The sequence below is a fragment of the Rhodococcus erythropolis NBRC 15567 genome (assembly GCF_001552595.1).
GTDB lineage: Bacteria > Actinomycetota > Actinomycetes > Mycobacteriales > Mycobacteriaceae > Rhodococcus_F > Rhodococcus_F erythropolis.
In genome coordinates this window covers 57,672-112,864 of record NZ_BCRM01000012.1, presented here as the reverse complement: position 1 = coordinate 112,864, position 55,193 = coordinate 57,672, and the positions used below count along the sequence as shown (strand labels likewise).

Below are 55,193 nucleotides of genomic sequence, written 5' to 3'. Positions count from 1 at the left end.
GATACGTTGGGCCGCTTCGGAGTTTTCGTTCGATGCGAGATCGAGTGCAGTCCAGGGAATTCCGGGTTCGTGTCCGACGATCAGGAGCGTCTTGACGTGGTCGGACGTGGTTCGCGCAGCTGCAATGACGTCTGCGGGTGAGCCGCCGTAGATGGACTTCTCGAATCCGGCGGGAGCTTCGATTCCCGTCGAGGCAAGGGTTTCGACGGTACGCCGGGAGGTGGAGCACAGAACGGCGTCTACGGGCGGGACGTTTTCGCGGATCCATTCGCCGCCGATGCGGGCCTCGCGCAGGCCCCGTTCGGCGAGCGGACGCTCGTGATCACGGATGCCCTCGGGGTAGCTGGACTTGCCGTGTCGCATGAGGACGAGGGTGCGGTGGTCGGCCATGCGTTCACGGTATCCGCTTTGTGCCCGTCAGTCCGGTTACTCTGGATGGTCAGGACCTTGAAGGAGGTTTTCGATGGCCGGTAAGAAGCTCGATCGAACTAATGCCCGAACTGCACTCGAGGTGGTACGCGAAAGCCCCACCATCGCTTTCATCACCGTTGCCCCGGCAGTGGTCGTGTTCGGCGTGGTGTGGTGGCTCTTCGGTTTCTGGGCCGCGATTCTTCTTGCGCTGGTGTTCGGTGTCGCGGCTGTCGCGACCCAGAAACTGCGTTAGAGGGCGCTCACCTGCGCAACTGCGCGGAGCGCTTCGCCGACCAGGAACCAGACCGTGACGGTCTTGTCGTCGACGCGGCTGCGCAGGACGACGTCGTCACTGGAGACGATGGGGGAGAGGTACTCGATCAGTGCTCGATGCGGAACTGTACGCAGTTCGGTGCGCGCGCTGAGGACCTCTTCGACTGCCTGCCAGTAGACGGCGTTGTTCACGTGGTCGAACGGGTCGATATCCGTGGCGCGCAGAGCGAACGGCGTGTCCAGAACACCCGCGTCGTCCGCCTCCGGTGCGTTCTCGGCGAGGACACGCTTCCACTTCAGGCGATGCTCGTCGGTGGATTCTTCCAACGGCCGCATGAAGTCGTCGCTCATCCTGGTGGGCATGCCTGACTCGGCGCTGATGTTGATCCAGAAGCCTTCGGTTTCCATCAGCGCGCCGTTGCTGCCGTCGAAGCGCACGCGCATGTTCGCCCATCTCGTGGAGAAGCCGGAGCACCAGCGAGTCATCGTCAACTCTTCCGGCCAGATCGCCGGGCGTACGACATCGACGACCGTACGACGCACTATCCAGAGCGGATGAGTGTCGATGGCGCCGGCGGCTTCGATGTTGTCGTTGCCGATGTCCTGCAGATAACGGGCGACGGCGTCGAGCCTGGCCTGCTTGGCGACGTCGATGTCGCCGGTACGGACCGGGCGGGACTTGACGAAGATCGGTCCTCTGTCTGGCTGCGGCGCGAGCGTGAGATCTGGGTTCACGTGAGATTCCTGTTCGCTGGAGTGAGCCGATTCTGTCAGGCTTTTCAGCGAGTGGCGATTATCTGCTTTCCGCAGCCGGAACCGTCGACCATTCGTGCCACGGCGACGGCGGTGTCGGCAAGGGATGAACGGAGTCGATCACCGGGGTGATGACACCTGCGTCGATCATTGCCGTCAGCACCTCCAGATCCTCGGCGTTCTCCGAAGCCATCAAAGACCCGAGCTTCTGAGATACGAACGGAGACAAGCACAGTGCGCGGATTTGGCGATCGATTCCGCCGAGCCACCGTCCGCCGTTCTCGCCGCCCACGATCACGAGCCTTCCGGTGCGTGTGAGCGCCCGTCGAAGTTCTCGCAGTCGGCGGTTGCCGCCGGTGTCGATGATGACGTCGTACCGATGCGATCCGTCGGTGGCGTCGTCGACGCGGTAGTCGCGAACCTCGTCGGCACCGAGGGAGCGGACGGTATCGGTTTTCGAGGTGCTGCATACGCCGGTGACGAGCGCGCCCATGGCTTTCGCCACCTGCACCGCGTAGATCCCGACGCCACCGGATGCACCGAGAACGAGGACGGATTGCCGGCCTGCACGCGGCCGTGGTCGCGCACGGCTTGCAGCGCTGTGAGGCCGGAGACCGGCACCGCTGCTGCTTGTGCGAACGACAACCGGGCAGGTTTTGCGGCAATCTTCGTCTCGAGTGCGCACGCGTACTCCGCAAACGAACCGACCGCGATCCCGTATACCTCCTGGCCGAGTGCCACGCGGGTCACCGAACTGCCGACGGCCTCGACTCGGCCGGACACGTCCAGTCCGCGGACCCGGTTCTCAGGTCTGCGCAGTCCAAATCCCGCGAGGCGCAACGGATATGGCAGTCCGGCCATGAGATGCCATGCCCCGCGGTCGACGGACGCGGCCTCGACGCGAATCAGCACTTCGTTGTCGGCGACAGTGGGGCGCGGAATGTGGTCGAGGTAGAGAACGTCGGCTTCGCCGTAGCGATCCTGTACGACGGCGGTCATCAGTTCCTGCGGCATGCGAGTCTCCGTTCGTCGAATGCTTACACCGTAAGTATTGCACTTACGGTGTAAGTTCTGTCAATGTGGAGAAGCGCACAAGATTGACCCGAGATGACGTTGTACGCGCTGCCGTGGCGCTTGCAGATTCCGTCGGAATCGATTCGATGACCATGCGGAAGCTGGGGACCGAACTGGGCGTCGAGGCGATGTCTCTGTACAACCATGTTTCGGACAAGGGGGATCTGCTCGACGGAATGGTCGACGCGGTCTTTGCGGAGATCGATCTTCCGACGCCGGGACTGCCGTGGCGAACGGAAGTTCACGCGCGAGCGGTATCGACTCGGGAGGTGCTGGGGAGGCACCCGTGGGCAACTCCGTTGATGGAGTCCCGAACGACGCCTGGTCCCGCGACCCTGCGCCACCACGACGCCGTCATCGGAACACTACGCGCTGCCGACTTTCCGGTCGCCCTTGCTGCGCATGCCTTTTCGATCATGGATGCGTACATCTACGGCTTCGTGCTGCAAGAGGTGAGCTTGCCGTTCGAAACAGCGCAGGAAACGACGGAACTGGCGAAGGCGATCATGGGCTCGTTCGAGAGCGGTCAGTATCCGCACCTGGCCGAGCTGACCACCGAGCACGTCCTAGCTCCGGGATACAGCTACGCCGCCGAATTCGCTTTCGGTCTTGATCTGATTCTCGACGGACTCGAACGTCTGCACATCGGGAGCGAACGATGATCTGACGTGAGTACCGGGTTAAAGTCGAGAAAACCGGGTTACCGGTCCAGACTTCAGATGTCCCGAAGAGGAGCTTTCTGTGCGCGCCATGGTGGTTACGGAACTGTCCGGTCCCGAAGGAATTGTCGCGCAGGAGGTTCCCGAGCCCGCAGCCGAAGGTCTTGTTCTCATCGATGTGAAGGCCAGTGGCGTCTGCTTTCCGGACCTACTCATCACCTACGGCAAGTATCAGATCCGCCCGGAACCGCCGTTCATTCCCGGCGCGGAGATCTCGGGCGTCGTGGTCTCCGCGCCGAAAGGGTCGGGTTTCGCTCCGGGCGATCGTGTTCTCGCGGCCGCGTATCTGGGCGGCTATGCAGAGCGGATTGCCGTCAACCCGGCGCAGGTACTCCGAATTCCGGACGGACTCGCCTTCGACGAGGCGGCCTCTCTGATCATCAACTATCAGACGATGGAGTTCGCGCTGGCTCGTCGCGCGAAGATCGTCGCGGGGGAGACGGTCGTCGTGCTCGGCGCTGCGGGCGGAGTCGGAACGGCAACCATCCAGCTGGCCAAGGCGCACGGCGCTCGGGTGATCGCCGTGGTACGACGCGAAGGCGTCGAGGACTTCTTGCGTGAGCTCGGTGCCGACGAGGTTGTCGCGCTGGCTCCGGGATGGGGAGAGCGGATTCGGGAACTGACCGACGGCGTCGGCGCTCAGATCGTGGTAGATCCAGTAGGCGGGGATGCGTTCGACGACGCGGTCCGGGTTCTGGCGCCGGAGGGGCGTCTTGTGGTTATCGGTTTTGCCGGCGGCGGCATTCCTCAGGTCAAGGTGAACCGGGTGCTGTTCCGCAACATCAGCATTGTCGGCGCGGCGTGGGGCGAGTTCACGCGCACCAATCCCGAAGCGGTAGCCGAGGTGCATGCATCGCTGGTAGAACACGTCCGGAACGGCTTGCGTCCGCTGGTCAAGGCACGGTATCCGCTTGCCGACGCAGCAGTTGCCCTGGCTGATCTCGAAAGCGGCAAAGTTCTCGGAAAGGCCATCTTGCTGCAGGAATGATTCTTCGCAACGTGATGGTGCTCACCAAATAATAAGTTGCAACATGTTTTCATTTGGGCAATAGTTGCAACCGCACTACCATTTGCCAGGTGATCGCTTCCGATTCTGATGACCTGTATGGAGCACTCGACGAGTTGTTCACTCGCCTGATGAGCGCCGGTGATTCGGAGTCGATCGATGCGTTGATCGAACTGGATCTCTCGTTCTCTCAGGTGCGTGTGCTGTTCGTACTTGCACAACGTGATGCGGCGATCCCGATCAACGAGGTTGCCGACGAGCTTCGGCTCTCGGTGGCAGCTACGGGGCGGAACATCGATCAGCTCGTGAACATGGGTCTGGTCGATCGCCGTGAAGACGAGCGGGACCGACGCGTCAAGCGGGTTTCCTTGTCGGAGGCCGGTCGTAAGGTGACGACCAACCACATCGAGTGCAAGCGCGGCCAGCTTCGCGAATTCGCGTCGCGTGTTCCTGAGCCAGAGCGGATTCGTTTGTTCGAGGCTCTCAAGCCCATTCTCGCGGGTGACTATCTGCGAGCACTTAACCAGGAGACTTCGCGATGACATCGCCGAACGCGCCGGCACCGGCGTCCGACAAACTTGACGGGGCGGTCCTCAAGATCGCTTCCGTGGTGGTGCTCGGCGCCATCATGTCGATTCTCGACGTAACCGTGGTGAGCGTCGCGCTCACCACTTTTGCCGAGGACTTCGAAACTTCGTACGCCACCGTCGCGTGGACGATGACGGCCTACACGCTCGCCTTGGCGACGGTCATTCCGGTTACCGGTTGGGCTGCCGACCGTTTCGGCACCAAGCGCCTGTACATGACGGCCCTGGTGCTGTTCGTGCTCGGTTCGGTCGCTTGTGCGATGGCGTGGGACATCACCTCGCTCATCGGCTTCCGCGTGCTCCAGGGTCTCGGCGGCGGCATGTTGATGCCGCTCGGTATGACGATCATGACCCGGGCCGCCGGTCCGGACCGTGTCGGTCGTGTCATGGCAGTTCTCGGTATCCCGATGCTGCTCGGTCCTATCGGCGGCCCGATTCTCGGTGGTTGGCTGATCGAGGCCGCGAGCTGGCACTGGATCTTCCTGATCAACTTGCCGATCGGCATCATCGCTCTGGCTGCTGCGTTCATCATTCTGCCGTCCGACAAGGCGAAGCCTTCGGAGTCCTTCGACTTCCTCGGCATGATCCTGCTGTCGCCCGGCCTGGCGCTGTTCCTGTTCGGTGTGTCGTCCATCCCTGAGGTGGGAACCGTCGCGTCCGCTCGGGTTCTGGTGTCTGCCGGTATCGGTCTGGCACTGATCATCGCCTTCGTGTTCCACGCGCTCAACAAGGATCACCCGCTGATCGACCTGCACCTGTTCAAGAACCGTCAGTTGACCACCGCCGTCATCACGACGTCGTTGTTCATCGTCGCGTTCATGGGCGCCGGGTTGCTGTTCCCGAGCTACTTCATTCAGGTCGGCGGGCACACCACGCTCGCGGCCGGATTGTTGATGGCTCCACAGGGTCTGGGCGCTATGGTCACCATGCCGATCGCTGGTCGACTGGTCGACAAGATCGGCCCGGGCAAGATCGTCCTGACCGGTTTGCCGCTGATTCTCATCGGTTTGGGTGTGTTCACACAGGTTGCCTCGGATTCCCCGACGTGGCTGCTGATGGGCGCCTTGTTCGTCATGGGCCTCGGTATGGGTTGCACCATGATGCCGCTGATGACCGCAGCTATCGTGACGCTCTCCAACGAGCAGATCGCTCGCGGCTCCACTCTGATGAACATCGTTCAGCAGACCGCAGGTTCGATCGGTACCGCCGTGATGTCGGTGGTCTTGACCAACCAGCTTCTCGATCGTGGCCTCGATACGACGATGGTCGGTGCGGCGTCGCACATTCCGACCGAGCCGGGAAGTCCGCAGGAGTCTGCTGCGAATTCGATTCTCAGTGCGGCGTCGGACGCTTTCGGCAACACCTTCCTCGTTGCCACTGTGCTGATCGTCCTGACCCTCATCCCGGCGTTCTTCCTGCCGCGGAGCAAGACCACCAGGCCGGTGGCCGAGGGCGAGACGGCAACGCCGATCGTTATGCACTGACCGCTTTTCGGTAGATCGTTTGTCCAGATGAGGGCGGCACACATCTTGTGTGCCGCCCTCATCTTTTTGCCGTGGAATACAGCTGGATGGTTGAATGTTTGATCAGTTACATGCAAACGCATGGATCTAGTTCGCGGAGGAGCAACCATGCAGTTCGGAATCTTCACGGTTGGTGACGTCACCACTGATCCCACGACGGGTAAGACCCCGACAGAGCACGAGCGCATCAAGGCCATGACGACCATCGCCAAGCACGCCGAGGAAGTCGGTCTCGACGTCTTCGCGACCGGCGAGCACCACAACAAGCCGTTCGTGCCGTCATCTCCGACCACGATGCTCGGATACATCGCGGCCCAGACCGAGAAGATCACGCTCTCCACGTCCACGACGCTGATCACCACCAACGACCCGGTGAAGATCGCCGAGGACTACGCGATGCTTCAACACCTCGCTGAGGGGCGTGTCGATCTGATGATGGGACGCGGAAACACCGCGCCGGTGTACCCGTGGTTCGGCAAGGACATTCGCGCCGGTATCCCGCTGGCGCTCGAGAACTATCAACTTCTTCGCCGGCTCTGGGACGAGGAGGTCGTGAACTGGCAAGGGGAGTACCGCACTCCACTCCAGGGATTCACGTCCACCCCGCGCCCGCTGGACGGCGTCGCGCCGTTCGTGTGGCACGGTTCGATCCGCAGCCCCGAGATCGCGGAGATCGCGGCGTATCACGGCGACGGATTCTTCGCGAACAACATCTTCTGGCCGAAAGAGCACTACATCGAGCTGATCAATCTCTACCGCCAGCGTTACGAGCATTACGGCCACGGCTCCGCGGACCAGGCGATTGTCGGTCTCGGTGGTCAGGTCTTCATGCGCAAGAACAGTCAGGACGCGGTCAAGGAATTCCGTCCGTATTTCGACAATGCTCCGGTGTACGGCCACGGGCCCTCACTCGAAGAGTTCACCGAGCAGACGCCGCTGACCGTCGGTTCCCCTGAGCAGGTCATCGAGAAGACGTTGGCGTTTGCCGATTTCTTCGGCGACTACCAGCGCCAGCTGTTCCTGATGGATCACGCCGGGCTGCCGCTCAAGACGGTGCTCGAGCAGCTCGATCTGCTCGGTGAGGAAGTTGTTCCGGTTCTGCGCCGTGAGTTCGCGGCCAGGCGGCCCGCACATGTGCCGGACAACCCGCCCACTCACGCGTCGATGAAGGCGGCTCGTGAGGCAAGCAGTGTCACTGCCTGACGAGCAACCGCCTGAGGTTCCGGTCAGCACCACCGAACTCGCCACCGACGCCTGGGAAGCCTTGTTTCGCGCCCAGGTGTCGGTGCTGCGGCGGCTCTCTGCCGACGACGTCTGGGATCAGGTGTCGATGCGCGAGTACGACGTGCTGTTCACATTGAGCCTCACACCGAGTAGTTCACTTCGCCTGCATGACCTGAATCGCGAGATCCTGTTGAGCCAGCCGTCACTCAGCCGCCTGGTAGAACGGTTGGAGGGTGAAGGTCTGGTATCGAGAAGTGTTGATCCACAGGATCGCCGCGGGACGATCGTGCAACTCACCGAAGCGGGTGCAGCGCTGCAGAAATCAGTGGGTCGCCGTCATGCGGCGAGCATTCGTCGCCACGTCGGACCGGCCCTGGACGCGGATGAACTTCGACTGTTGGCCGAATTGTGCACGCGTCTGCGTCTCGCGCAGTCATGACTAGAGGCAGGATGGACGATATGAGCAACCTCGAAGCGCAGCCCGTCGAGCAGGAATGCGAAGGCCATCCGGCGGAGAGCGAGATTCAGATTCTCACCCCGCGCGACGTACCGCTCGGTGGCCCGCGGGCGATGCGAGTGCGTCGCACCCTTCCGCAACGCGAGCGTTCGCTGATCGGGGCATGGTGTTTTGCCGATCATTACGGTCCGGATGACGTCGGCTCAGGACCGGGCATGCATGTGCCGCCGCATCCGCATACCGGATTGCAAACGGTGAGTTGGCTGTTCACCGGAGAGATCGAGCACCGTGACAGCATCGGTTCCCATGCAATGGTTCGGCCGGGTGAACTGAATTTGATGACGGCCGGGAGTGGGATCGCGCACTCCGAGGTGTCGACGCCGAATACGAAGGTTCTGCACGGGATGCAGTTGTGGGTGGCGCTGCCGGATGCGGCGCGCGATACCGCACCCGCGTTCGTTCACTATCGACCGGAGCCGGTGACCACCGATGGTGCCACGCTCAGTGTGTTCCTCGGCTCGCTCGCCGGTGACACGTCTCCGGTGTCTACCTTCACCGAATTACTCGGTGCCGAGGTGATTCTCGATCCTGGGGCCGAGATCGCCCTCGATGTCGATCGTTCACATGAGCACGGCGTGATCGTCGATCAAGGATCGGTTGTTCTGCGTGGTACCACCGTCGGCTGGGCCGAGTTGGGTTATCAAGCACCGGGTTTCGGAAAACTGACTTTGCGCAATCCGGGATCCGAACCGGCTCGACTGCTACTGCTCGGCGGGAAACCGTTGGGCGAGCAGGTCATCATGTGGTGGAACTTCATGGGTCGTACCCACGAAGAGATCGTCGAGTATCGACGCAAGTGGCAGGCCGAGCTGGCCTCCGGATTCGACGGCAGCGTCCCGGACCAGCGTTTCGGCGTCGTGCCGGGATACGACGGCCCGGCGCTCCCGGCACCCGAGTTGCCGAACAGTACGTTGCGGCCCCGAGGCTAGTCGGTGCTCTTGCGGCTACCGTCCGCGAGCATCGTCTCGATCAGGCCTGTTCGATGTCCTGGTGAGCCTTCGCGAGCATGATGTAGCCGGCGCCGTTGGCGGTGATACCGGCCTTTTCGCCTTCGGAGAGTTCACGTTTGACCTTGGCGGGCACGCCGGCGACCAGTGATCCAGGCGGGATTTGCATCCCCTGAGACACGACCGCACCGGCTGCAATCAGTGATCCCGAACCGATGTGTGCGCCGTTGAGCACCACGGCACCCATGCCGACGAGAACGTCGTCTTCGACGGTGCACCCGTGCAGCACTGCGTTGTGGCCGACCGAGATTCGCTCGCCCAGCACTGCGGGGAACGTCGGGTCGGCGTGCACGGTGCAGTTGTCCTGAATGTTGGTGTCAGCGCCGATGGAGATCGATTCTGCGTCGCCGCGGATAACCGCGCCGTACCAGATGCTGGCTCCGGCAGCGATGGTCACAGCGCCGACAACGGTGGCGTTGGGTGCGATGAACGCACTTTCGTCGATCTGCGGGGTGTTACCGAGAACGGTGGCGATGATCGGGTTGGTCATGGTTCTCCTGTGCGTTGGAATGACGTGCTCTGACGGTACCTGGACTATTTCGGTGTGGACTTTCGATTCATGACGACCGTCCCGACACCCGCGGTCACCACCAGTCCGATGGCGACGAGTGTGAAAGCGTCGAGCGTTTGCCCGATCACGAGGACTCCGGCCAGTGCGGCCGCTGCCGGTTCGAGGGCGATGAGGACCGCGAAGACCTTCTTGGCCAAGGAGCGCAGCGCCCACATTTCCAAGCTGTACGGGATGACGGACGAGAGGACGGCGACGGCGGCGCCTGCGGCGAGCATCTTCGGATCCAGCAGTTCGCTTCCGCCCGAGACGACGCCGAAGGGGAGCGTCAATACGGCTGCGACGATGCTTGCGCCCGCCAACCCGTCGGCACTCGGGAGCGTCGCGGCCAGGTGGGAACCGGCCACGATGTAGCCGGCCCACGCAGTCGCGGCGATCAACGCGAACATCACCCCGATCGGGTCCAAACCGGATTCGCCGTGATCGCCTAACCCGAGCAGCAACACTCCGCCGAAGGCGAGCAGTACCCACGCTCCGTCGGCCCACCGACGAGACAGAACTGCGGCCAGCGTCAACGGTCCGAGGAACTCGATGGTGACGGCGGTGCCGATGGGCACCGTGTCGAGGGCGAGGTAGAAGGCGCCGTTCATCACGGCGAGGGCGATGCCCAGCGCGAAGATGCCTTTGCGTTGCCGGTTCGACCACCTGCTCCATCGTGGGCGGACGATGACGCCGAGGATGATCGCGGCGATCGTCAGCCGCAGCGTCGTGGCTCCGGCGGGCCCGATCTGCGAGAACAATGTCGTCGCGAATGCCGCTCCGAACTGGAGCGACAGTATCGAGGTGAGGACCGCGCCGACCGGCAGTAGCTGACTGCCCGCCTTCATTCTCCGGTGAACTCAGGACTTCGACGCTCGAGCATCGCGGCGACGGCTTCGTGGTGATCTCGGGTGTGGTGGGCGATCGACTGCATGGCGGCCGAGAGTTCGAGCAGGCTCTCGAGGCTCTGGTGCTGGCCTTCGCGGAGGAGTTTCTTGGTCATGCGGAGTACCTGCGGGGGATTGGCGGCTACTCGAGCTGCCAAAGCGTGCGCTGCGGAAAGCAATTCCTCGGGTTCGGTGATCTGCGAGACCAGACCCCAGTCGAGTGCCTTCGCAGCATCGATGGGTTCGCCGGTGAACGCCATCTCGGCGGCGCGGGCGTTGCCGATCGCGCGGGGGAGCAGCCAGGCTCCGCCGTCGCCGGGGATGAGTCCCACCTTGACGAAGCTCTCGGCGAAGACTGCGGCGGTCGAGGCGATGCGGAGGTCACACATGAGGGAGAGGTCGCAGCCCGCTCCGATGGCCGGGCCGTTGACGGCCGCAATGGTCGGCACCTCACATGTGTACAGCGCGAGCGGAATGCGCTGGATGCCGTGCCGGTAGCCCTGGCGGATCTCGCCGGGAGCACCACCGAACATGCCTTCCTTGTCTCGCATGTGTTTGACGTTGCCGCCGGAGGAGAAAGCCGACCCGGCCCCCGTGAGGATGACCGCTCGCACACTCTGATCTCGGTTGACTGCGGTGACCGCGTCTTCGAGGGCCTCGATCATGTCGATCTCGGAGATCGCGTTGCGGGTGTCCGGGCGATTGAGGGTCCACGTGACCACATCGCCGGTTCGCGAGATCAGTACGGCGTCGCTCATGGGTGCTCCTGGTAGTCGATGGCAGTTGAGCTCAGTCTCTCACCACAAGATTTCTCAATAACAATCATTCGTGCTTGATTTTTATGGACCCGGGTGTGATGCTGGTCGCATGGCCGAACTTCAGACGTTCATCGATGACTTGCGGGCCGAAGGCGAGAGCCTCGACGCCCTGGTTGCGGATCTGCCCGAGGAGAAGTGGGCGACAATGACGCCGGCGGAAGGGTGGAGCGTCGCGCATCAGATCGGGCACCTGCACTGGACGGACAGTGCTGCGATCCTGGCGATCACCGACCCGGACGGGTTTGCGGAGCAGTTGAAGGCGGCGTTCGTGAATCCGGCGGGATTTGTCGACGACGGTGCTGCCGAGCAGGCGGCCCGCCCGCCGGCGGAGTTGCTCGCCGATTGGAGAGCGGGGCGCACCGCTCTCGTCGAGGCTCTCACCGCCGCCCCGTCCGGTACCAAGTTTCCTTGGTACGGCCCGCCCATGGGCGGAGTGTCCATGGCAACTGCGCGATTGATGGAGACGTGGGCGCACGGGCAGGACGTTGCCGACGCGCTCGGCGTCGAGCGAGCCCCGACGGCGCGCATCAAGAACATCGCTCATCTGGGTGTCCGTACGCGGAACTTTGCGTACTCGGTCAACGAGAAGACGCCGCCCGCCGACGATTTCCGGGTTGAGTTGACGGCGCCGGACGGTTCGCTCTGGACCTGGGGGCCGGAAGATGCACCGCAGAAGGTGACCGGGCCCGCATTGGACTTCTGTTTGCTGGTCACTCAGCGTGCCAATCGCGCCGATCTCGATCTGGTTGCCGTTGGTGCCGACGCGGACGAGTGGCTCGGGTTCGCGCAGGCATTTGCCGGACCCAGCGGCGAGGGACGAGCCGCACGAGAAGCGAAGGTGGGCAAATGAGTTCGGTACGGATCGGTAACTGCTCCGGGTTCTATGGCGACCGCATCTCGGCGATGCGCGAGATGCTCGAGGGCGGCGACCTCGACTACCTGACCGGCGACTACCTTGCCGAGTTGACGATGTTGATCCTCGGACGGGACAGGATGAAGGACCCGTCGCTCGGCTACGCGAAGACGTTCCTGCGGCAGGTGGAAGACACCCTCGGACTTGCACTCGACAAGGGCGTGAAGATCGTCGCGAATGCCGGCGGTCTCAACCCGGCCGGACTGGCCGACGCGCTGCGCGAGGTCAACACCAGGCTGGGGTTGAACGCGAAGATCGCCCACGTCGAGGGCGACGATCTGGTCTCTCGGGCAGACGAACTCGGACTCGGCTCCCCGCTGACGGCCAACGCGTACCTCGGCGCCTGGGGCATCGTCGAAGCATTGTCGGCCGACGCCGATGTCGTGGTCACCGGACGTGTCACCGACGCTTCGGTGATCGTCGGTCCGGCCGCTCACCATTTCGGTTGGAAGCGAGATGATTTCGATCAGCTGGCCGGTGCTGTCGCGGCGGGCCACGTCATCGAGTGCGGAACCCAGGCCACCGGCGGCAACTACGCGTTCTTCACCGAGATTCCGAATCTGGGCCGTCCTGGCTTCCCGATCGCCGAGATCAACGCGGACGGGTCTTCGGTCATCACCAAGCATGCCGGAACGGACGGCGAGGTGAGCGTCGGCACCGTGACGGCGCAGCTGCTGTACGAGATCACGGGTGGACGCTACGCAGGCCCGGACGTGACCACCCGCATCGACAACGCGGTGCTCACCCAGGAAGGCCCGGATCGGGTGCTGATCAGCGGAGTCACGGGCGAGGCTCCGCCGCCGCAGTACAAGGTCTCACTCAACACGCTGGCCGGGTTCCGCAACGAGGCCACTTTCATTCTCACCGGTCTCGACATCGAGGCCAAGGCCGATCTGGCGAAGACTCAACTCGAATCCTGGCTGACGAAGAAGCCCGCCGAACTGGTCTGGACTCTCGCTCGCACGGATCACCCGGATTCCGACACCGAGGAAACCGCGAGTGCGTTACTGCGCTGCGTGGTTCGCGATTCCGATCCCAAGGTGATCGGTCGTCCCTTCTCTGCGGTTGCGGTGGAAATGGCGCTTGCCAGTTACCCAGGCTTCTCGCTGACCGCGCCGCCGAGCAACGGACAACCGTACGGAGTGTTCACCCCCGGCTACGTCGACGCCGGATCGGTGCCTCACGTGGCCGTACTGCCCGACGGCACTCGCGTGGACATCGCTCCGTCGACGCTGACGCAGGACCTCGAAGCCGTCGACGAACCTGAGCGTCCGGAGCCGTTGCCGCCACAGTCTTCGCTTTCGGTGCCACTCGGCACCATTGCCGGTGCCCGTAGTGGCGACAAGGGTGGAAATGCCAACGTCGGCGTCTGGGTTCGCACGGACGATCAGTGGAAGTGGTTGGCGCACACTCTGACCGTCGAAATGCTCAAGGAACTGCTACCGGAAGCAGCAGACCTGAACGTCACTCGCTACCAGCTTCCGCACCTTCGTGCCGTCAACTTCGTGATCGAGGGAATCCTCGGTCAGGGTGTTGCCTCGCAGGCGCGGTTCGATCCGCAGGCCAAGGGAATTGGCGAATGGCTGCGTTCACGCCACATCGACATCCCGATTTCGCTACTCCCCGTAACTGACGAGAAAGAGGATTCACGGTGACCGTGTGGACCACACCGGAAAGGCTTGCGCTTCGCGAGACCGTACGCGGATTCGTGAACCAGGAGATTCTGCCGCATCTGACGCAGTGGGAGCGCGACGGCGAGATTCCGCGCGAATTACACCGCAAGGCAGGCGCTCTCGGGCTGCTCGGCGCCAGTGCTCCCGAATCGGCGGGCGGTGAGGGCGGCGACGCCGTCGACTCCATCGTGATCTGTGAGGAGATGCATCAGGCAGGTGCGTCGGGCGGGCTGTTCGCATCGCTCTTCACCTGCGGCATCGCGGTGCCGCACCTGATTGCAGCGGGCGACGAGGCGCAGATCGAGAAGTGGGTCAAGCCGACCCTGCGCGGCGACAAGATCGGCTCGCTCGCCATCACCGAGCCCGGCGGAGGCAGCGACGTCGGGCACCTGACAACCACAGCCAAGCGCGACGGCGATCATTACGTCGTGAACGGCGCCAAGACGTTCATCACCTCCGGCGTTCGAGCCGACTTCGTCGTTACCGCAGTGCGCACCGGTGGCCCCGGCGCGGGTGGTGTCTCACTGCTCGTGATCGAGAAGGGCACACCGGGATTCACCGTCTCACGCAAACTCGAGAAGATGGGCTGGCGTGCATCCGATACCGCGGAACTGTCCTTTGTCGATGCCCGGGTTCCGGTGGAGAATCTGGTCGGCGCAGAGAACAGCGGCTTCGCGCAGATCGCCCAGGCATTTGTTTCCGAACGTGTCGCGCTCGCCGCGCAGGCGTATGCCAGTGCAGAACGTTGCCTGGAGCTGACCCTCGAATGGTGCCGCGCCCGCGAAACTTTCGGTCGACCCCTCATCAGTCGGCAGGCCGTGCAGAACACCGTCACCGAGATGGCCCGCAAGATCGACGTCGCCAAGGTGTACACCCACTCGGTGATCGAGCGGTACATGGCCGGTGACGGCGACCTGATCGCCGAGGTGTGCTTCGCGAAGAACACGGCAGTCGAGACGGGCGAATGGGTTGCGAACCAAGCCGTTCAGCTGTTCGGCGGCCTCGGATACATGCAGGAAAGTGAAGTGGAGAGGCAGTACCGGGACATGCGAATTCTGGGAATCGGTGGCGGAACCACCGAAATCCTCACCGGCCTCGCGGCCAAGCGATTGGGGTATCAGTCATGAGTGTCATCCGGTCAACGCTGGACACCAATTCCGAGGTGTATCAGACCGCAACATCGACCATGAACACCAAGCTCGCCGAGATCGAGGTCGAGCACGCCAAAGCGCTTGCCGGTGGCGGCGAGAAGTACACCGAGCGGCACCACAAACGGGGAAAGCTTCTGGCGCGCGAGCGGATCGAACTCCTGCTCGATCAGGATTCACCGTTTCTCGAGCTGTGTCCCCTCGCTGCGTGGGGGAGTGACTTCCCGGTCGGCGCCAGCACCGTGGTCGGTATCGGCGTTGTCGAAGGTGTCGAATGCCTGATCGTCGCCAACGATCCCACTGTGCGCGGCGGCACCAGCAATCCTTGGACGCTGCGTAAGGGATTCCGCGCCAACGACATCGCCATGCAAAATCGTCTCCCGGTGATCTCGCTGGTCGAGTCCGGCGGTGCAGACCTGCCGACGCAGAAGGAGGTGTTCATCCCGGGCGGGCGTATGTTCCGTGACCTCACACAGCTTTCCGCAGCCGGTATCCCCACCATTGCACTGGTCTTCGGTAACTCGACTGCCGGCGGCGCGTACATCCCGGGCATGTCCGACCACGTCGTGATGATCAAGGAACGCTCCAAGGTGTTCCTCGCAGGCCCGCCGCTGGTCAAGATGGCCACCGGTGAGGAATCAGATGACGAGGCACTCGGCGGCGCCGAAATGCACGCTCGCAAGTCCGGGTTGGCTGACTACTTCGCAGCCGACGAGCAGGACGCGATCCGCATCGGTCGCTCGATCGTCAAGCGACTCAACTGGACCAAGAAGGGGCCGGCGCCTCGCGCGGAGATCATTGAACCGCTCGAGGATCCGGAAGAGTTGCTCGGCATCGTTCCGGCCGACCTGAAGATTCCGTTCGATCCGCGTGAGGTCATCGCCCGTATCGTCGACGGTTCCGACTTCGACGAGTTCAAGCCGCTCTACGGTTCCTCCCTCGTGACCGGCTGGGCCGAACTCAACGGTTACCCGATCGGCATCCTGGCCAACGCACGTGGAGTTCTCTTCAGCGAAGAGTCCCAGAAGGCAACGCAGTTCATCCAGCTTGCCAACCGCTCCAACACGCCGTTGCTGTTCCTGCACAACACCACCGGCTACATGGTGGGTAAGGAGTACGAGGAGGGCGGCATGATCAAGCACGGATCGATGATGATCAATGCGGTTGCCAACTCCAAGGTTCCGCACATCTCGATCCTGCTCGGAGCGTCGTACGGCGCCGGTCACTACGGCATGTGCGGACGGGCATTCGATCCGAGATTCCTCTTTGCCTGGCCCAGTTCCAAGTCCGCCGTCATGGGCGGTGCGCAGCTTGCCGGCGTCATCTCCATCGTGGGACGCGCTGCTGCCGAGGCCCGCGGCCAGGTTTTCGACGAGCAGGCTGATGCCGGCATGCGCGCGATGATCGAGAACCAGATCGAGGCCGAGTCACTTCCGATGTTCCTGTCCGGGCGTCTGTACGACGACGGCGTCATCGATCCCCGAGACACCCGCACCGTGGTGGGAATGTGCCTGTCGGCCATTGCCACCGCCCCGATCGAAGGCACCGAGAACTTCGGCGTCTTCCGTATGTGAGGCACGCCGTGACAATCACTTCAGTACTGGTCGCCAATCGTGGCGAAATCGCCCGCCGTGTCTTCGCAACCTGTCGGAAGAACGGAATCGGCACGGTTGCGGTATTTTCCGACGCGGATGCCGACAGCCCTCACGTCGCCGAAGCCGATGCTTCGGTTCGCCTGCCGGGTAACACGCCTGCCGAGACCTACCTGCGGGGCGAGTTGATCATCGCCGCCGCGCAGGCTTCGGGCGCCGACGCGATTCACCCCGGATACGGATTCCTCTCCGAGAACGCGGAGTTCGCGCGCAGCGTCATCGATGCCGGACTGACATGGATCGGTCCGCCCGTCGAATCCATCGAGCTCATGGGATCGAAGGTCGAGTCCAAGAAGATCATGGACGCGGCCGGAGTTCCGGTGCTGTCCGAACTCGATCCCGCTGCGGTGACCGAAGCTCATCTGCCAGTGCTGATCAAGGCGTCGGCGGGCGGCGGCGGACGCGGAATGCGTGTCGTTCGTGAATTGTCGGCGCTGGAAGGCGAACTGGAAGCGGCGCGGCGTGAGGCGCAGTCCGCCTTCGGCGACCCGACGGTCTTCTGCGAGCGCTACCTCGAGACCGGTCGGCACATCGAGGTTCAGGTCATGGCCGACCGCCACGGTGGGGTGTGGGCGGTGGGGGAGCGCGAGTGCTCGATCCAGCGTCGGCATCAGAAGGTGGTCGAAGAGGCGCCGTCGCCGCTCGTGCAGCGCATCCCCGCCATGCGCGAGAAGCTGTTCGACGCCTCGCGGCTCGCAGCCAACGCCATCGGTTACGAAGGCGCAGGAACCGTTGAATTCCTGGCTGACGAAAAAGGCGACTTCTTCTTCCTGGAAATGAACACCCGTTTGCAGGTAGAGCATCCGGTCACCGAGTGCACCACCGGACTCGATCTGGTGGAACTGCAATTGCAGGTCGCTTCAGGTGAAGCACTTCCGGACGAACAGCCGGAGATCCGGGGGCATTCGATCGAGGTGCGACTGTACGCCGAGGACCCCGCCAAGAACTGGCAGCCTCAGAGTGGAACCGTTCACCACATCGAGTTGCCCGGTGACCCGCAAGAATTCAGTGTTCTGCGTGAGCAGGGCGTTCGCCTCGACTCCGGCGTCGTCGACGGCAGTGTTGTCGGCGTCCACTACGACCCGATGTTGGCCAAGATCATCTCGTACGCGCCGACGCGGACAGCAGCTGCCCGGCTGCTCGCGTCGACGCTGGCGCGCACCAGGATTCACGGCCTGCGCACCAACCGCGATCTGCTCGTCAATGTCCTGGCTCACCCCGCCTTCATTGCCGGGGACACCGATACGGCGTTCTTCGAGACCCATGACCTCGAGAAGTTGTCAACGCCTCTGGCCGACACCGACGCCGAAAGGCTTTCGGCGCTGGCGGCGGCACTTGCCGATGCCGCGCACAACCGGTCGTCGGCGCGTGTCATCGGCCGCTTGCCCAGCGGGTGGCGCAACCTCCCGTCGCAGCCGCAGAGCAAGAGCTACTCCACTGCGTCGGGCGACTACGACGTCCGCTACTCCCTGAGCCGAAGCGGCGTGTTGAACGCAGAAGGCTTCGACGACGTGAGCCTGGTATCGGCAACTGCTGCACGGGTAGTGCTCGAGCAGGGCGGAGTACGGCGTTCGTTCGACGTGGCGGCATACGAGAGTGAGATTTTTGTCGACTCCTCGCTGGGGCCCGTCGCGTTGACGGCAGCACCGCGCTTCGTGGATCCGTCGGCGGAAGTCGCCGCCGGTTCGTTGCTCGCTCCGATGCCGGGATCGGTTATCCGCCTCGGCGCCGCACTCGGTGACACCGTCACTGCCGGCCAGCCGATTCTGTGGCTAGAGGCCATGAAGATGGAACACACCGTCACCGCGCCGACTGCCGGTGTCCTGGTAGAACTTCCGGTCGCCGTCGGCCAGCAGGTCGAAGTCGGATCGGTACTCGCACGTGTGGAAGAACCCGCTACAGAAGAGGAAGCATGATGAGTTTCATCGAAACCGAAGAGCAGAAGGAACTGCGGGCATCCGTTTCCAAACTGGGTGAGCGCTTCAACTACGTCGACTACGTGCTGCCCAAGGCGCGCAAGGGTGAGCCGCTCACCGAATTGTGGAACGAGGCGGGCAAACTCGGATTCCTGGGCGTCAACCTGCCGGAGGAATACGGCGGGGGCGGTGCCGGTATCTACGAACTCGCGCTGGTGCAGGAGGAATTGGCGGCGCAGGGTGCCGGTCTGCTCCTGGTTGTCGTATCCCCGGCCATCTGCGGCACCATCATCGGCAAGTACGGCACGGCGGAGCAGAAGCAGCAGTGGCTACCCAGCCTCGCCGACGGCTCCAAGATCATGGCGTTCGGAATCACCGAGGCCGACGCCGGTTCCAACTCTCATCAGATCACCACGACGGCACGCAGGGATGGCGACGACTGGATCCTGAGCGGCAACAAGATCTACATCTCGGGTGTCGATCAGGCTGACGCGGTCCTCATCGTCGCGCGCACCGAGGACTCCAAGACCGGCAAGCTCAAGCCCGCTCTGTTCATCGTCCCCACGGATTCTCCCGGATTCGTGAAGACGCAGATGGAGATGGACATCATCGAGCCGGACCACCAGTTCATCTTGTTCCTCGACGATGTACGGCTGCCGGCCGACGCTCTGGTCGGCGAAGCCGATGCCGCCCTGATGCAGTTGTTCGCCGGCCTCAACCCCGAGCGCATCCTGGGTGCGTCGATGGCCATCGGCATGGGCCGTTACGCCCTGAACGCTGCGGTGAAGTTCGCCAACGAGCGCACGGTGTGGAAGACGCCGATCGGTGCGCACCAAGGTATTTCGCATCCACTCGCGCAGGTGAAGATCGAACTCGAGCTCGCCAAGCTGATGATGCAGAAGGCCGCGGTGCTCTACGACAGCGGCGACGATTTCGGTGCTGCCGAAGCCGCGAACATGGCAAAGTACGCCGCCGCCGAAGCCAGCATCAAGGCGCTCGATCAGGCGATCCAGACGCACGGCGGCGCAGGCCTGACGAAGGAATACGGACTGGCCGCCATGCTCGGCGCGGCCCGTATCGCCCGCGTCGCGCCGGTGAGCCGCGAGATGATCCTCAACTTCGTCTCGCAGCACTCTCTCGGTCTGCCGCGGTCGTACTAAACGGTCCTACTGAAGAGGAGACTCATGACGGATCAGGACAAGCCATACGTACGGTACGACGTATCGGGCGGTGCTGCCACGATCACTCTCGACTCACCCCACAACCGCAACGCGATTTCGACGCGGTTGGTGACGGAGTTACAAGCGGGGTTGACGTCAGCGGCCGCCGATCCGGCAGTTCGAGCGGTGGTGCTCACCCACACCGGTGGAACATTCTGTGCGGGAGCCGATCTCAGCGAGGCTTCCGGATCGTCCGCGTCACCGGAAGAGGCCGTCAAAGAACGAGGGCGGGGAATGCTGACGCTCTTGCGCAGCATTCTCGAGCTTCCCAAGCCGGTGATCGGGCGCATCGACGGTCACGTCCGAGCCGGGGGTATGGGTCTTGTCGGGGCGTGCGACATCGTCGTCGCCGGACCGGCGAGCACCTTCGCGGTGACGGAATCACGGTTGGGTTTGGCAGCGTCCATCATTTCGCTCACGGTCCTACCGAGGCTCGACCAGCGATCTGCGAGCCGATACCTGCTCACCGGAGAGAAGTTCGGCCAGCACCAGGCCGAATCCATCGGACTCGTCACCGCCGCGTCGCAGGACACGGGGGAGTCGATCACCGAACTGCTCGGCACCTTGCGCCAATGTTCACCGCAGGGACTTGCCGAATCGAAGTGGATCACGACGCGTTCGGTCCTGGCCGGATTCGACCGTGACGGCGAGGAGATGATCGCGCAGTCGGCCCGGCTGTTTTCCTCTGACGAGGCTCGTGAGGGCATGATGTCTTTCTTGCAGAAGCGTCCAGCAGCCTGGGCGCAGTAGAACTGCGCACTGGAACACAGCGGTAGAAAGGATGGCGGCGCGATGACTCGAGAACCGAAGCAGGACCGAAGTCGAGTCACGCGCTCCCACCTGCTCGAAGTGACTGTGGAGTGTCTCGCTGAACTCGGATGGAGCGCAACGACGATGAGCGTCGTCGCCCAGCGTGCCGGGGTGTCCCGCGGTGCGATGCAGCATCACTTCCCGACCCGCGAGGACCTCATCACGGCGGCGCTCGAGGTGATGTTCGACGCCAGGATGGATCAGGCGCGAAAGGAATCGACCGACCTTCCGGTGGGTGCCGGACGAACCGAGGCGGTCATTTCGCGGTTGGTCGAGTACTACACCGGAACTCTGTTCAAAGCAGCACTGCAGGTGTGGACGGCCGCTGCCTCCGACCCCGACCTGCGGGCCCGCGTGTTGCCCCTCGAGGAACGGTTCGGGCGCATCGCGCACCGCATGGCCGTCGAGAGTCTGGGTGTCGACGACTCCGATCCGGTGACGCACCGTTTGGTACAGGCGACCCTGGACCTGGCCCGCGGGCTGGGGCTGGCAGACGTCTTGACCGACGACTCGCGTCGACGCACCGAGGTGGTCAAACAATGGGCGGCGCAATTGGATTCCACGCTGGTTCGGGTACCGGTCCCGACTCCCTGAATCGGTAGCGGCGTGGCGGCGACCGATGAGCGAGGTGCGCACGTGGCGTGTGTCGGGGGCCACCGAGAAGTACAGTCGGCTCCATGGCCGCACGCACCCTCACTTCGATCGGGACTTCGGTATTGGTCTCGGCTGCCGTGCTTTCGGCGGTGGTCGGCTGCAGCTCCGACGACGGGTCCGCCGATCGGCCGGGGGACGACGCCAGTTCGCCGGCGCTCGCACCCACCGATCCCGGTCCGATGTTCGCCGAATGCGGCTCGGTGACCGACGAAGAAGTTGTCAATGCCTTCAACCTCGGCGCTTTTGCGACGACGACGCGCAACGGCGTCGGTTGCCAGTGGGAGGTCGCTGGTTCGAGCGGTCCGAGCGTCAGTTTCTCCTGGTACCGCGGTAGCCCGATCGGCCGCGAACGGGCCGGGTCCGACCTGCTCGGACGTCCCGCCGCCGACATCACGATCGGCGGTCATCAAGGCTTCATCGCGTCCACGGCAGGTTCGCTGTGCGAGTTGGGTATCGCGTTCGGCGGAGACTTCGTGCACTGGTCGATCACCTACGGCTTGCTGCCACCGACCGCGGATCCATGCACGGTGGCGCGGGATCTGATGGAAAAAACAGTTTCGAGGGCACAGTGAAGTTCGAGGGCGCCGTGAAGCGCGTACGGATCGGGCTCGCCCTGGCTGGATCGCTGGTTCTGCTGACAGGCTGCGGCTCGGTGGTCATCGGGACTCCCCGTGCGGAGGGCAGCTACGGCGGTAGTGACAGCCAGGAATTCGCCAACGTCCTCCAAGAATGCGAGGCCGTCACCGACGAGCAGATCGCCGGTGCCGTGGGTGCCGACGCCGTCGGGCGTGGGTTCTTCGGCGCTATCTGCCGTTGGGACGGCATCGGGGCCGCGGGTCCGATCAAGATCACCTTCAACTGGTTCGAGACGGGCACCCTCGATCACGAGCGCGCTGCATTCGAACATCTGGGATACGTGGTGGCGAAAATCGACATCAACGGCAGTGGCGGTTACGAGGTTCGCCAGCCGGCCGATCCGCAGAGTTGCGGCGTGAGCGCGAGCGCACCGGCCGGGGGAGTGTTCGGTTGGTGGGTCACCGAGCCGCAGGGCGGCGCGGATCCGTGCGAGGCTGCGGCAAAGCTCGGCGCGTTGACGTTGAACCGCAGCATCTGATCGTGACCGGTCCGGCTGCGTGGTCTGAGTTTGCAGCCAGAGTGTCTGGTCAGAGCGTGAGGTCACTATCACCGTGGCCTCGCTTTGACCTCGTGGCGCGCCGACAGGTATCGTTATGGGTCGTGTCCGGCATGCCCGGGCCGATCTGTGTGCCTAGCTAGGTATTGCCGTGCGCGCGTTCGAGCAGAAACTGCTGATGAACGAGCATCCGGCTGCCTGTGTGGGGGTATGCGACACGCCCGACCTCGGGGGCAGTGCGCGGCATGAAAGTGCTGAGTACAGACTCTGAGGTGGGTGAGGAGCAGCAGCTCTCTTGCTCCAACTGCTAGATCCCTAATTTCAGAACAGCCACGTTTTCGAACGGCCCGAGTTCGCTCGAGCAGTCTGTTCGTCACAAGAAAGCCGGTAAATGCCAACCATCAACCAGCTGGTCCGCAAGGGTCGCCGCGACAAGACCGCCAAGGTCAAGACGGCAGCCCTCAAGGGCAGCCCGCAGCGTCGTGGCGTGTGCACTCGCGTGTACACCACCACCCCCAAGAAGCCGAACTCCGCGCTCCGTAAGGTCGCACGTGTTCGCCTCACGACTTCGGTCGAGGTCACCGCGTACATCCCCGGTGAAGGTCACAACCTTCAGGAGCACTCCATGGTGCTCGTCCGTGGCGGTCGTGTGAAGGACCTCCCGGGTGTCCGTTACAAGATCATCCGCGGCTCCCTGGACACCCAGGGTGTCAAGGGTCGCAAGCAGGCACGCAGCCGCTACGGCGCCAAGAAGGAGAAGAGCTAATGCCACGTAAGGGCCCCGCTCCGAAGCGCCCGCTCATCAACGACCCGGTTTACGGTTCCCCGTTGGTGACGCAGCTCGTCAACAAGATCCTGCTGGACGGCAAGAAGTCCACCGCAGAGCGAATCGTGTACCAGGCTCTCGAGCAGGCACGCGAGAAGACCGGCACCGATCCAGTCGTCACTCTCAAGCGCGCCCTGGACAACGTCAAGCCTGCACTCGAGGTTCGTAGCCGCCGCGTCGGTGGCGCTACCTACCAGGTGCCGGTCGAGGTTCGTCCCGGTCGTTCCACCACGCTGGCACTGCGCTGGCTGGTCACCTTCTCGCGTGCACGTCGTGAGAAGACCATGGTCGAGCGTCTCGCCAACGAGCTCCTCGATGCCAGCAATGGCCTCGGTGCAGCTGTGAAGCGTCGCGAAGACACTCACAAGATGGCCGAAGCCAACAAGGCATTCGCCCACTACCGCTGGTGATGTAAAGCGTCGGAGCAACTGCCATCGGGTGGGGCTCCGACGCTTGTCGCCGTTGGCGACCTGATCATCTCGCCGGTTTCCGGACGCAGGTGGCCAGGTTCGCCTCGGCAGAGACATAATTGAAAGACCATGGCCTTGACGGTGGAACACACCGGATACGGCCGACACCCGAAAACCAAGCAACGAGCGGGGAAGAAACCTGTGGCACAGGAAGTGCTGACTGACCTGAACAAGGTCCGCAACATCGGCATCATGGCGCACATCGATGCCGGCAAGACCACCACCACCGAGCGCATCCTGTTCTACACCGGTGTCAATTACAAGATCGGTGAGACGCACGACGGTGCGTCGACGACGGACTGGATGGAGCAGGAGAAGGAACGCGGCATCACGATCACGTCTGCCGCCGTGACTTGCTTCTGGAACAACAACCAGATCAACATCATCGACACCCCCGGCCACGTCGACTTCACGGTCGAGGTGGAGCGGTCGCTGCGCGTGCTCGACGGCGCAGTTGCTGTCTTCGACGGTAAGGAAGGTGTCGAGCCGCAGTCCGAGCAGGTTTGGCGTCAGGCTGCCAAGTACGACGTTCCGCGCATCTGCTTCGTCAACAAGATGGACAAGATGGGCGCGGACTTCTACTTCACAGTCCAGACCATCATCGACCGTCTCGGCGCGAAGCCGCTCGTTCTCCAGCTGCCCATCGGCGCTGAGGACGACTTCGACGGCGTCGTCGACCTGGTCGAGATGCGTGCCATCACCTGGCGCGGCGTAGTTCCGACCGGTGCACTGCCGACCATCGAAGAGATCCCCGCGGACCTCGTCGAGAAGGCTGCAGAGTACCGCGAGAAGCTGCTCGAAACCGTTGCAGAGTCCGACGAAGCTCTCATGGAGAAGTACTTCGGCGGCGAAGAGCTCACGGTCGAGGAAATCAAGGGCGCCATCCGCAAGATGACGGTCGCTTCCGAGCTGTACCCGGTCATCTGTGGCTCCGCGTTCAAGAACAAGGGCGTTCAGCCCATGCTCGACGCAGTCATCGATTACCTGCCGAACCCGCTGGACATCGGCGAGGTCGTCGGCCACAAGCTCGGTGACGAAGAAGTAGAGATCACTCGCAAGCCGAGCAAGGAAGAGCCGTTCTCGGCTCTCGCCTTCAAGATCGCTGCTCACCCGTTCTTCGGCAAGCTGACCTTCGTCCGCGTGTACTCGGGTCGTATCGATCCGGGCGCTCAGGTGCTCAACGCAACCAAGGGCAAGAAGGAGCGCATCGGAAAGCTCTTCCAGATGCACGCCAACAAGGAGAACCCGGTAGACGAGGCCGTAGCCGGCCACATCTACGCAATGATCGGCCTCAAGGACACCACCACCGGTGACACCTTGTGCGATCAGGCGAGCCCCATCGTCCTCGAGTCGATGTCGTTCCCCGCGCCGGTCATCCAGGTCTCCATCGAGCCCAAGACCAAGTCCGACCAGGAAAAGCTGGGCGTCGCGATCCAGAAGCTGGCCGAAGAGGATCCGACCTTCTCGGTCGAACTCGACGAAGAGACCGGTCAGACCGTCATCGGCGGTATGGGCGAGCTCCACCTCGACATCCTCGTCGACCGCATGCGTCGCGAGTTCAAGGTCGAGGCGAACGTCGGTAAGCCGCAGGTTGCGTACCGCGAGACCATCACCAAGAAGGTCGAGAAGCACGACTACACCCACAAGAAGCAGACGGGTGGCTCGGGCCAGTTCGCAAAGGTCATCATCGCTCTGGAGCCTTTCGTGGGCGAAGACGGTGCTACCTACGAGTTCGAGAACAAGGTCTCCGGCGGACGTATCCCGCGCGAGTACATCCCCTCCGTGGATGCTGGTGCGCAGGACGCGATGCAGTACGGTGTTCTCGCCGGCTACCCGCTCGTGAACCTGAAGCTGTCGCTGCTCGATGGTGCTTACCACGACGTCGACTCCTCGGAAATGGCGTTCAAGGTTGCCGGTTCGCAGGCACTGAAGGAAGCCGCCCGCAAGGCCGGCCCCGTCATTCTCGAGCCGCTCATGGCTGTCGAGGTCACAACGCCCGAGGAGTACATGGGCGACGTGATCGGCGACCTCAACTCCCGCCGTGGCCAGATCCAGGCCATGGAGGAACGCAGTGGTGCCCGTGTCGTGAAGGCGCTGGTTCCGCTCTCGGAGATGTTCGGTTACATCGGTGACCTGCGGTCGAAGACCCAGGGCCGTGCGAACTTCTCCATGGTGTTCGATTCCTACGCAGAGGTTCCCGCGAACGTCTCGAAGGAAATCATCGCCAAGGCGACGGGCGAGTAAGCACAGCGAGCTCCCCAGCCCGCGCCGGCAAGTGACCTCGGTTGCTTCCGGCACGAAGCACGACCAAGTAACAACCAACCGCACTGCTGCATACGGCAAGCAACAACAGTCCAGGAGGACACAAAGTGGCGAAGGCGAAGTTCGAGCGGACGAAGCCGCACGTGAACATCGGCACCATTGGTCACGTCGACCACGGCAAGACCACGACGACGGCGGCCATCACCAAGGTTCTCGCGGATGCATTCCCCGACCTGAACGAGGCTTCGGCCTTCGATCAGATCGACAAGGCTCCCGAGGAAAAGGCTCGTGGCATCACGATCAACATCTCGCATGTTGAGTACCAGACGGAAAAGCGCCACTACGCGCACGTCGATGCACCGGGTCACGCCGACTACATCAAGAACATGATCACCGGCGCAGCTCAGATGGACGGCGCTATCCTCGTCGTCGCAGCTACCGACGGCCCGATGCCCCAGACGCGCGAGCATGTCCTGCTCGCTCGCCAGGTTGGCGTTCCTTACATCCTCGTCGCCCTGAACAAGGCCGACATGGTTGACGATGACGAGATCCTCGAGCTCGTCGAGATGGAGGTCCGCGAACTGCTGGCCGCTCAGGAATTCGACGAGGAAGCCCCCGTCATTCCGATCTCGGCACTCAAGGCACTCGAGGGTGACCCGAAGTGGACGCAGTCCATCCTCGACCTGATGGCTGCAGTCGACGAGTCCATTCCGGACCCGGTCCGCGAGACGGACAAGCCCTTCCTCATGCCCGTCGAGGATGTCTTCACGATCACCGGCCGTGGCACGGTTGTCACCGGTCGTATCGAGCGTGGCTCGGTCAACGTGAACGAGGAGGTGGAGATCGTCGGCATCAAGGAGACCTCCACCAAGACCACCGTCACGGGTATCGAGATGTTCCGCAAGCTGCTCGACTCGGGCCAGGCCGGCGACAACGTCGGACTGCTCGTTCGTGGCATCAAGCGCGAAGATGTCGAGCGTGGACAGGTTGTCGTCAAGCCGGGCACCACGACTCCCCACACGGAGTTCGAGGGCCAGGCATACATCCTGTCGAAGGACGAGGGTGGCCGCCACACCCCGTTCTTCAACAACTACCGCCCGCAGTTCTACTTCCGTACCACGGACGTTACGGGCGTCGTGACGCTGCCTGAGGGCACCGAGATGGTCATGCCCGGTGACAACACCGAGATGTCCGTCAAGCTCATCCAGCCTGTCGCCATGGACGAGGGCCTGCGCTTCGCAATTCGCGAAGGCGGCCGTACGGTCGGCGCCGGCAAGGTTGCCAAGATCATCAAGTGAGACTCTTGTCTCGCTAGCTGATTCACAGCACTAGGAAAGGCGCTCATTCCCTTCGGGGAGTGAGCGCCTTTTCTGTGTCTATGGCCAGGTGGTCTGCGATCGGTTGTTCGGGGTGCTTCTACTTGGAGGCTTCTACCCGGTCGAGATGCAACAGAACCTGTACCGCGACAGGTGAGCCGTCGAGGCTTCGCCTGGTTGCACGAGCGATGTGTTCGGCCGAAGTGGTGAAGCCGACGACATCGATCGCCGGGTCTGCGGTGACGACAATCGACAGCGTTGGCAGTCCGCGATCGATCGTCGCTTTGCTTCTGGTGCTGCGCACGCCGCTCAGCTGGGCGAGTTCTGCCGCTACGCCGTCGGCGACCGGTCCCAGATCCACACTGACGTCTGTGCCGGACTCGTTGTGCCGCAATGTGACTGCGCTCGTTCGGCGTCGACGAAGGTTCAGGTACAACAGCCCGAAACCGGCGAAGACGCAGAGGATGAAGGTGCCCGACAGCACCCAGTGCCACCAAGGCTCCTCCGGAAGACCGAAGAGGACCTCACGATCGAGTCGTGACACCCAGGTCCTGATCAGTGAGGCACCCGCGTCCCACGCGATGGCGTATGCGCCCGCCGCGAGGAGTGCGATTCCGACGATGAGGACGATGGTCCGATCGACCGCGGAGATCCAGCGGTTCACGAGGCGTCCTTTCGTCGTACTGGCGTTTCTCTCACGACTACCGAAAGCTGCAGTGGCTGCTGGAGTATCGCGAGATGAGGCCGAACTGCCGCGTCGACGGCCGCGGCCAGTTCGGTTCGATCGCCGCCGGTGGATTCGATGTGGACCTTGATGTGTTTGCGGTCGACGCTGGTGTGGGCCGAGTCGACGCCGGGAACGACCGCTGCGTGGCTACTGCACAGACGTGCAATGTCCGTCGGCCGCATCCATACCGTCGATGCGCTCGGGTTACCCAACGGCACATGGGTTTTCGCCCGGCGTTTGAGGGCGGACATGATCAGGACAACGCCCGCGACGACGGCAGCGATGGCCACCGGAAGCAGCCACGGTTGCCAGTGCAGACGCGACGTCCACTCCACGGAGTTTCGGATCCAGGGCGCCGAATCGAAGGTTCCGCGGTTGATGAACCATTCGCGCGAGACCACGAAAGCGAGTGCGAGTAGACCGCACGCGATGACGACGGCTGACACCGCGGCGGCGGGGTTCGCGGAGGGAACTCGAGGTGGAATCGGATCCGAGAGTGCCTCCTGTGCGGGGCCTTCCGCGATTTCGACGCCGGAAACACAGGATTCGTCAGAACCCTCGGTTGCCGCGATCATGACGTTCATGTCGTGGAGGGGCAGGCCGGTCAGCGACTCGACGCTGCGTCCGACTTCTGCCCGCACGCGACCGGTCAGTTCGGTGACCGAACATGGCCAGGACACAGCGAGGAACAGATTGATGGCCACGGCGTCGCTGCCCATCGAGATGTCGGCTCGCGGAAGGTCGCGCCCGGTCAGGCGGGTCAAGCCACCGGACTGGCGGACCACGCCCGGGACGTTCACCGCTGCGGCCGTGGCGATCTTGGCCATCGCCCGGTCCTTGATGACCAGTGAACCTCGTAGACCGGGATCGTCTGCCGCGTTCGGAGTGGTCGGCTCAGCCACGGCCACGGCTTCGGAGGATCGCGCCGAGATCGAGATGTCCGTCGCGGTGTGCTCCGATCGCCATTCCGGCGGCGCCGAGCAGGACGGCGAAGACGAATCCGCTGAATCCGCCCATGATTCCGGCGAGCGCGAGGAGCAGACCGACCAGCAGTCCGACGGTAGTGCTGTTCATGTCAGTTCCCTTCTCGAATGTTCGGTGCGATCTCGGTGACGGTGGAAAGCTCGGTGACTGCATCTTCGGAATTTTCGGGTGGATATCCCGCTGTCGACAAGTCTCCGACGGTCACGTTCACCGGTACGTCGACCAACCGTGCCACCACCGCTCGGACGCGTTCGGCGACGCCGCGAACGTCGGCCGGATAGTGAACGGAAATGTGTACCGCACAAGAGTTTTCGTCGACGACGACGCCGGTGACTCGACGTCCGGGGAGGTAGGTCCCCACCTCGCCGAATTGCCCGCCGTGCAGATCTGCCACTTCCGGGATCGCAAGAACTGCGTCGGCGACGATCTCGGCCGCGTCGATCTCGCGGCCGGCGTCGGCGGTACTCACTGAACCCTCGGCTTGGCTTCCGGATCGGTACTGCCGCCACTCTCTGCATCCTCGAAGAGCATGACGTCGAAGACGGTGATGTTGACCTCGGTGACCTCGAGACCCGTCATGCTTTCGACTGCGGCAATGACGTTTCGGCGGATACCTACCGCCAATTCGTGGAGTGCGACGCCGTATTCGGCGACAATGCCGATGTCGATGGCGGCTTGTTTCTCGCCCACTTCCACCGCCACGCCCTGGGCGTGGTTGACGCGGGCGCCCGGAATGCGGTCGCGAAGTGCCCCCACCGCGCGCGCGGTGCCCCCACCGACGTCGTACACGCCGTTGATCTCGCGGGTCGCGATACCGGCGATCTTGGCGACCACGGCGTCGGCGATGATCGTCTTGCCCTGGGTGCTGACTAGTTCCGCGCCACCGTCGGCGCCGAATCGGACGCTGTTCTTTTCACTGGAATCGCTGGTCATGGGGGCTCCCTGCTCATGTGTCAGTGCGTGCGTCTGAAGTACCTCCAACTGTAGTGACTGGTAGGTGGCCATGCGGGATGCACCACACCTACTCCGGCATTTGGTATGGCAGAGTCGGGGGCAAATAGTGACGGCGTTCATAGTGAGCGCTGCTAGTGACGTGGGTCGGACAGGGTGGTACGTGGTGGCACGGATAGTGATCGTGGGTGCGGGGTTGTCGGGGCTGCGGACCGTCGAGGAACTGCGACGAGCAGGCTTCGAGGGTGAATTGACGCTCGCCGGTGGGGAAACACATCTGCCCTACGACCGGCCGCCGCTGTCGAAGGAAGTGATCCGCGGCGACAAGGACGAGACGACGCTGCGTCCGGCAGAGTTCTACGTCGAGAACAAGGTGGATCTCAAGCTCGGTTCGCCCGCGACCTCGGTGGACACTGCCGCAAAGTCGGTGGCGTTCGCGGACGGATCCACCCTCGACTACGACGAGTTGGTCATCGCGACCGGACTGACTCCGCGTCGCATTGCCGGCCTTCCGGAGCTGTCCGGAGTGCACGTTCTGCGCTCCATCGAGGAGGCGCTGGCCCTTCGCGCCGAGCTGGCTCCCGGCAAGCGTGCGCTGATCGTCGGGGCCGGCTTCATCGGCTGCGAACTGGCCGCCAGCATGAAGTCTCAGGGCGTCGACGTCGTGTTGCTCGAACCCCAGCCGACACCGCTGGCGTCGGTGCTCGGCCCCACCGTTGGCGCCCTCGTCGAACGTCTGCATCGGAACGAGGGCGTCGATGTCCGCGTCGGCACCGGCTTGACCTCGTTGTCCGGCGACGGAGCGGTTGCCACTGCGACCTTGAGCGACGGTTCGGAGATCCCGGTCGACGTGGTGGCGATCGGAGTCGGTTCGGTGCCGGTCACGGGATGGCTCGACGGTTCGGGAATCGAACTCGACAACGGAGTGCTCTGCGACGGCGTCGGCCGCACCAGTACCGAACACGTCTGGGCCGTCGGCGACGTCGCGTCCTGGCAGATCGGTGATCGACGCAAGCGCGTCGAACACTGGACCAATGCGGGCGACCAGGCCAAGATCCTGGCGGGAGCGCTCACCGGAACGGGTGATCCCGATGCGCCGGCGCAGGTTCCCTACTTCTGGAGCGATCAGTACGACGTCAAGATCCAGGCGTTGGGGACCGTCGCACCCACGGACACCGTTCACATCGTCAAGGACGACGGCCGAAAGTTCGTCGCCTACTACGAGCGCGACGGTGTGCTGGCAGCTGTCGTCGGCGGAGGCAGCGCGGGAGCGGTGATGAAGATGCGCGCCAAGATCGCAGCCGGCACGCCCATCTCTGACGTGTTGGAGTCCACACCGGCCTGAACGGATGAGGCAGGACCGGTTCCGAGGCGATAGATTTGTGCGGTGATCGTTGCACTCATCGACTCGGGACTGGGCCTGCTCCCTACCTCTGCGTGGCTCAGACGCCTGCGCCCGGATCTCGATCTGGTGCTCTCCCTGGATCCGGACGGCGCCCCCTGGGGCCCCAAGCCTGAGCCGTGGGTCGTCGACCGGGTACTCGGTGCGGTGCGGCGGAGCCTCGATCGTGGGGCTCAGGTCATCGTTCTTCCATGCAATACCGCCAGCGTCACCGCGCTGCCACACGTGCGAGAACTGGTCGGGCCGGAAGTACCGGTCATCGGAACGGTGCCCGCGATCAAACCCGCCGCTGCCGCGTGCGATTCAGTGGCGATCTGGGCTACAGTCGCGACGACGGCCAGCCGGTACCAAGCCGATCTGATCGAGCAGTTCGGCAACGGCGCCAAGGTCGTCGGAGTGCCGTGCCACGGCCTGGCCGATTCGATAGATCTCGGTGATCGCGCAGCCGCACTTGCTGCCATCGATTCCGCGGTTGCCCGGACGCCGGAAGACGTCAGCGGCGTTGTCCTCGGGTGCACCCACTACCCACTGCTCGCCGACGAGATCGCAGCACGGTTACCCGCCGGCGTCACACTCTTCGACAGCGCCGAAGCCGTTGCACGACAGACTCTGCGGCGGATCGACGGGCTCGGTGCCGTGGGCGAAGGATCGGGAACCGTCGAGGTGTTCGTGAGCGGTCGTCCGGGCGCACTACCGCCCAGCGCCGAAGCCTTCGACGCCGGGCGGTTGTTGGGCGCGATCAAAGCCTGATCAAGCCGCTCTGTCAATGGGCGGCTACGCCGCTCCGTCAATGGGCGGCTACGCCGCCGTGACCCCCGTGATGCATCCGCGCACTCATCACCGGCATCGCACTCACCGCGACCACAACGGTCAGAACCCCGACAACCCAGGCCGTCCACGACGCACCGCGCAGAGCGTCGAAGTTCATCACCCAGGGTGAAATGAACATCAAGACGCCGAAAACACCCATCGCGTAATCCGCCATGGTCATGTCCGGACGTGCCATGTGCGCCAGACCCGACAGTGCAACCAGGACACCCAGGACGACGAGTGACCACATTGCCCGATCGGTGGTGTCGAGCCACATCGGCGAGAGAGCCGCAAAGACGCCGAGAACCACCGCGACGGCATCTTGCATTCGATTCCACGACTTCATGACGAGACCTCCAAAGACGAGAGTGTGTCCACCTGTAGTACACGCCCGCGGAAGATCGAGATCAACTCTCCGCCAATTGCATTCGCGTTGCAGTTAGAGGCGATGCGGAGGCTCCAATATCAAGATTTGTGACCATTCGTCCGGATGGCCACGAGCCCGCGCGGCGCGCTTGCCGCGATATGTCCCGAGAGTGCCATGAGGGTGAGAGTGGTGAATGCGATAGCGGCGGTGATCATGGGTGGTCCTTTCACTGACTGTCCTCGAGTGTCGTCTGCCGACCTGTGGCCGAGCAGGGCACACGGTGTGAGGACGCTGAGAGAATCGAAGAGTCCGCACAGACGACCCGTGAGAAGGTTCTGGGGTGACGCAATCGAGTGCCCCGGACGTGATCGAGCAGTTGGCCGACCTCGCGGATCCCGCAGATGCCGTCCACTTGCAGCGGTTCTTCAAGACAGCGCCGGGGGAGTACGGCGAGGGTGACGTATTCATCGGCGTGCGAGTACCGAAGACGCGATCGGTAGTGAAGAAGCACGTCGGACTCGCGTTGCCTCAGATACGTCTCCTTCTCGACAGTGACGTTCACGAGCACCGATTGGCCGGGCTGCTGATCCTGGTCGCTCAATTCGAAAAAGTCAGTCGCCCAAAATTTTTCGACGGCGAGGGCCGCGCTCGCATCGCAGGCTTCTATCTGACCGCTGTCGAGGACGGGCGGGTCAACAATTGGGATCTGGTGGATTCGTCCGCCGGACAGATCCTCGGCGGCTGGCTGTACGACCGAGATCGCCGGCTGATCTTCGAGCTTTCCGATTCGGGTGACCTGTGGCGACGACGGGTGGCGCTGCTGACGACGTACGGATTCATCACTCGCGGCGACGCGTCGACCACGCTCGAGCTTGCCGCGCAGGTGCTGGGTGATCGACGAGACCTGACCCAGAAAGCGATGGGCTGGATGCTCCGCGAGGTGGGCAAGCGGGTGGATCGGGATTTGTTGACCGGCTTCCTTACTGAGAATGCAGCAGACATGGGACGCACGGCGCTGAGCTACGCGTGCGAACACCTGACCGCAGACGAGCGAGCGCACTTCCGGGCGGCCCGCTAGCGAAGTACCGCTCGGTAGGTTGTGGGACGATTCTCGGTATGCCCGCCACCCGTGTCGAGGCGTCTCGAATTGTGACGATCGGTTCACTGATCGCTGCCGGCGTCGCAGCTCTGTGTTATCTCGTGTACTCCGTTCGGGCCGTCGAACCCGTTGATTTTCTCGTCTACCGCTACGCTGCCCAGGCATTTGCCGCAGGCTCGAACATCTACGAGAGCAACCTTGTCGGCCCGTTGATCGTCGACGAGGGCATGCCGTTCACCTACACCCCGTTCGCGGTGATCTTCCTCTGGCCGACTGTTCTCTTCGACTGGTGGACGGCCTATCTGCTGTGGTCGGCGTTGTGCATCGCGGCGGTGGTGTGGACAGTCGCCAAGTTCACTCCCGCTCGCGTCCCCAAGCGGCCGCTCGTCACGGCGGCATTGGTCCTGGCCGTGTCGGTGACACCCATCGTCAGCGCGCACATCTCCTTCGGCCAGGTGAACCTGGTGCTGATGGTGCTCGTACTGCTCGACGTGACCCGCAGAGGCGATTCGAGATTCGGCCGGTGGTTTCCACGAGGACTTTTGATCGGCGTCGCAGCCGCGATCAAGCTGACGCCGGCGCTGTTCATCGTCTACTTCGTCGTCACGAAGCGGTGGCGACTCGCGATCTGGAGTTCGATCGGATTTGCCGCGGCGACCGCCGTCGCAGCAATGGTGGACCCGGCCGTCAGCTGGACCTTCTGGTCGGACGTCGTCTGGAACCTCAGTGACCGGGTGGACTTGAGCGGGCAGGCGATCGCGAGTGCCGGTAACAGTTCACTGCAGGGCGGACTTGCGGCACTGGGCACATGGACGGCGTCTCTGGCGATGCCGTTGACCGTGCTGTGCGCGGCGGTAGCGCTCTGGGTCGCCCGAGATGTATATCGCGTCGGTCGTGCGGTCGATGCGGCGTTGGTGATCGGATTGAGTGCGCCGATCCTTTCGCCGATCAGCTGGATTCATCACTGGGTGTATCTCGTGCCTGCTGCCGTCACGGTTCTCTTTCGGCTTCGATCGCCGCTGCAGTTCGGTGCGGCCGCTGTGGGGTTGGCCGTCGTCTATTGCGGGCCGAGTATGGGGCAGCAGTTCATCGAGACGTCGCCGCTCCTGCTGCCGCTGGGGTTGGTCCTTCGTGAGGGCTTCCTGATCGTGACCCTGGTGCTGATTCTTGCGTTGTGGCGGTTGCCCACAACGGCGCCGGAGTGGGTTACGGGGCGGGACTCGGAAGATAGCGCGGATGATGGTTCCGAAGATGACAAAGCCCCCGATTCCGCAGGGAATCAGGGGCCGTCATGCATCGAAGCAGGGTTCAGAACTCGATCTTCAGGCGATCGGTGATCGGCTTCGCCTGGCAACCGAGGATGTAGCCGTTCGCCACGTCCTCGGCGTCGAGGATCTCGGAGTTGTCCATCTGAACTTCGCCTTCGGTGACGGTGCAGGCACACGACCCGCACTCACCTTCCTGGCAGGAGTACGGAACGTCGAGACCCTTGGCGAGCATGATGTCGACGAGCGTCTGCTTGCGCGGCCAGACGAGGGTGTGGGTTTCACCGTCCAGTTCGACCTCGACGGTTGCGGCGTCGGCAGCTTCCTCGTCGGAGACCTCTGCTACCTCGACGTCACGGAACGGGTCGCCGGCGAGTGAATTGAAGACCTCGGCGTGAACCTGCGTGCGGGGCATGCCCGCTTCTGCCAGTGCCTTGTGGACGGCGTCCATGAAAGGGCCTGGACCGCACATGAAGGCCTCGTACGCGACAAAAGGCTTGGCGAGCGTCGCCAGTTGTGAGACAGCGGGGAGTCCCTGCACGGTTTCGATCCAGTGGACCACGGTGAGGCGGCCGGGGTGTTGCGCTGCCAGCTCGCGCAGTTCGGCGCCGAAGATGACGGACTTCTCGTCGCGATTCGCGTAGATCAGCACGACATTGCCGCTGCCCTGTGTGAGGGCGGACTTGAGAATCGAGATCACCGGAGTGATTCCGCTGCCTGCACCGAAGAGCAGGAAGTCGTGATCGAGCGATTTGGGCGTGAAGACACCTGACGGCGGCAGCACTTCGATGGTGTCGCCGACCTGGAGCTTGTCGCACAACCAGTTGGAGCCGTAGCCGTCGACGGTTCGCTTGACGGTCACCTTGGGGGCGTCGTCGGTGAAGGGTGAACTGGCCAGGGAGTAGCAGCGTGCGACCGAGCCGGTCTGATCACTCGGGATGCGCAGGGTCAGGAATTGACCTGGCTTGTAGTCGAACTTGTCCTTCAGTTCTGCGGGAATCTCGAACACCAGCGACCGGGCGTCGGAAGTCTCTTCGATGACTCCGGACACGGTGAGTACCGCCGATCGCGAGCTGTGCGGTACCTCGACTGTCGTCATCGCGAAGCTAGTCCTCTCGTGAAGCTGGGTAAAGCGCAGGTCAGTGAAGTGCAACATCTAGAACGTGTTCTAGTTCAATGTTAGCAGTGATGAAAAGCTACTGGGGATCGTAGTCGCCGAGCAACACGTTCCCGATCAGCGGGAACCACGGCAGTCTGATCCGGCCTTCCTGGCGGTCCGGGGTGGCGACGACCTGCCCGAACGGGCGGTTCGCGGGCGGCGTCCGGGCGGTTGAGCTGCCGAAGTCTGTGCACGGGGTGTTTGTCGGTACACAGTGGGAACCAGGTGAGACGCCGGTCACAAAGAATCGGCTCGAATCCCTCCCGCAGTCACATTCGTGCACATCCATGAGGAGATACCGATGGCTATCGAGCTCAACCAGATCTGGGACTTTCCGATCAAGGAGTTCCACCCCTTCCCGCGCGCCCTGATGGGTGTGGGCGCTCACGACATCATCGGTGTGGAGGCCAAGAATCTCGGCTTCAAACGCACCCTTCTGATGACGACCGGTCTGCGCGGTTCGGGCATCATCGAGGAACTCGTCGGCAAGATCGAGTACCAGGGTGTCGAGGTCGTGCTCTACGACAAGGTCGAGTCGAATCCCAAGGACTACAACGTCATGGAGGCCGCGGCTCTCTATCAGAAGGAGAAGTGCGACTCGATCATCTCGATCGGCGGTGGTTCGAGCCACGACGCCGCCAAGGGTGCTCGCGTCGTGATCGCACACGACGGTCGCAACATCAACGAGTTCGAGGGCTTCGCCAAGTCCACCAACAAGGAGAACCCGCCGCACATCGCCGTATCCACCACGGCTGGAACGGGATCCGAGACGTCGTGGGCATACGTCATCACTGACACCTCGGACATGAACAACCCGCACAAGTGGGTGGGCTTCGACGAGGCGACCATCGTCACGTTGGCGATCGACGATCCGCTGCTCTACTACACCTGCCCTCAGCATTTCACCGCGTACTGCGGCTTCGACGTACTCGCACACGGCAGTGAGCCTTTCGTTTCTCGTCTCGATTTCGCGCCTTCGCTCGGTAACGCGATCTACTCGGTCGAGTTGGTCGCGAAGAACCTGCGCGAGGCCGTCTTCGAGCCGCGTAACCTCAAGGCCCGCGAGGGAATGATGAACGCGCAGTACATTGCCGGACAGGCCTTCAACTCCGGTGGCCTCGGCATCGTTCACTCGATCTCGCACGCGGTCAGTGCATTCTTCGACAGCCACCACGGTTTGAACAACGCCATCGCCTTGCCGCGTGTGTGGGAGTACAACCTGCCTTCGCGTTACGAGCGCTACGCCCAGTTGGCCGGCGCACTCGGTGTCGACACTCGCAACCTCACCACGGTTCAGGCCGCGGACGCTGCCGTCGAGGCTGCCATTCGTCTGGCCAAGGACGTCGGTATCCCCGACAACTTCGGGCAGGTTCGCACAGACTCGTACGCGAAGAACCAGATGAACACCAAGAAGTACGAGGGTCGTGGTGATGTCATCAAGGGTGACGAGAAGACTGTGCGCGCCATCTCCGAGCACATTCAGGACGACTGGTGCACCCCGGGTAACCCCCGTGAGGTCACTGTGGAGTCGATGATCCCGGTTGTCGATCACGCGATCAACAAGTCGTACTTCTAGCAGGGCCTTCGGCCCCGTGCGCGCTTAAGGAGTCCAGAGACTCCTCGAGCGCGCACAGGGGCTGTGCCCCTATCGAAAGGTATTCCATGTCCGGTCGCAGTTTCTCCAGCGGAATCGAAGTGAAAGATGCTCTGCGAGAGCAGGACTACATTGCCGATGACGAGTTCGCGGTAGTCGTTCATCTGGCGACGGCGTTGGGGCGTCCGCTCCTGCTCGAAGGGCCGGCCGGTGTCGGCAAGACGGAACTGGCGAAGTCTCTGGCTGCGATCGGGGACCGCAAACTGGTGCGATTGCAGTGCTACGAAGGGCTCGACGACAATCGGGCCCTGTACGAATGGGACTACGCGAAGCAACTCCTGCACGTGCAGATGCTTCGCGACCGGATCAGTGATCAGGTTTCCGAATTCGACAGCGTCGCCGAAGCGTCCAAGTTTCTGGCCGATCAGGATTTCGGTTTGTACTCCGAGAACTTCCTGTCCGTCCGGCCGCTGCTCGAAGCGATCCTCTCACCCGATCCGGTAGTGCTTCTGGTCGACGAGGTGGACCGCACCGAGGAATCGATGGAAGCACTGCTCCTGGAGATTCTCGCCGAACAGCAGATCACCATTCCCGAGGTCGGTACGTTCGTGGCCCGCTCGCAGCCCTGGGTCATCCTGACGTCCAACGACACCCGCGAGCTCTCACCCGCGCTCAAGCGTCGTTGTCTGCATTACCATCTCGGCTATCCGACGTCGGAGCGTGAACGCGAGATCGTCACGGCCCGAGCGCCGGAGGTGGATGCGGCTACGGCCACCGAGGTTGTCGAATTGGCTCGCATCTTGCGTGATCTCCCGCTGCGCAAGAGCCCGTCCATCTCGGAGGTCATCGACGCGGCCAGAGCGGCGACAGTGCTCGCCGCCAACGGATTCGACACCGCTTCCGACGCCAAGGTGCGCGACATCCTGCTCACGGCGTTGCTCAAGTACTCGTCGGATGTGACGCTGGCCAAGGAACGATTCGACGGAAAGCGTCTCGAATCACCGTCGCGTGACGGTGGCGAGCCGATCGAGCGATCCACGGTGGCAAGCAAACCCGCCAACACGACGACGGCCGTGTTCCGGGGCACGGGTGGACGTGACCCTCATCAACAGGGAATCCGCGGCAGCAGCGGAATCCGTTCGACGCGATGACGACGCTCGGTGGCCTCGCCGTGTGGCAACCGTCGTTTGTTCTCGACGTGGTGTCCGCGAGTTTCGGCCGATTGCTGAGGGCGGCCGGAGTTTCCGCGTCACCGGCCGAGGTCATCGAGGTTCGGCGTGTACTCGCGATGGTCGGAGCTTCGGATCGTGAGACGTTGCGAGCATGTCTTCGGGCTGTGTGCGCCAAGTATTCTCACGAACAGGCCGGTTTCGATCGGGCATTCGACGCGCTGTTCCGGCCGGCCGCAGGCAAAGCGCACGCCGAGCGGGTGGCTTCGCGCGCCGAGGTGGCGGACGGTCTGCCCACCGCGCTGGGGATCGACGAGGATCAAGAAGTAGGCCGGTATGCCGAGTACAACGAGCGTGCAGCCGAGGTCGGCGACTACTTCGAGACTCCGGAAGCGGAGAAGGGGTTCAACCCGCACACAAGGACGACGACGATGTGTCGATGACGTCCAGCGATGCGGAACTGTCGGTGGATACCGGTTCGGAGACAGGTCGACGGGGAGTCAGCTACACCGTCGACGTGGATCGTGCCGCGTCGGCAGTGGTCGGTGACCTGAGTACCAGTGTTGCTGCAGCAGTCGTCGGTTCGTTGTCCTGGGACGATCCGACGTCGATCCTCGCCTGGCTGGATGCATACGACCCGAGCAAAGCGTATGCGGACGTCTCCGACGACGGGCCGCTGACGCAGGCGCAACTGAACCGGCTCGTCGAGGCGGTCGAAGCGTTCGTGCAAGCACTCTCGGCCGCTGCACTCGCCGAAAGCGCTCCCGATGCGCCCGACAGCGAATCTGCTGCGGGCGCAACGCACAACGACATCGAACTCGCGTGCCACGAGGTGCTTCGGCGGATGAGAGGACCGTCCAGACCACGGCCCCGGGAGCGCTCTCGTGGACATCTCGACATGCGACGCACGGTGCGTTCGAGTCTGCGCACCGACGGAATTCCCTTCCACCTGGTCGTGAAAGCTCCTCGCCCCGATCGTGTTCGACTACTTCTCGTCGCAGACGTGTCGCTGTCCGTGCGCCCGATCACCGCGTTCACTCTGCGGTTGGCTCAGGCAATGCATCGCCGGGCAGATCGTTGTGAAGTCCTCGCATTCGTCGATCGTCCGGTCGACGTGACCGACACCCTTCTCGCCAGTAGCGGTGACGGCGCACTGGCTGCGGTACTTGCGCACCCGGGTCTGGATCTGGAAGCCAGCAGCGATTACGGTCGAGTGCTCACAGAATTGTTGGACGAGCACGGAAACACCTTGAACTCACGGACGTCCGTCATCATCGTGGGCGACGGTCGGTGCAACGGGTTGCCCCCACAGGTGGACAAGTTGGAAGAGTTACGACGCAAGGTTCACCGTCTGGCCTGGATCACGCCTGAACCTCAGCGCTACTGGAACCAGGCGTCGTGCGCGATGCCGGAGTATTCGGAGATCTGCGACGAGGTTGTTGTTGCCCGAGATGCCGCGCAACTGATGGCAAAGGCCGCTGAACTGGGGCACGCACTTCGCTGATGTCACTGCACTTCACCGATGTCACTGCGCGATCCGTCGTGAACTAGTTTGATCTCATGTCCGAAATCAGGGGATCGATCTGGCGACCGATCGCGGCGCTGACAGTGCTCGGCGCCGTGTGTGGGCTGGTGGCGCTCGGCGTGTTTCAGTGGTGGTGGAACTCGTTGGCATCACCTCACATTCTCACCGGCGGATCCTATCGGGAGCCGTTTGCCGAGCCGACATACACCGGACCCATATTCATGGACCTCTTTCCGGCAGAACCTGCCCCGTGGCTGTATTCGGGACTGGTCCTCGGACCGACGGCGGTCGGCTTGCTTGCCGGGATCGTGTTCGTGGTGTTCGTCCGGCGCAATCGCGCGCAGGACCGCGCGATTACGCCGGACGATCGATCAGAGCGCTAGCAACGCGCGCGAGCCCAGTCGAGGATCCGCCAACGGGCGTAGCGCCAACCGCAGCAAGACCAGGGCGTTGTCGTCGCCGGCGATCCTGTTGACTTTCAACGTATTGCACTCGATGCACTGGTGAACGAGCATCCACTCACCGTCCTGCCGGACCGACAGGCACAGCGCCGCCATGGCACCTCTGCACTGTTGTGCTCGGTCGCCCGGAACGCGACCATCGACGTGGCGGCTTGCCAGACAGTTCGGGCAGTGGTTCCGATGTGCGGTACCCGGGACCGCAGTGGAAATGTCCAAACGGCATGTGAGACAACGGAAGCTCGATCCTTGTTCGCCGCCGATTCCGTGCAATACGTGCTTGGTCCGTTGCGGTGCCCGCCGCGCGCGGGTGCTGGGATTCCTACGTGGCATCTGCTTTCTCACCCCTCACAAGTCGCCGAAGGCTTCGAGCGGGAAGGGTGGTTGTGCGAGCGGCCGCACCGCCATCCTCATCAACAACAACTGGTTGTCGTCACGGCTGACGGGGTTGGAGGTGAGTTCGAGGCACTGTGCGCAGCGGTGGATGATCATCCAATCGCCGCTTCGCAGCACCGCGATCGAAATGGGGGCCATCCGCATTCCGCAGTCCGACGGTCCACCTTCCACCTGGTCGAACAGGTGTCGGGAATGCAGGCAACTGGGGCAGTGGTTTCGGCGATCACCATCGGGGTCGTAGGTCATGACGGTGAGTCCGCACTGAATGCACGAGAAGGTGTCGGTTTTCGAGATGGAATTGTGTGATTGAGGCACTGGAGAACTCCTAGCTGAGTGAACAAAGCAGGTAGGAGCAGGCCGAGTGGCCTCGCGGCTGTCAGTCCGTCGTTTCGGGGATCAGCAAGTGACCCTCGAGGTTGCCGGCAGTGCAGGGGCGAGAGGCGCGCTCGGCGCGGGCTGGGTCATAAACACCTTCTGGATCGGTACTACGGGCCGCTCTGGCCAGAACCGAAAGTACAACGGGACCTGATTGCCGCGCCATCTATTTTCCGGCCACGTCTACCTGCCCGAACGGGTAGGTAAGTGCCTCTCCTTCGGTGGGTGTGCCCCGACTGCTGTCCGCGTAGGCTCGGGGCCAGCACTTGTAAGGTGGATCACACCAGTTGGTGCTCGGGCGAGCGAGCTGGGAATTCGCGAAGCGGTGATCTCGGTGCCGCGCGAGAGGAGAGTGGGGTCGTGTCCGTGGCATATCCGGATGCTGTGAACCACGGTGTTCATCGCCGCGGCACTGCTGCTCGACTGGTCAAATTTCACGCCCCCGAGATCGTCTTCGGTATCGGTTCCCTGGTCGAGGCAGCACACGCGACTCTGCGGTTCGGCGGGTTCCGCCCGTTTCTGGTCACCGATCCCGGCTTGATCGACGCGGGGTGGGTCAGCGAACTCGAGGACCATCTCACGGAGCAGGGCTTGACCGCGACAGTGTGGTCAGGGCTGACGCCCAACCCCAAGGACTTCGAGATCGCGGCCGGTTTCGAGGTGTACCAGGAAGGCGAGTGCGACGTCATCATCGCGCTCGGTGGCGGTTCCGTCATCGACGCGGCTAAAGGTGTAGCCGTCCTCGCTGCCAACGGTGGCAACATACTCGACTACGAGGGTGTCGATCAGGCGACAAAACCGATCCCGCCGTTGGTGATGGTTCCCACCACGTCCGGAACGGGCGCTGACGTGTCGCAGTTCTGCATCGTCACGGACACGACCCGCGGCACCAAGATCACCATCATCGGCCGTGCCCTGGTGCCGGATGTGACGGTCATCGATCCGCGGTTGCTCACGACGATGCCCGAGTGGCTCAATGCAGCAACGGGATTGGATGCACTGACGCACGGAATCGAAGCCTTTGTCTCACTGGCGCACAATCCGTTGACCGATCATCACGCGCTCCGCGCGGTCGGCCTCGTAACGGAGAATCTGGTGCACACGATCCAGGACCCGATGGAGATGGAAGCTCGATCGGTGATGGCGCAGGCGAGTCTCGAGGCCGGGTTGGCGTTCACCAACGCGATACTCGGAGCCGCGCACGCCATGAGCCATCAGGTGGGCGGCATGCTTGATCTGCCACATGGCGTCATCAACGGAATTCTGTTGCCCCACGTCATCCGATTCAATTCCACGACGGATGCTGCCCCCTTTGTTGCCATCGCTGCGGCACTGAGCCTTCCTGAACAGCACGGCACCCCGGAGGAAGCAGCGCTGGCGGTGGCCGACCGGGTCGAACGTCTCGCCCGGGAGGTTGGGGTCCCGAAGGGGCTGGGGGAGTTGGGTGTTCGCGAGGAAGACCTCACTCGACTTGCCAGCTTCGCGTTGCTCGACGCCTGCATGTCCACCAATCCCAGGGAAGCGACGCAGGAGCAGATGGTGGCGTTGTTCCGAGGTGCCTTGTGAAGAGGGACAGTGTGATGCGGTGCAGGGTGATGCGGTGCAGACGATGACCGCGGACCTGTCGCGACTCACCGGATTACGTTCGGGTAAGAGTTCGTTTTATCCGCAGTACCGCGGTGCGGCCGAGCGCCTCGAACGCGTCGTACATGCGTTGGAATTGATCTCGCGGGCTTTGGTGCGAACCGTCGAGGGACCGGAAACCCTCGTCTGTGCGGTGGCGGAAGCTGCCCGTGCTCATCTGAGTGCCAACTGGATAGTCTTCGCCTTGGCCGACGGAACATTGCCCGACGCCGGACCACGGCGATTGGTTCTCGGCCCGGACGCTACCCCTTTTCTGGTCGACAACGTCGAGGGGCCACCACTTCCGGAGGACGTCGTCGAATGCCTCGACGACATCCGGTGCGGAAGAATCGAATCCAACTCGGTGATCGACGCTCACTATGCGTTTGTGCCGATCGTACTCGGCGGCGGTGTGGTCGGCGCCTTTGCTGCCTGGACGCCGGCCAACCGGACGCTCGATACGACGGACGGAGCCGTGCTCAGCATTCTGGCCAGCCAGACTGCTGTGGCCCTGCAGAACTCGGCGCTCTACCAGCGCGGACAACTACTGCTCGAACGAGCCGAAGACGCATATGCGGAGGCCAATCGCACTGCAGCCGACCTCGCGGTGCGCAACAGCGAATTGGAGTCCACGCAGCGTCAACTCGGAGTGGCTCACCGGCACCAGGTGGTCGACGACGAACGGCACCGGATCGCCCGCGAACTTCACGACAGCGTGACACAGGCTGTGTTGTCGGCCGGCATGCAGATCGAGGTCTGCCGGAGCGACATCCCGGAGGCGGAACGCAGTGAAAGACTGGACTTGGCAAAGGATTTGACCAGGCGGGCGGTCGAGCAGCTTCGCTCGGCGATCTACGCGCTCAATCATTCCTCGGACGCGGACCGGACGTCGCTGCCCGAGATGCTCGAGCAGCTCGGCGTGGTTCACATGCCGGACGAGTTGGCGGTCAGCGTTCGCGTCGGCGGCACCCCGACCGAGCTTCCAGGCGATGCCGAACACGCTCTTCTGCGGATCGCGGGGGAGGCGCTGTTCAATGTTGCGGTGCATGCCCATGCGAGTCGAGCGGTCCTGCGGTTGACCTATCGAGCGGATACGGTGCTGCTGTCGGTTTCCGACGACGGTGACGGCGACCCTGCGCGGATGCGTCTGATCCTCAAACTCGCAGCCACCAACGACGTCGACGGCCGTCATCGCGGACTGGCGAACATGCAGACACGAACTCTCGAGTTGGGTGGTGCGCTCGAAGTTCGGCGCGCGCGGATCGGTGGAATTCAGATTCTCGTGCGACTGCCACTACCACTGCCACAGGCACTTCCGCTCCAGGCGGATGTCGACAATCTTTGCTCCACCACTGAAATCGAGAGCGAGGAATCATGACCACTGCGCGTCCCGTCATCACCCGCGGAGCATCGCCGGTTCAGGGATTGGTTCGAATCGTCCTGGTCGACGACCATGCAATTTTGCGGCAAGGGCTCCGCTCGGTTCTCGAGCGCGAAAGCGACCTCGAGATCGTGGGGGAGGCTTCGTCTCTCGCCGAGGCGCTTGCCGTGGTCGACAAGGTGGGCCCGGACATCGTCTTGATGGATCTGAAACTATCCGCCAGTTCCGACTACGAGGGACTGACCCTTTGTGGCCAGTTGTCTACGGCGCATCCCGGGCTCGGACTGTTGGTTCTCACCACCTTTCTCGACGATCAACTGGTGGTGCGAGCGGTACACGCGGGCGCTCGCGGCTATGTCGTCAAAGACGTCGACACCACCGAATTGGTGCGTGCGATCAGGGCTGTCTCGCGGGGTGAGAGTGCGTTCGATTCTCGCAGCGCATCGGCTGTCGTCAGATCGCTCAACGGGCAGTCGTCATCCAAAGAACGACTGACCGATCGTGAACTCGAAGTACTGAGACTGCTCGCAAACGGCTTGTCCAACATCAAGATCGGTGAGCGATTGTTCATCTCGCCGACCACGGTCAAGTTCCACGTCAGCAACATCATGCGCAAACTCGAGGTGAGTCGGCGAGCAGAGGCCGTCTACGCCGCGAGTAAGCAAGGTCTGATCTAGCTCCGCTCGGAGACCGCCCAGGCGCGCAGCGCCTGATGCTGTACGAGGAGCACGCTCGATCGAGTTGTGCGCAGAGTCGACGCGGTCATCTCGGCAGTCAGACCCACTGCGATTCGCAATACCAGGACCTCACGTTGGTCGTCGGTGAGGCGACGTGGGCGTTTGAATTGTCCGTCGATGTTGCGTGACTGGGGAATTGACGCAATCCGTTGCGAGGCCAACTCGTAGGCGAAGTTCTCGATGCGTGTGTCGGCCGAGATCGTTTCGGACATTCGTGTGACGACGTCCAGGGTGCATTGATGGGCGAGATCGTCGGCGAATGTTGCGACAGGCGTCCCGAGAAGCCTGGCGCGATAGTAGAGAACGACGCGAGGGTGCAATCGGGCCAGGAGTTTCGACAGTGCGTGATGATCGCCGGCGAATGCCCCGGCGGCGTTGCGGTTCAAGGAAATCGATTGTTCACAGGTTTCGGGTGAAGCGGTTCGTGCGGAGGGTGGCGTCGGTGAAGTCTTCGCGCCCCTGATCGACAGCTTCATCAACAACTCCTCGGGTACAGCGCACCTCATCATGCTGGAACGAGAATTGAGGTACCCCACCGAAAATGCGGGTAAACCTGAAGTTACCTTCCAGGTGTCCGGTCTTTTCGCTGGGAGCGCCAGTCCGCGAGCATGCGCGGCATTTCCGCGGCCATGAAGTCGAAGAAGTCGCGCAGATCTTCCATGCGATCGCCGGCCGTAGTGCCTTCACCGAGGACCCGAATGCCCTCGTCCGCAACTGCCGAGACCTGGTAGAGGGACGATTGTTTCGTGACAAACGCGTCGGCCCACATGTCGACGCTGACGCAGTAGTGCTGACGCCTCGATCCGGGGACGGCCACTCGCTCGATCAATCCGACTTGCTGGAGGTATCTGACTGCTCCGGAAATGGCGGCGGGGCTCACTCCCAACCGAGATCCGAGATCTCCTGGCGTGGACGAGGGTGTCTCGCTGGTCATCAACGCGGCCCACACGCGGGCAGGCATCGGCGGAAAACCCATGTCGCTCAGAACGAGTGAGAGTCGTTCGACAAAATGTCGGCTCTCGTCCGGTGCAACGGTGTGGCTGGTGTCGGTCATCGGAACCCTTCGATCTTTTCTTCTTTTCTATCTTCACACATTTGTGAAATCGGCGTACGGTCAAATTCATGGGTGCGGCAATTTCAGTGAAAAGCCTCGTCAAGACCTTCGGTACCACCCGCGCGCTGGACGGCCTCGACCTCGAAGTCTCAGCAGGTGAAGTGCACGGATTCCTGGGACCGAACGGCTCTGGAAAGTCGACCACTATTCGGGTGCTCCTCGGCCTGCTCCGCTCGGACTCCGGAGACGCAACTGTTCTCGGCGGCGATCCGTGGCGAGACGCTGTTACCTTGCATCGACGTCTCGCTTACGTGCCTGGCGACGTGAATCTGTGGCCCAACCTCACCGGCGGGGAGGCTATCGATCTGTTGGCGGGTCTGCGCGGTGGCTTGGACCGAAAACGCCGCAGCGAGTTGCTCGATCGCTTCGAACTTGACCCGACCAAGAAGGCGCGGACGTACTCGAAAGGTAATCGGCAGAAGGTTGCACTCGTGGCGGCGTTTTCGTCCGACGTCGACCTTTACGTACTCGACGAACCGACATCGGGGCTCGACCCGTTGATGGAAGCGGTGTTTCAGGACTGCGTCGAGGAGGTGGCTCACGCCGGAAAGACGGTCTTGCTGTCGAGCCATATCCTCGCCGAGGTCGAAGCGCTGTGCGATCGCGTGAGCATCATCCGCGACGGGCGGACGGTGGAAGAGGGAACGCTGTCCGAACTCAGGCATCTCACGCGCACGTCCATCTCGGCGGAGACACAGCGCCAGATCGGCGGACTCGACGGGCTCGGCGGTGTCCACGACGCGGTGATCGACGGTAACCACGTCACCTGCGAAGTTGACAGCGCGCAACTCGGACCACTCATGACGTACTTGGTCGGATTCGGAATCGTGGCGCTCACTTCCACTCCGCCGACACTCGAAGAACTCTTCTTGCGTCATTACGGTGACGAGCGCGCCAGGGAGACTTCGGTCCACCTGCGAGCCGAGACCGGTGTACGGCCATGACCGTTGCTGTCGAGGCCGCTCCACCGGTACCTGCCTCGGCAAGTCAATTCACCGGCACACGCCGACTGGTCCGGCTGGCCTTGCGACGGGACCGAATTCAGCTTTCCGTGTGGGTCATCTCGATCGTCCTGTTCATGCTGCTCGTCGTCGCCAGTGTGACCGGGCTGTACTCGACCCCCGAGGAATTGCGAAACATCGCAGTCAGTTCCGCGGTATCGCCGGTGGCGCTGGCGACCAACGGAATCGTGTCCGGCGATTCGCAGGGCGCGATAGTCGCCAGTCAGTCGGTGCTCGTGTTCGCGTTGGTGGCGGCATTGATGAGCACCCTTGCGGTGGTTCGGCATACACGACAGAACGAGGAGACCGGCCGTGCCGAGATGATCGGTGCTGCGGTGGTGGGTCGGCGAGCGCTTCTGACCTCCGCACTGATTGTCACGGTCGGTGCGAACGTGGTTCTGACACTGGGAATTGCCCTGGGATCGATCGCCGTCGGTTTGCCTGTCGTTGGTTCGCTCGCGTTGGGTGCTTCGATAGGTGGGACCGGAATCGCGTTTGCCGGTGTGGCGGCGGTGACTGCGCAGATCACGGACGGTGCTCGTACGGCCAACGGTCTGGCGGGTGCCGCGATCGGTGTTGCCTTCATGCTGCGCGCGATCGGCGACGTGAACAGTACGGTCGTCGACGACGGAACTCGCGTGGTGAGCGGTTGGTTGTCGTGGCTTTCGCCGATCGGATGGGCGCAACAGATCAGACCTTTCGACGACGATGCCTGGTGGATCCTGTTGTTGCTGATCGGATTTGCGGTTGTGCACGTGATGGTGGCGTTTGTTCTCATCAGCCATCGTGATCAGGGAGCGGGGCTCGTGCAGCCCCGGCCCGGCCCACCGACCGCAGCATCGTGGTTGCCGTCGGCTTGGGGCCTGGCGTGGCGCATGCAGCGAATGACGATGTTCTGGTGGATCTTTGCCGTTGTCATTCTCGGGTTCGCCTACGGCGCTGTGGGCAACGAGATCGACGCGATGGTGGGATCGTCGCAGCAGACCGCGGAGATGTTCGAGAAACTTGGTGGCGGCGGTACGGATCTGGTGGATTCGTACTTGGCCACTGCTCTCGGTCTCACCTCGATAGTGATCGCGGCATATTCGGTCCAGAGTCTTCTCCGGATGCGGGGCGAGGAAACATCGGGACGGCTCGAACCGTTGCTGGCAACCTCTTTGTCGCGGTGGAGGTGGATGCTTTCCCACCTGGGTGTGGTTGTGGGCGGGGTGATCCTCGCGCACGTCTTGATGGGTGCCTTCACCGGATTTGCCTTCGGGCTCGTCACGGACGACGTCGGCGGCAACACACTTCGCATGACAGGCGCTGCCTTGGCCTATCTACCTGCAGTGCTTGTAGTCGTGGGGTTGGTGTCGTTGGCTTTCGGACTGTTTCCGACCTACGCGTCGGCGCTCTCCTGGGGAATCTTGGCGGCATGCATCGTGCTCGGGCAACTCGGAACGTTGCTGAAGCTTCCACAGGTAGTGCTGGATCTGTCACCCTTCACCCACGTGCCGGGTGCCCCCGCCGAGCCAGTGACAGTTCTACCGCTGCTGGCCATGATCGTTGTGGCAGTAGTGCTTTCGACAGCATCGCTTGTTGCGTTCCGTCGTCGCGACCTCCAGGGGTAGTAGGGCTGAACTCAATTGGGAGTTCAACTCAGAATTCGACGAAGCTGTCGAGCCCGAGCAGCGAGCCGTCCGGTCGAGTCGAACAGTTCGGATTCGTCAACACAGAGAGTGTCTGTCGCCCAGGCGGTCCCGTGGCGTAGGCGATACCACGGTGACAGTGTTCGGGGATCTGCCGTGAGGTGCTCCGGTGTGAAATGCGCGGTGAACTCGATAGTGGGTATAGCCACGGGCATCGTCAGTGTCGCGAACAATCCGGGCGGAAGCGCGTCGAGAAGGACCGCGGCGCGCTCTTGGGCCGTGAAATCGAGGTCTGTGAGCAATCGGATCCAGACGTCGAATTCCGGGGCGTCGCCACCGGCGAACGGCCTCGCGGAATTGATCGGCCGGATGTCGAGGTGCTGGGAGAACGGCACAAAATCCACCGGGATCTCCAGCGGCGGCAGGGTTGACGGGTCGGCCGGAGTCGGTTCGGCGACAGGGGCGGACATCGTTGTGCCTCCTGTGTCGCGGGCTAGCCGAACGAGAGCGGATCCCGAACCGGTCAGCGTGACGTGGCAACTGACGGTCCGCCCGCCCCGCATATCGTCGACAGTCAGCTCGGCCGGCCCCGGAGGGACGGGGCGGTCCAGGTGCGCCGTGACTGCCAGAGGTTCGGCTCCGGACGCGTCGGCAGCCACTCGCAGCATCCGTGCAACGGCGAGTCCGCCCTGAATGCCGTCGAAACTCCGCCAGCTGGAGTCGAATTCGGTGTGATGACACGCTGCGTCGGTCGACGGCGCTATCGTCGCGGACGCCTGACTATTAATTGCCATAGCCAGCACCTTAGGTGCTGACTATGGCTATGGCAAGCTAGGGTCTACTCGGGAGTGCTGGACGACCCACCGAAGAGCATGTAGATGAGGATCTGAAGAATGCCGAGAGGATTGATCTCGCCGAGGCTGCTCATGTGTGAGGAACTCCTGTTTGCGGGGATGGGTACTGTTGCGTCGCAACGTCACTGAAAGTACGGCAATTCAGACAATGCGGTGCGGAATTTACCGATAATTCACTGTCCGCGAGTCGGGCGACAGTGCAGGTAGGCGTCAGTGACTACGTCGAGAACGCGATTGCCGTGTGCGTCGACCAATTTCGCTGTGATGGTGACCAATCCCCGCGCGCGATTGTCGAACACGACGTTGTCGACGGTGACCTTTCCGCTCAGGGTGTCACCGGGGCGAAGTGGACGTAGGAAGCTCACGTCGCGCATGGACTTTCCGGCGATCACGTTCCACTGGTCGTAGAGACTGTCGACCACCAACTTCTGGCAGATCGACAGGGTGTGCAGCCCGCTGGCGATCAACCCGCCGAAGACCCCGGACCCGGCGGCTTCCTTGTCGATGTGAAACCACTGGGGATCCCACTGGGTTGCGAACTCGACGATCTCCTCTTCGGTCACCGAATACGAGCCCAATGGGATCACTTGGCCGATCTCGAGATCTTCGGCGAACACTGTGCGTTGGTGAAGGGCGGCCGAATCGTTCATGTCTGTGTGAATCTCCTGCGTGTTCCGGGTGTACTCGGAACATACTCCACGCAGTGCGTTCGGCTCCTTCGCAAGTCCTTGTCCAGGGTCACTAGAATCGTCACATGGTTGACGACGCGAAGATCGAGCCGAGGGCGCTGGCAGGAACGTGGCACTTCGAGCGCGACATCGTCGACCGCCTTTCCGGTTCCACCAAGCATGTCTTCGGCGAGACCACTATCTCCGACGCCGGTGACGGTCGGATGCGCTGGTACGAGAGTGGCACTCTGCGTGACGGCGATCTGGAATTGCCAGTGTTCCGGACTCTGTTCATTGCAAAGCGCGGCCTCGAATGGGCCGTGACATTCGAAGACGGCAGAGAGTTCCACGACTGGGCGCCGGGGGAGGAAGTCGAGCACCTGTGCGGTGCGGACACCTACCGCGGGCGAATCGACGTCACTGCAGTAGATGGATCGGCTTGGGCGGTCGTCTGGACCGTGACGGGGCCGAGCAAGAACTACACGATGACCACGCATCTCACCCGGCCCTGATCGCAGCGATCACCAGTTATTCGACGCCGATCGTCACCTCGGTGGACTTCACGAATACCGTTGCAGCTTGGCCTGGTTCGAGGTCGAGATCCAGTGCGGCGTCGCGGGTGATCGACGAAGTCACGATCTGGTTGCCGCCGTCCAACTTCACCTTGACCGTTGCCATGACGGTGCCGAGGTTGACCTCGGTGATGGTGCCGGTGAGTTGATTTCGTGTGGACAGTCGCATCTCTGAAACTCCTGTGCTCTGGGGTGGGTGTACTTCGACCATAATCCGATGGTCGCGTATCTACCCAGCGATTCCGCAGGTGCGGACATGCGGGCACCGCAGGTGCGCGAATATTGTCGGGCGGTGGAGGTAGATTCCGGTCATGACTGAACCCGTGAAAGGCCCGGCGTCGTATTTTCCGTCGATCGAGAAGAAATACGGTCGGCCGATCGGTGAGTGGCAAGAGCTGATCAGAAGCTCAGACCTCACCAAGCATATGGAATTGGTGAATTGGTTGAAGTCGGAGCACGGGATGGGGCATGGGCACGCGAATGCACTTGTCGCCCATACGCTGAAAGAAGGCTAGTTCTTTTCAGGCGGCCGATGCATCCAGCACCAACCAGCCGCCGTGATGCTCGAATACCTCGAACGGCACACCGGTCTGCCGGCCGACCGCACGCAGTGACTCGAGATCGAACGTACGGATGTGGCCGTGGCACGCGGTGGCTTCGTCTTCGAAGGGGACGGCTATGACGACCCGTTGACGTGCGATTCGGAGTGCCTGCGCGATCACGGCTTCGCCGACCGAGTCGTCGACGTGCTCGAGGAGATGAATTGCGGTGACGGTGTCGGCGCTGTTGTCCGGTGCCGGTACTTCACCCGCGTCGCAGATCACCGTGTCGATCGTGATGCCGAGTTCGGGGGCTACCGCGTCGAGCAGGATCATCGTTCCGGGCAGGATGTCCGTGGCGGTCACGTCCATTCCGGCGCGCGCGAGCCGCAGGGGCAGGAAACCGAAGCAGGAACCCAGATCGAGTACGGAACCGCGAACCAGTTCTTCGGCTTTGTCGTGAATCGGCGCGAAATCTGCAGTGCCGTCGAGTAGTTCGGCAAGGGAGTTCCGGTAGTAGGTGGTCCAGGATTCGAGAGCGCCGTCCACGGTGGACCGAACCAGTCCGACCATCGTCAACTCGAATTCGTCCTGACCGAACTCCGCGTCCTGGATCGACGAGGTGACTCCGGCTACGAGTCGCTCGCTCAGATCGGCGGGAGTGAGGGAGTGCCTGACGTGGAGTCGGCCGCCTCGACGATCGAGCGAGATCGGACCGGAATCGACACGTTCGACGGTGACATGCCCGAACGACCACAAGCCCGGCGTCGACGGTGCCAGTGAATCCAGGACCGGTTCGTTCGTGATGGTGGACATGATCGCCTTTCTCAGGTGGTGATGCTTCTCAGGTGGTGATGCCGGTCCGCAAGGACTGCGTGCCTGTTTTCAAGAGTTCCGGTAGCTCGAGTGAATCGTCGGTGAGCCACTGTTCGTACGCCGACATGGCGACCCCGAGCAGAAGATAGCCGACCGTGCGTGGGCCGTGATCGGTCGGCTCGAGATTCATTCGGCGTGCGACGTAGTCGGCGACCACCTGCCGCCAACCTTCGTACATCACCACAGAGTATGCCTGAAGCGTCGGAACTTCGAGGATCAATTCCATCCGTTTGCGATGTACCGCAGTCTCTTCCGGTGGGAAGGTGTTGAACGTCAACAATGCGGATTCGAGTGCGTCGACCAACGGTATGTCAGCGGGCAGTGAATCCAGGTGCTCGCGCATCTCGTCGAGATGTCCGTCGAAGTCGCCCCAGGGGACGGCGTTCTTGGACGGAAAGTAGCGAAAGAAAGTCCGACGCGCGATGCCGGCGGCGTCGGCGATCTGGTCGACGCTCACCTCGTTGAAGCCGACGGTGGAGAACAGTTCGATGCCGATCGTGCTGATTCCCTCCCTCGTTGTGGAGGGGCGACGACCTATCCGAGCGGACGGTTTCTTGCGGCTACGCATACTTTTTTCGCTCCATGTGTGTCATTCTGCACTCGATGCCATTACAGTGGTGAACCGAGTCACAGTGAAGTCCCACTAGTGACCACCAACTCCCAGGTTGGAAGTCTGATCTACAGACTTCCAGACGGAGTGCGACCGCAGGAGGAATCCATGTCAGATCGTGACAACAAGGCGCTCGAGAACGACCTCGTCGAGGAGTCCCTCGTGGAGGAAGTTTCCATCGACGGCATGTGCGGCGTGTACTGACCGTGTCTGCTTTGGATCTCGATGCGGGGTGGAAACTCCACCCGCAGGTAGCGCTTCGCCCCGAACCTTTCGGGGCGTTGCTCTACCACTTCGGAACGCGCAAGCTGTCGTTCCTGAAGAACACGACCATCGTTGCGGTGGTCAAGGCGTTGCCAGACCATCCTGATGTCCGGTCCGCACTACGTGCGCAAGGCATCGAAGATGACGCGGCTCCCCAATATGCCCGCGCGCTGAGCACTCTCGCCGATTCGCACATGATCGTGCCTGTCTGAGCCAGACGCTCGCCCCCACGTGCGGAACAGCCCTTCTGCACGTTCGCCCGCTTCATTTCTTCGCGAGGACACAGCCATGACCTCAGTTCTTGAACAGCCCTCCCCGCCCGCCAAGGTGGGTCGCCTCGTCGATCAGTTCGAACTCGGACTCGACGCCCCCATCTGCCTGACGTGGGAACTCACCTACGCCTGCAACCTGTCCTGCGTGCACTGCCTTTCGTCGTCGGGTCGTCGTGACCCCAACGAGCTGAGCACCGAACAGTGCAAGTCCATCATCGACGAGCTGCAGCGTATGCAGGTCTTCTACGTCAACATCGGTGGCGGCGAGCCGACGGTACGCTCCGACTTCTGGGAGCTCGTCGATTACGCAACGGACCACCAGGTTGGTGTGAAGTTCTCCACCAACGGCGTGAAGATCGACAAGAAGGTCGCGGCACGGCTTGCGGCCAGTGACTACGTCGACGTGCAGATTTCCATCGACGGTGCCACCGCTGAAGTCAATGACGCTGTGCGCGGGCCTGGTTCGTTCGCAATGGCCGAGCGGGCTCTCGCGAACCTGAAGGAAGCCGGCTTCAAGGACGCCAAGATTTCGGTGGTCGTCACGCGGCACAACGTCAGTCAGCTCGACGAGTTCAAGGCTCTCGCGGACAAGTACGACGCGACCCTGCGCATCACTCGACTGCGCCCTTCGGGCCGCGGCGCCGACGTGTGGGACGACCTGCACCCACGCCCTGAGCAGCAGCGTGAGCTCTACAACTGGTTGGTGGCCAACGGCGAAGGCGTCCTGACGGGCGACTCGTTCTTCCACCTCTCCGCGTTCGGCGATGCACTGCCCGGTCTCAATCTCTGTGGCGCGGGCCGCGTCGTGTGCCTGATCGACCCGGTCGGTGACGTGTACGCATGCCCGTTCGCGATTCACGAGCAGTTCCTCGCCGGAAACATCGTGAAAGACGGTGGATTCCAGGAAGTCTGGCAGCACTCGGACCTGTTCGAGGAGCTGCGCTCGCCGCAGACCGGTGGCGCCTGCAGCAAGTGCAATCACTACGACTCCTGCCGGGGTGGCTGCATGGCAGCCAAGTTCTTCACCGGACTGCCGATGGACGGACCTGACCCCGAGTGCGTCATCGGCAACGGTGAAATGGCATTGGCGTCGGCGGGAGAGGTCCCGAAGTCAAGTGTGGATCACTCCCGTTCCGGTCAACGCAAGACCCCACGTGCATCGGTGCCACTGACACTGATGATGCGTCCGCCCGCCAAGATTTGTGACGAAAACCCGCTTGCGGGAATGCAGTAACTACTGCGCGATACCGACAGTGCGGCGAAAGCTGCACCCCAGAGAGGTCAGTTCAATGGCTAAGAATGCTTTCTTCGAGACGGTGGCAGAAGCACAGCGCCGTGCTAAGAAGAGGTTGCCCAAGTCCGTGTACGCGGCGTTGGTGGCGGGATCCGAGAAAGGGCTGACGGTCGACGACAACGTCGCGGCATTCAGTGAACT

At 62.8% G+C, this 55,193-nt stretch carries 62 protein-coding genes and 2 pseudogenes (2 of these 64 cut by a window edge); 41 read left to right on the top strand and 23 right to left on the bottom strand.

The features are described 5' to 3' along the window. A protein-coding gene (locus RE4_RS17710; RefSeq protein ID WP_007728426.1) for a SixA phosphatase family protein crosses the window boundary here: on the bottom strand, positions 1–390 show its 5' portion. It extends 108 nt beyond the left edge of the window; the window shows 390 of its 498 coding nt (coding positions 1–390); it begins with the start codon at positions 388–390; the stop codon falls past the left edge of the window. Between the two features lie 73 nt (positions 391–463). Here RE4_RS17710 and RE4_RS17705 point away from each other — a divergent pair, with 73 nt between their 5' ends. Next, the gene (locus RE4_RS17705) at positions 464–664 is read left to right on the top strand and encodes a hypothetical protein (protein ID WP_003941897.1); all 201 of its coding nucleotides are present in this window, start codon (positions 464–466) and stop codon (positions 662–664) included. On the opposite strand, the gene RE4_RS17700 is transcribed toward RE4_RS17705, so the two are convergent. The 3 genes and pseudogenes from RE4_RS17700 to RE4_RS31960 all read right to left on the bottom strand — a co-directional run. Beyond that, on the bottom strand, positions 661–1,419 hold the full coding sequence (locus RE4_RS17700) for an acyl-[acyl-carrier-protein] thioesterase (RefSeq protein WP_081098388.1): 759 nt from the start codon (positions 1,417–1,419) through the stop codon (positions 661–663). The genes RE4_RS17705 and RE4_RS17700 overlap by 4 nt on opposite strands. Positions 1,420–1,477: 58 nt before the next feature. Next, entirely contained in the window at positions 1,478–1,930 is a 453-nt protein-coding gene (locus RE4_RS31625) for a zinc-binding dehydrogenase (protein ID WP_238077020.1), read from the bottom strand. A gap of 218 nt (positions 1,931–2,148) precedes the next feature. Further along, positions 2,149–2,298 (bottom strand): annotated as a pseudogene (locus tag RE4_RS31960) (alcohol dehydrogenase catalytic domain-containing protein); the annotation flags it as partial. 218 nt (positions 2,299–2,516) lie between these two features. On the opposite strand from RE4_RS31960, the gene RE4_RS17690 reads away from it, so the two are divergent. The 7 genes from RE4_RS17690 (at position 2,517) to RE4_RS17660 (ending at position 9,016) form a co-directional block, all read left to right on the top strand. Continuing rightward, the gene (locus tag RE4_RS17690) at positions 2,517–3,173 is read left to right on the top strand and encodes a TetR/AcrR family transcriptional regulator (RefSeq protein ID WP_021334063.1); all 657 of its coding nucleotides are present in this window, start codon (positions 2,517–2,519) and stop codon (positions 3,171–3,173) included. Between the two features lie 79 nt (positions 3,174–3,252). Further along, entirely contained in the window at positions 3,253–4,218 is a 966-nt protein-coding gene (locus tag RE4_RS17685) for an NADPH:quinone oxidoreductase family protein (RefSeq protein ID WP_060939054.1), read from the top strand. Between the two features lie 89 nt (positions 4,219–4,307). Continuing rightward, positions 4,308–4,778 (top strand): MarR family winged helix-turn-helix transcriptional regulator, encoded by a 471-nt coding sequence (locus RE4_RS17680; protein ID WP_003941890.1) that lies wholly within the window; start codon positions 4,308–4,310, stop codon positions 4,776–4,778. Beyond that, a complete protein-coding gene (locus RE4_RS17675) occupies positions 4,775–6,307 on the top strand; it encodes a DHA2 family efflux MFS transporter permease subunit (protein WP_003942006.1) in 1,533 nt (510 codons plus the stop codon). The genes RE4_RS17680 and RE4_RS17675 overlap by 4 nt, the downstream gene beginning before the upstream one ends. 147 nt (positions 6,308–6,454) lie before the next feature. Then, on the top strand, positions 6,455–7,549 hold the full coding sequence (locus tag RE4_RS17670) for an LLM class flavin-dependent oxidoreductase (protein ID WP_020906827.1): 1,095 nt from the start codon (positions 6,455–6,457) through the stop codon (positions 7,547–7,549). Then, on the top strand, positions 7,536–8,009 hold the full coding sequence (locus RE4_RS17665; protein ID WP_019744297.1) for a MarR family winged helix-turn-helix transcriptional regulator: 474 nt from the start codon (positions 7,536–7,538) through the stop codon (positions 8,007–8,009). The genes RE4_RS17670 and RE4_RS17665 overlap by 14 nt, the downstream gene beginning before the upstream one ends. Positions 8,010–8,029: 20 nt before the next feature. After that, complete coding sequence (locus tag RE4_RS17660) at positions 8,030–9,016, top strand: pirin family protein (RefSeq protein ID WP_029254865.1); 987 nt, start codon at positions 8,030–8,032, stop codon at positions 9,014–9,016. A 40-nt stretch (positions 9,017–9,056) separates the two neighbouring features. On the opposite strand, the gene RE4_RS17655 is transcribed toward RE4_RS17660, so the two are convergent. From RE4_RS17655 to RE4_RS17645, 3 genes are read right to left on the bottom strand one after another with little or no spacing between them, the layout of a single operon-like run. Continuing rightward, a complete protein-coding gene (locus tag RE4_RS17655) occupies positions 9,057–9,584 on the bottom strand; it encodes a gamma carbonic anhydrase family protein (protein WP_003941993.1) in 528 nt (175 codons plus the stop codon). Positions 9,585–9,628: 44 nt separating this feature from the next. After that, positions 9,629–10,489 carry an EamA family transporter gene (locus RE4_RS17650; RefSeq protein WP_020968975.1) on the bottom strand — a complete coding sequence of 287 codons (861 nt, stop codon included), beginning with the start codon at positions 10,487–10,489 and terminating at the stop codon, positions 9,629–9,631. Continuing rightward, entirely contained in the window at positions 10,486–11,286 is an 801-nt protein-coding gene (locus RE4_RS17645; RefSeq protein ID WP_020906831.1) for a crotonase/enoyl-CoA hydratase family protein, read from the bottom strand. Before RE4_RS17645 ends, RE4_RS17650 begins: the two co-directional genes overlap by 4 nt. Before the next feature lie 109 nt (positions 11,287–11,395). Here RE4_RS17645 and RE4_RS17640 point away from each other — a divergent pair, with 109 nt between their 5' ends. The 14 genes from RE4_RS17640 (at position 11,396) to tuf (ending at position 27,320) form a co-directional block, all read left to right on the top strand. Then, positions 11,396–12,196, top strand: coding sequence for a TIGR03084 family metal-binding protein (locus RE4_RS17640; protein ID WP_031331858.1), 801 nt, complete (start codon positions 11,396–11,398; stop codon positions 12,194–12,196). Beyond that, positions 12,193–13,914, top strand: a complete 1,722-nt coding sequence (locus tag RE4_RS17635; protein ID WP_060939053.1) for an acyclic terpene utilization AtuA family protein — start codon at positions 12,193–12,195, stop codon at positions 13,912–13,914. Before RE4_RS17640 ends, RE4_RS17635 begins: the two co-directional genes overlap by 4 nt. Beyond that, positions 13,911–15,059 (top strand): acyl-CoA dehydrogenase family protein, encoded by a 1,149-nt coding sequence (locus RE4_RS17630; RefSeq protein WP_007728404.1) that lies wholly within the window; start codon positions 13,911–13,913, stop codon positions 15,057–15,059. The genes RE4_RS17635 and RE4_RS17630 overlap by 4 nt, the downstream gene beginning before the upstream one ends. Beyond that, on the top strand, positions 15,056–16,654 hold the full coding sequence (locus tag RE4_RS17625; protein ID WP_019744291.1) for an acyl-CoA carboxylase subunit beta: 1,599 nt from the start codon (positions 15,056–15,058) through the stop codon (positions 16,652–16,654). Before RE4_RS17630 ends, RE4_RS17625 begins: the two co-directional genes overlap by 4 nt. Positions 16,655–16,662: 8 nt before the next feature. Continuing rightward, entirely contained in the window at positions 16,663–18,648 is a 1,986-nt protein-coding gene (locus RE4_RS17620) for an ATP-binding protein (RefSeq protein ID WP_060939081.1), read from the top strand. Beyond that, positions 18,648–19,808, top strand: a complete 1,161-nt coding sequence (locus RE4_RS17615; RefSeq protein ID WP_029536739.1) for an acyl-CoA dehydrogenase family protein — start codon at positions 18,648–18,650, stop codon at positions 19,806–19,808. The genes RE4_RS17620 and RE4_RS17615 overlap by 1 nt, the downstream gene beginning before the upstream one ends. A 24-nt stretch (positions 19,809–19,832) precedes the next feature. Beyond that, positions 19,833–20,618, top strand: coding sequence for an enoyl-CoA hydratase family protein (locus tag RE4_RS17610; RefSeq protein ID WP_060939052.1), 786 nt, complete (start codon positions 19,833–19,835; stop codon positions 20,616–20,618). Between the two features lie 42 nt (positions 20,619–20,660). Beyond that, on the top strand, positions 20,661–21,272 hold the full coding sequence (locus tag RE4_RS17605) for a TetR/AcrR family transcriptional regulator (RefSeq protein WP_019744287.1): 612 nt from the start codon (positions 20,661–20,663) through the stop codon (positions 21,270–21,272). An 83-nt stretch (positions 21,273–21,355) separates the two neighbouring features. Continuing rightward, the gene (locus RE4_RS17600; protein ID WP_029254868.1) at positions 21,356–21,904 is read left to right on the top strand and encodes a DUF3558 domain-containing protein; all 549 of its coding nucleotides are present in this window, start codon (positions 21,356–21,358) and stop codon (positions 21,902–21,904) included. After that, on the top strand, positions 21,901–22,446 hold the full coding sequence (locus RE4_RS17595) for a DUF3558 domain-containing protein (RefSeq protein WP_060939051.1): 546 nt from the start codon (positions 21,901–21,903) through the stop codon (positions 22,444–22,446). The genes RE4_RS17600 and RE4_RS17595 overlap by 4 nt, the downstream gene beginning before the upstream one ends. 409 nt (positions 22,447–22,855) lie before the next feature. Beyond that, the gene (gene rpsL, locus RE4_RS17590; RefSeq protein WP_003941908.1) at positions 22,856–23,230 is read left to right on the top strand and encodes a 30S ribosomal protein S12; all 375 of its coding nucleotides are present in this window, start codon (positions 22,856–22,858) and stop codon (positions 23,228–23,230) included. Beyond that, the gene (gene rpsG / locus RE4_RS17585; protein WP_003941856.1) at positions 23,230–23,700 is read left to right on the top strand and encodes a 30S ribosomal protein S7; all 471 of its coding nucleotides are present in this window, start codon (positions 23,230–23,232) and stop codon (positions 23,698–23,700) included. The genes rpsL and rpsG overlap by 1 nt, the downstream gene beginning before the upstream one ends. Positions 23,701–23,901: 201 nt before the next feature. Beyond that, the gene (gene fusA, locus RE4_RS17580; RefSeq protein ID WP_003942073.1) at positions 23,902–26,004 is read left to right on the top strand and encodes an elongation factor G; all 2,103 of its coding nucleotides are present in this window, start codon (positions 23,902–23,904) and stop codon (positions 26,002–26,004) included. Positions 26,005–26,129: 125 nt separating this feature from the next. Next, complete coding sequence (gene tuf, locus RE4_RS17575) at positions 26,130–27,320, top strand: elongation factor Tu (protein WP_019744283.1); 1,191 nt, start codon at positions 26,130–26,132, stop codon at positions 27,318–27,320. 118 nt (positions 27,321–27,438) lie between these two features. Here the strand turns inward: tuf and RE4_RS17570 are convergent, their stop codons facing one another. Genes RE4_RS17570 through RE4_RS17550 form a run of 5 tightly spaced genes read right to left on the bottom strand, consistent with a single transcriptional unit; the run spans position 27,439 to position 29,982 of the window. Beyond that, entirely contained in the window at positions 27,439–28,002 is a 564-nt protein-coding gene (locus tag RE4_RS17570) for a hypothetical protein (protein ID WP_019744282.1), read from the bottom strand. Continuing rightward, complete coding sequence (locus RE4_RS17565; RefSeq protein WP_019744281.1) at positions 27,999–28,973, bottom strand: DUF6286 domain-containing Asp23/Gls24 family envelope stress response protein; 975 nt, start codon at positions 28,971–28,973, stop codon at positions 27,999–28,001. Before RE4_RS17565 ends, RE4_RS17570 begins: the two co-directional genes overlap by 4 nt. After that, positions 28,960–29,139, bottom strand: a complete 180-nt coding sequence (locus RE4_RS17560) for a hypothetical protein (RefSeq protein WP_003942043.1) — start codon at positions 29,137–29,139, stop codon at positions 28,960–28,962. Before RE4_RS17560 ends, RE4_RS17565 begins: the two co-directional genes overlap by 14 nt. A gap of 1 nt (position 29,140) precedes the next feature. Then, positions 29,141–29,518, bottom strand: a complete 378-nt coding sequence (locus RE4_RS17555) for a hypothetical protein (RefSeq protein WP_020968986.1) — start codon at positions 29,516–29,518, stop codon at positions 29,141–29,143. Next, the gene (locus RE4_RS17550; RefSeq protein ID WP_003941912.1) at positions 29,515–29,982 is read right to left on the bottom strand and encodes an Asp23/Gls24 family envelope stress response protein; all 468 of its coding nucleotides are present in this window, start codon (positions 29,980–29,982) and stop codon (positions 29,515–29,517) included. The genes RE4_RS17555 and RE4_RS17550 overlap by 4 nt, the downstream gene beginning before the upstream one ends. A 184-nt stretch (positions 29,983–30,166) precedes the next feature. Here RE4_RS17550 and RE4_RS17545 point away from each other — a divergent pair, with 184 nt between their 5' ends. Further along, positions 30,167–31,345, top strand: a complete 1,179-nt coding sequence (locus RE4_RS17545) for an NAD(P)/FAD-dependent oxidoreductase (protein WP_245206761.1) — start codon at positions 30,167–30,169, stop codon at positions 31,343–31,345. 42 nt (positions 31,346–31,387) lie between these two features. Continuing rightward, entirely contained in the window at positions 31,388–32,152 is a 765-nt protein-coding gene (locus tag RE4_RS17540) for a glutamate racemase (protein WP_060939049.1), read from the top strand. A gap of 37 nt (positions 32,153–32,189) precedes the next feature. Here RE4_RS17540 and RE4_RS17535 read toward each other — a convergent pair whose 3' ends face one another. Then, positions 32,190–32,558, bottom strand: a complete 369-nt coding sequence (locus RE4_RS17535; RefSeq protein WP_029254873.1) for an SPW repeat domain-containing protein — start codon at positions 32,556–32,558, stop codon at positions 32,190–32,192. Between the two features lie 361 nt (positions 32,559–32,919). Here RE4_RS17535 and RE4_RS17530 point away from each other — a divergent pair, with 361 nt between their 5' ends. Continuing rightward, positions 32,920–33,657, top strand: coding sequence for a DNA alkylation repair protein (locus tag RE4_RS17530; RefSeq protein ID WP_020906842.1), 738 nt, complete (start codon positions 32,920–32,922; stop codon positions 33,655–33,657). A 38-nt stretch (positions 33,658–33,695) separates the two neighbouring features. Beyond that, positions 33,696–35,015 carry a glycosyltransferase 87 family protein gene (locus RE4_RS17525; protein WP_060939048.1) on the top strand — a complete coding sequence of 440 codons (1,320 nt, stop codon included), beginning with the start codon at positions 33,696–33,698 and terminating at the stop codon, positions 35,013–35,015. Here the strand turns inward: RE4_RS17525 and RE4_RS17520 are convergent. Beyond that, entirely contained in the window at positions 34,987–36,042 is a 1,056-nt protein-coding gene (locus tag RE4_RS17520; RefSeq protein WP_020906844.1) for a ferredoxin--NADP reductase, read from the bottom strand. The two genes, RE4_RS17525 and RE4_RS17520, sit on opposite strands and share 29 nt — an antisense overlap. A gap of 361 nt (positions 36,043–36,403) precedes the next feature. Here RE4_RS17520 and mdo point away from each other — a divergent pair, with 361 nt between their 5' ends. The 4 genes and pseudogenes from mdo (at position 36,404) to RE4_RS17495 (ending at position 40,773) form a co-directional block, all read left to right on the top strand. Further along, positions 36,404–37,678 (top strand): NDMA-dependent methanol dehydrogenase, encoded by a 1,275-nt coding sequence (mdo, locus tag RE4_RS17510; protein ID WP_003942095.1) that lies wholly within the window; start codon positions 36,404–36,406, stop codon positions 37,676–37,678. Positions 37,679–37,764: 86 nt separating this feature from the next. Beyond that, the gene (locus tag RE4_RS17505) at positions 37,765–38,847 is read left to right on the top strand and encodes a MadB family AAA-type ATPase (protein ID WP_060939047.1); all 1,083 of its coding nucleotides are present in this window, start codon (positions 37,765–37,767) and stop codon (positions 38,845–38,847) included. Continuing rightward, positions 38,844–40,369 (top strand): annotated as a pseudogene (madC, locus tag RE4_RS17500) (MadC family VWA domain-containing protein). The gene RE4_RS17505 and the pseudogene madC overlap by 4 nt, the downstream one beginning before the upstream one ends. A gap of 56 nt (positions 40,370–40,425) precedes the next feature. Then, the gene (locus RE4_RS17495; RefSeq protein ID WP_020968992.1) at positions 40,426–40,773 is read left to right on the top strand and encodes a hypothetical protein; all 348 of its coding nucleotides are present in this window, start codon (positions 40,426–40,428) and stop codon (positions 40,771–40,773) included. On the opposite strand, the gene RE4_RS17490 is transcribed toward RE4_RS17495, so the two are convergent. Beyond that, on the bottom strand, positions 40,762–41,181 hold the full coding sequence (locus RE4_RS17490; RefSeq protein WP_060939046.1) for an RNHCP domain-containing protein: 420 nt from the start codon (positions 41,179–41,181) through the stop codon (positions 40,762–40,764). The two genes, RE4_RS17495 and RE4_RS17490, sit on opposite strands and share 12 nt — an antisense overlap. 15 nt (positions 41,182–41,196) lie before the next feature. Beyond that, positions 41,197–41,559 (bottom strand): RNHCP domain-containing protein, encoded by a 363-nt coding sequence (locus RE4_RS17485; RefSeq protein ID WP_020906849.1) that lies wholly within the window; start codon positions 41,557–41,559, stop codon positions 41,197–41,199. Between the two features lie 420 nt (positions 41,560–41,979). On the opposite strand from RE4_RS17485, the gene RE4_RS17480 reads away from it, so the two are divergent. The 3 genes from RE4_RS17480 to RE4_RS17470 are packed head-to-tail and all read left to right on the top strand — an operon-like array spanning position 41,980 to position 45,300. Then, positions 41,980–43,185 carry an iron-containing alcohol dehydrogenase gene (locus RE4_RS17480; protein ID WP_081098390.1) on the top strand — a complete coding sequence of 402 codons (1,206 nt, stop codon included), beginning with the start codon at positions 41,980–41,982 and terminating at the stop codon, positions 43,183–43,185. A gap of 43 nt (positions 43,186–43,228) precedes the next feature. After that, the gene (locus tag RE4_RS17475; protein ID WP_024487311.1) at positions 43,229–44,620 is read left to right on the top strand and encodes a MadS family sensor histidine kinase; all 1,392 of its coding nucleotides are present in this window, start codon (positions 43,229–43,231) and stop codon (positions 44,618–44,620) included. Next, on the top strand, positions 44,617–45,300 hold the full coding sequence (locus RE4_RS17470) for a MadR family response regulator transcription factor (protein WP_019744264.1): 684 nt from the start codon (positions 44,617–44,619) through the stop codon (positions 45,298–45,300). Before RE4_RS17475 ends, RE4_RS17470 begins: the two co-directional genes overlap by 4 nt. Here the strand turns inward: RE4_RS17470 and RE4_RS17465 are convergent. Together RE4_RS17465 and RE4_RS17460 are read right to left on the bottom strand one after the other, a co-directional pair. Then, complete coding sequence (locus tag RE4_RS17465; protein ID WP_041815731.1) at positions 45,297–45,836, bottom strand: RNA polymerase subunit sigma; 540 nt, start codon at positions 45,834–45,836, stop codon at positions 45,297–45,299. The two genes, RE4_RS17470 and RE4_RS17465, sit on opposite strands and share 4 nt — an antisense overlap. 83 nt (positions 45,837–45,919) lie before the next feature. Continuing rightward, positions 45,920–46,414, bottom strand: coding sequence for a GbsR/MarR family transcriptional regulator (locus RE4_RS17460; protein ID WP_019744262.1), 495 nt, complete (start codon positions 46,412–46,414; stop codon positions 45,920–45,922). Between the two features lie 68 nt (positions 46,415–46,482). Between RE4_RS17460 and RE4_RS17455 the strand changes: the two genes are divergently transcribed. Further along, a complete protein-coding gene (locus RE4_RS17455) occupies positions 46,483–47,418 on the top strand; it encodes an ABC transporter ATP-binding protein (RefSeq protein ID WP_020968998.1) in 936 nt (311 codons plus the stop codon). Further along, positions 47,415–49,085 carry an ABC transporter permease gene (locus RE4_RS17450; RefSeq protein ID WP_060939045.1) on the top strand — a complete coding sequence of 557 codons (1,671 nt, stop codon included), beginning with the start codon at positions 47,415–47,417 and terminating at the stop codon, positions 49,083–49,085. Before RE4_RS17455 ends, RE4_RS17450 begins: the two co-directional genes overlap by 4 nt. Before the next feature lie 23 nt (positions 49,086–49,108). Here RE4_RS17450 and RE4_RS17445 read toward each other — a convergent pair whose 3' ends face one another. Both RE4_RS17445 and RE4_RS17440 read right to left on the bottom strand, forming a co-directional pair. Then, complete coding sequence (locus RE4_RS17445; protein ID WP_060939044.1) at positions 49,109–49,897, bottom strand: thioesterase family protein; 789 nt, start codon at positions 49,895–49,897, stop codon at positions 49,109–49,111. A 233-nt stretch (positions 49,898–50,130) separates the two neighbouring features. Further along, positions 50,131–50,607, bottom strand: a complete 477-nt coding sequence (locus tag RE4_RS17440; protein WP_060939043.1) for a MaoC/PaaZ C-terminal domain-containing protein — start codon at positions 50,605–50,607, stop codon at positions 50,131–50,133. A gap of 104 nt (positions 50,608–50,711) precedes the next feature. Between RE4_RS17440 and RE4_RS17435 the strand changes: the two genes are divergently transcribed. Further along, positions 50,712–51,137 (top strand): DUF6314 family protein, encoded by a 426-nt coding sequence (locus RE4_RS17435; protein ID WP_019744256.1) that lies wholly within the window; start codon positions 50,712–50,714, stop codon positions 51,135–51,137. A gap of 16 nt (positions 51,138–51,153) precedes the next feature. On the opposite strand, the gene RE4_RS17430 is transcribed toward RE4_RS17435, so the two are convergent. Continuing rightward, positions 51,154–51,366: a TOBE domain-containing protein gene (locus RE4_RS17430; RefSeq protein ID WP_003942061.1), complete on the bottom strand. Its 213-nt coding sequence runs from the start codon at positions 51,364–51,366 to the stop codon at positions 51,154–51,156. 142 nt (positions 51,367–51,508) lie between these two features. Between RE4_RS17430 and RE4_RS17425 the strand changes: the two genes are divergently transcribed. After that, a complete protein-coding gene (locus RE4_RS17425) occupies positions 51,509–51,712 on the top strand; it encodes a DUF4287 domain-containing protein (RefSeq protein WP_007728313.1) in 204 nt (67 codons plus the stop codon). A 6-nt stretch (positions 51,713–51,718) separates the two neighbouring features. On the opposite strand, the gene mftM is transcribed toward RE4_RS17425, so the two are convergent. Together mftM and mftR are read right to left on the bottom strand one after the other, a co-directional pair. Next, positions 51,719–52,552 (bottom strand): mycofactocin oligosaccharide methyltransferase MftM, encoded by an 834-nt coding sequence (gene mftM, locus RE4_RS17420; protein WP_019744254.1) that lies wholly within the window; start codon positions 52,550–52,552, stop codon positions 51,719–51,721. Positions 52,553–52,580: 28 nt separating this feature from the next. Then, positions 52,581–53,180, bottom strand: a complete 600-nt coding sequence (gene mftR / locus RE4_RS17415; RefSeq protein ID WP_019744253.1) for a mycofactocin system transcriptional regulator MftR — start codon at positions 53,178–53,180, stop codon at positions 52,581–52,583. A gap of 150 nt (positions 53,181–53,330) precedes the next feature. On the opposite strand from mftR, the gene mftA reads away from it, so the two are divergent. From mftA to mftD, 4 genes are all read left to right on the top strand, one after another. Then, complete coding sequence (gene mftA / locus RE4_RS30750) at positions 53,331–53,426, top strand: mycofactocin precursor MftA (RefSeq protein ID WP_063836238.1); 96 nt, start codon at positions 53,331–53,333, stop codon at positions 53,424–53,426. Beyond that, positions 53,411–53,698 (top strand): mycofactocin biosynthesis chaperone MftB, encoded by a 288-nt coding sequence (gene mftB / locus RE4_RS17410; protein WP_007728309.1) that lies wholly within the window; start codon positions 53,411–53,413, stop codon positions 53,696–53,698. The genes mftA and mftB overlap by 16 nt, the downstream gene beginning before the upstream one ends. 76 nt (positions 53,699–53,774) lie before the next feature. Next, on the top strand, positions 53,775–54,992 hold the full coding sequence (mftC, locus tag RE4_RS17405; RefSeq protein ID WP_003942089.1) for a mycofactocin radical SAM maturase: 1,218 nt from the start codon (positions 53,775–53,777) through the stop codon (positions 54,990–54,992). A gap of 55 nt (positions 54,993–55,047) precedes the next feature. After that, positions 55,048–55,193, top strand: the 5' portion of a protein-coding gene (mftD, locus tag RE4_RS17400; RefSeq protein ID WP_060939042.1) for a pre-mycofactocin synthase MftD. The gene runs 1,033 nt beyond the window's last position; only the first 146 of its 1,179 coding nucleotides appear in the window; the start codon lies at positions 55,048–55,050; its stop codon lies off the right edge, out of view.

Bases quoted from the DNA above. Each gene is read 5' to 3' on its own strand.
- RE4_RS17705 (WP_003941897.1), top strand. From the start codon at position 464: ATGGCCGGTAAGAAGCTCGATCGAACTAATGCCCGAACTGCACTCGAG.
- RE4_RS31625 (WP_238077020.1), bottom strand. From the start codon at position 1,930: ATGGGCGCGCTCGTCACCGGCGTATGCAGCACCTCGAAAACCGATACC.
- RE4_RS17675 (WP_003942006.1), top strand. From the start codon at position 4,775: ATGACATCGCCGAACGCGCCGGCACCGGCGTCCGACAAACTTGACGGG.
- RE4_RS17670 (WP_020906827.1), top strand. From the start codon at position 6,455: ATGCAGTTCGGAATCTTCACGGTTGGTGACGTCACCACTGATCCCACG.
- RE4_RS17660 (WP_029254865.1), top strand. From the start codon at position 8,030: ATGAGCAACCTCGAAGCGCAGCCCGTCGAGCAGGAATGCGAAGGCCAT.
- RE4_RS17655 (WP_003941993.1), bottom strand. From the start codon at position 9,584: ATGACCAACCCGATCATCGCCACCGTTCTCGGTAACACCCCGCAGATC.
- RE4_RS17650 (WP_020968975.1), bottom strand. From the start codon at position 10,489: ATGAAGGCGGGCAGTCAGCTACTGCCGGTCGGCGCGGTCCTCACCTCG.
- RE4_RS17645 (WP_020906831.1), bottom strand. From the start codon at position 11,286: ATGAGCGACGCCGTACTGATCTCGCGAACCGGCGATGTGGTCACGTGG.
- RE4_RS17640 (WP_031331858.1), top strand. From the start codon at position 11,396: ATGGCCGAACTTCAGACGTTCATCGATGACTTGCGGGCCGAAGGCGAG.
- RE4_RS17635 (WP_060939053.1), top strand. From the start codon at position 12,193: ATGAGTTCGGTACGGATCGGTAACTGCTCCGGGTTCTATGGCGACCGC.
- RE4_RS17625 (WP_019744291.1), top strand. From the start codon at position 15,056: ATGAGTGTCATCCGGTCAACGCTGGACACCAATTCCGAGGTGTATCAG.
- RE4_RS17615 (WP_029536739.1), top strand. From the start codon at position 18,648: ATGAGTTTCATCGAAACCGAAGAGCAGAAGGAACTGCGGGCATCCGTT.
- RE4_RS17610 (WP_060939052.1), top strand. From the start codon at position 19,833: ATGACGGATCAGGACAAGCCATACGTACGGTACGACGTATCGGGCGGT.
- RE4_RS17605 (WP_019744287.1), top strand. From the start codon at position 20,661: ATGACTCGAGAACCGAAGCAGGACCGAAGTCGAGTCACGCGCTCCCAC.
- RE4_RS17600 (WP_029254868.1), top strand. From the start codon at position 21,356: ATGGCCGCACGCACCCTCACTTCGATCGGGACTTCGGTATTGGTCTCG.
- rpsL (WP_003941908.1), top strand. From the start codon at position 22,856: ATGCCAACCATCAACCAGCTGGTCCGCAAGGGTCGCCGCGACAAGACC.
- rpsG (WP_003941856.1), top strand. From the start codon at position 23,230: ATGCCACGTAAGGGCCCCGCTCCGAAGCGCCCGCTCATCAACGACCCG.
- RE4_RS17560 (WP_003942043.1), bottom strand. From the start codon at position 29,139: ATGAACAGCACTACCGTCGGACTGCTGGTCGGTCTGCTCCTCGCGCTC.
- RE4_RS17550 (WP_003941912.1), bottom strand. From the start codon at position 29,982: ATGACCAGCGATTCCAGTGAAAAGAACAGCGTCCGATTCGGCGCCGAC.
- RE4_RS17535 (WP_029254873.1), bottom strand. From the start codon at position 32,558: ATGAAGTCGTGGAATCGAATGCAAGATGCCGTCGCGGTGGTTCTCGGC.
- RE4_RS17525 (WP_060939048.1), top strand. From the start codon at position 33,696: ATGCCCGCCACCCGTGTCGAGGCGTCTCGAATTGTGACGATCGGTTCA.
- RE4_RS17520 (WP_020906844.1), bottom strand. From the start codon at position 36,042: ATGACGACAGTCGAGGTACCGCACAGCTCGCGATCGGCGGTACTCACC.
- mdo (WP_003942095.1), top strand. From the start codon at position 36,404: ATGGCTATCGAGCTCAACCAGATCTGGGACTTTCCGATCAAGGAGTTC.
- RE4_RS17505 (WP_060939047.1), top strand. From the start codon at position 37,765: ATGTCCGGTCGCAGTTTCTCCAGCGGAATCGAAGTGAAAGATGCTCTG.
- RE4_RS17495 (WP_020968992.1), top strand. From the start codon at position 40,426: ATGTCCGAAATCAGGGGATCGATCTGGCGACCGATCGCGGCGCTGACA.
- RE4_RS17490 (WP_060939046.1), bottom strand. From the start codon at position 41,181: ATGCCACGTAGGAATCCCAGCACCCGCGCGCGGCGGGCACCGCAACGG.
- RE4_RS17475 (WP_024487311.1), top strand. From the start codon at position 43,229: ATGACCGCGGACCTGTCGCGACTCACCGGATTACGTTCGGGTAAGAGT.
- RE4_RS17470 (WP_019744264.1), top strand. From the start codon at position 44,617: ATGACCACTGCGCGTCCCGTCATCACCCGCGGAGCATCGCCGGTTCAG.
- RE4_RS17465 (WP_041815731.1), bottom strand. From the start codon at position 45,836: ATGAAGCTGTCGATCAGGGGCGCGAAGACTTCACCGACGCCACCCTCC.
- RE4_RS17460 (WP_019744262.1), bottom strand. From the start codon at position 46,414: ATGACCGACACCAGCCACACCGTTGCACCGGACGAGAGCCGACATTTT.
- RE4_RS17455 (WP_020968998.1), top strand. From the start codon at position 46,483: ATGGGTGCGGCAATTTCAGTGAAAAGCCTCGTCAAGACCTTCGGTACC.
- RE4_RS17450 (WP_060939045.1), top strand. From the start codon at position 47,415: ATGACCGTTGCTGTCGAGGCCGCTCCACCGGTACCTGCCTCGGCAAGT.
- RE4_RS17445 (WP_060939044.1), bottom strand. From the start codon at position 49,897: ATGGCAATTAATAGTCAGGCGTCCGCGACGATAGCGCCGTCGACCGAC.
- RE4_RS17440 (WP_060939043.1), bottom strand. From the start codon at position 50,607: ATGAACGATTCGGCCGCCCTTCACCAACGCACAGTGTTCGCCGAAGAT.
- RE4_RS17435 (WP_019744256.1), top strand. From the start codon at position 50,712: ATGGTTGACGACGCGAAGATCGAGCCGAGGGCGCTGGCAGGAACGTGG.
- RE4_RS17430 (WP_003942061.1), bottom strand. From the start codon at position 51,366: ATGCGACTGTCCACACGAAATCAACTCACCGGCACCATCACCGAGGTC.
- RE4_RS17425 (WP_007728313.1), top strand. From the start codon at position 51,509: ATGACTGAACCCGTGAAAGGCCCGGCGTCGTATTTTCCGTCGATCGAG.
- mftM (WP_019744254.1), bottom strand. From the start codon at position 52,552: ATGTCCACCATCACGAACGAACCGGTCCTGGATTCACTGGCACCGTCG.
- mftR (WP_019744253.1), bottom strand. From the start codon at position 53,180: ATGCGTAGCCGCAAGAAACCGTCCGCTCGGATAGGTCGTCGCCCCTCC.
- mftA (WP_063836238.1), top strand. From the start codon at position 53,331: ATGTCAGATCGTGACAACAAGGCGCTCGAGAACGACCTCGTCGAGGAG.
- mftC (WP_003942089.1), top strand. From the start codon at position 53,775: ATGACCTCAGTTCTTGAACAGCCCTCCCCGCCCGCCAAGGTGGGTCGC.